Source organism: Virgifigura deserti (genome assembly GCA_003576685.1).
Classification (GTDB): domain Bacteria; phylum Pseudomonadota; class Alphaproteobacteria; order Dongiales; family Dongiaceae; genus Virgifigura; species Virgifigura deserti.
In genome coordinates, this window is sequence record QOZR01000003.1 from 283,137 (window position 1) to 339,415 (window position 56,279).

Genomic DNA, 56,279 nt, shown 5'->3' on the forward strand with positions numbered 1-56,279 from the left:
CCCGCTGATGGGATTCGCAGCCGCAGAGACGCCTTTCAGCTGATTCATGGGTCCTCGCAGAGCAAATGCGTCGAGAATGACAAATAAGCGGTTCAGAACGGAAGAAGCAGCGCGCTCTTCCACATGTTCGTTAACGTTGTATCCCGGTATCGTTAAATAATCGTAAGCAACGCACCGGACCGCCGCATTTTTCATGTGGCCGACTCCGGCAAGAGGAAAGCGCCCGGCGGATGCGGATTGCGCCACCGCGCATCGGAATCGACCTCGGCGGCACGAAGATCGAGGCCATTGCCCTCGATCCGGCCGGCAAGCCTTTGATTCGGCAGCGCCGCGCGACTCCGGTCGGAGACTATGACGCGACCGTCCGCGCGATCTCCGAGCTGGTCCACGACGTCGAATCGGCCTTGGCGCCTGGGATGCCACCTCCGGCGGCGCACCGGGCGACCGTCGGAATCGGCATTCCGGGCACCGTCTCCCCTGCGTCAGGATTGGTTAAGAACGCGAACTCCACTTGGCTGATCGGACGCCCCTTCGACCGCGATATCGCCGCGGCGCTCGGGCGTCCGGTGCGCATCGCCAACGATGCCAACTGCTTCGCCCTCTCCGAAGCCATAGACGGCGCCGGAGCCAGAGCCGCCACGGTCTTCGGCGTCATAATCGGCACCGGCGTCGGCGGCGGCGTGGCGATCGATGGCCGGCCGCTCGTCGGCCGCAACGCGATCGCCGGCGAGTGGGGCCATAACCCGCTGCCCTGGCCGCGCGACGAGGAGCGGCCCGGCCGCGCCTGCTATTGCGGGCGCGAAGGCTGCATCGAGACGTTCCTGTCCGGCCCGGCGCTGGCCGAGGACTTCCGCCTCGGCTCGGGTCAGGCCATGACGGCGCCGGAGATCGTTGCGTTGGCCAATGCCGGCGACTCGCTGGCCGTCGCCGCACTGGCCCGTTACGAGGACCGGCTGGCGCGCGGCCTCGCCGCCGTGATCAATCTGCTGGACCCGGATGTGATCGTGCTCGGCGGCGGCCTGTCCAATATCGCCCGGCTTTACGAAAGCGTGCCCCGGCTCTGGGGTCGCCATGTCTTTTCGGACCGGGTGGAGACGCGCCTCCTGCCGCCTGTCCACGGCGATTCCAGCGGCGTCCGCGGCGCGGCCTGGCTGTGGCCTGCCGAGGGAGCGCCATGAGCACGCTCTGCCGCGACTGCGGCACCGCCACGCCAACCGTCAAGGCGCCAGCCGGTCGCTGCAAACATTGCGGCTCGCCCCGAACGATCATCCATCCGGAGCTCGACAGCCTGGCGATCGCCCATATCGACTGCGACGCGTTCTATGCCAATGTCGAGAAGCGCGACGATCCCGCCCTGCGGGATCGTCCCGTCATCGTCGGCTGGGGTCGGCGGGGCGTCGTTCTGACCGCCTGCTACATGGCCCGCCTCTATGGCGTGCGCTCCGCCATGCCGATGTTCAAGGCGCTCAAGGCATGTCCGGACGCCGTCGTCCTGCGGCCGAACATGGAGAAATATCGCACGGTCGGCCATCAGATCCGCGCCTGCATGCGCGAGGTCACGCCGCTGGTCGAGCCGCTCTCGATCGACGAGGCCTTTCTCGATCTGACGGATACGGAGCGCCGGCACCATAGCAGCCCGGCACAGACCCTCGCGCGGCTGGCACTGCATATCGAGCGGGCCTTCGGGGTCACCGTTTCGGTCGGTCTCAGCTACAACAAGTTTCTCGCCAAGATCGCCTCGGATCTCGACAAGCCGCGCGGCTTCGCGGTGATCGGCCGCGGCGAGGCCCTGGCCTTTCTCCGGCCGCGCCCGGTCGGGCTGATCTGGGGCGTGGGCCCCGCCCTCCAGCAGCGGCTCGCCGGCGACGGCATCAGGACGGTCGGCGATCTTCAGGACCGCAAGGAGCGCGATCTCGTCGCCCGTTATGGGAGCATCGGGCGGCGGCTCGCACGGTTCGCCCACGGCGAGGACGACCGGCGGGTCGAACCGCACGCGCCGACCAAGAGCGTGTCGGCGGAGACGACCTTCGATGAGGACACCGCCGCCGCCGAGGCGCTCACGGCCGCCTTGCGGCCGCTCTGCGATCGCGTCGCCGAGCGGCTGAAGCGAGCCAATCTCGCCGGCCATATTGTTTCGCTGAAGCTGAAAACGGCGCGGTTCCAGGTGATCGCCCGGAGTCGCCGGCTCGGTGCACCGACCCAGCGGGCCGAGATCCTGTTCCAGTCGGCATGCGCGCTGCTGGAGCGAGAGGCGGACGGGCGCCGCTTCCGGCTGATCGGTGTCGGCGCCTCCGACCTCGTCGACGGCAGCGCCGCCGACCCGCCCGATCTGTTCGACCCGCCCCACGCCCTCCTGGGTCGGGCCGGGAGCGACGAGACTGCTGAGTGCGATCCGATCAGGTCGGATCAACCTGATCGGTGAATCGCCCTCTAGTTCAAATAATTAGAGGCTGATTCACCGATTACATGGGTTCGATGTGATCGGGTCAGACTCTAGCAGCGCGCGTCCGGCAGGGATTCCAACTCGGTCAGTTCGCCCTCGACGCTGAAGTCGCCGTAATCGAGCAGGAGGTCTTCGACGACGCCGTTGGTATGCAGGCGCAGGCTCTGCTCATGCTCTGGTGTCGCATCCAGCCCGTTGCCGAAGAACGCCATCCTGATGCTCCAGGACGGCGTGTCCGTCAGCAGAGGCAAGCGAGACGCCTCGGCCTTCTTCGGCTCGAAACGGCGCATAATGACGGCGTTGACGCCGAACAGCCCCTCTTCATCCGAACCGTCGAAGACGGACGCCCACAGCATGCGATCGCCACCTTCGGCCCGATTCAGAAGCTCGATGCTATGGGCCGTCGGGAACATCGTTCCGGGCGGCAAGCTCACCGTCCGCTCGTCCGGCCGGCTGTAGGTCGCGGCACCGCCCTTGCCGGCGCCCTCGAGCCGGGCCTCGCCGCGCAGCTCGTCGGCCGCGACGCCGTTCTCGACCTTGCGCATGAAGAACCGATAGCGCGACCCGTCCTTCGCCTCCCAGGAAACCAGGCTCCAGCCCAGCTCGACCTCCTCGCCGGATTGGTAGAGGAAGGTCATGACCGACCTCTGCGTCACCGCCCACCCGTCGCAGGCGTCCGCCCATTCGAACTGCATGATGCCGCTGACATCGACCACATCGCTGCTGGTGCTGCCTCGCTGCAGCGACAGCTCATAGACGGCGCGGTGCGGAGCAATGTTGGCCGCCTCGGCCGAAATGGAGATCGAACCGCAGATGATCAGCCCTGCGAGGCCGACGCCCGCCCAAAATCTCATGGAAACACCGCTTGCAGATTTTCGGGAAAGTTCATAAACGTCCGGACCGGGGGAATTATGTCACGAGTCTCGACACCGTGATAGTGTCGCGACAGTTGCAGAACCAGAAGAAGACGGGAGATTGAAATGCCTGCGAAACCAACCGTATTCGTAACGCGCAGATTGCCCGATGCCGTCACCGAGCGGTTGGTCCGGGATTACGATGCCCGTCTCAATCCGGAGAACCGCCAATATAGCGGCGACGAGATCGTCGCGGGGGCCGCCGGGGCGGCCGCCGTCCTCGTCACCCCCACTGACAAGATGACCGAAGAGGTCATCGGCCGCCTACCCGACTCCGTCCGCGCCATCGTCACCTTCTCCGTCGGCTTCGAGCATGTCGATGTGGCCGCCGCGAAGCGGAAGGGACTGACGGTCACGAACACGCCAGAGGTCCTGACCGACGCCACCGCCGACTGCGCCATGCTTCTGCTGCTGGCAGCCGCGCGGCGCGCCCATGAGGGCGAAATCGAGCTCCGCCAGAAGAAATGGGCGTCCTGGTCACCGACCCATATGCTCGGCACCCACGTGACCGGCAAACGGCTCGGCATCTTCGGGATGGGGCGCATCGGCCAAGCGGTCGCGCGACGCGCCCGCGGGTTCGACATGGTGATCCATTATTCGGATGTCCGTCGGCTGCCGCCCGAGATCGAGGCCGGAGCGACCTACCACGCGAGTCCGGAGGACATGCTGCCGCATTGCGACTTCCTGTCGCTGCACTGCCCGTCAACGCCCGAGACGATTCATTTCCTGAACGAGGATAGGATCGCGCGGATGCCTGACGGCGCCGTCGTCGTCAATGCGGCCCGCGGAACGATCGTCGATGACGAGGCGCTGATCGCGGCGCTGAAGTCGGGCAAGCTGGCCGCCGCGGGCCTCGACGTCTACGAGAACGAACCGAATATCCATCCGGGCTATTACGGCCTGGAGAACGCTTTCCTGTTGCCCCATCTCGGCAGTGCGACGACCGAGACGCGCAACGCGATGGGGTTCAAGTGCCTCGACAATCTCGACGCGATCTTCGCCGGCCGCGAGCCGCCCGACCGCGTCGCCTGAACGGCAGGGGCGGGTTTAAGCCCGCCCCTACGGCCACAGCTTGTCCTGTTAACTCCTCAAAGTTTGAGCAAGAAGGTCATGAATGCCCTCGCCGACATGGGCAAGCGCATGGGCACCAATCCCGCGAGCTGGCGGACCGACCCGCTGTAATCCGACCGGCGATACGCTGCAATTTGGCCGCTCCTCTCGATCGGGCGAGCTTGTATTGGACCGCCGCGTCCGCGAGGTTCCGCCGAGGACATGCCCGGGACTTACCGAAGACGCTTCGAACCTTCGGTGGGCGTCGGCCAGAATCGCCAAACCGTCGGGATCCACGAGCACCGCCGATCGGTCTTGGTTAACCTTGCCCTTCAGTGCTCGGTAATAGATCGTTAACTTTTATGGTTAATTTTACATAAATACTGCGCTTTCCGGAAGCATTGTGCGAGCGGAGCGGAGAAACGACAATGGATGTCTCGAATGAAATTCGGATCTGCTTGCCTTGGGGTTGCCTCGATTGCACTGGTGCTCGGACTCGCGCTCGGAAAGGCAGAGGCGGTCCCGGTCAATCTGCAGGTCAGCGGAATCACCGATGACACGGTCGCTAGCTCCGTCGAGCCATATCTTGGCCGGTCCGACAGTTACAGCATCGACCTCTCGTTCGACATAAGCGTCGACGATGTCGTGACGGACCTATCCGGCTCCGCAGCGATCAACGGCCATTTGACCGATATCATCGGTTTTGGGGGCAGCTCGTCCACCGGCATAATTGGAAGAGGCTTCGAGTTCAATTTCGTGCCGTTCGGAGAGGGGCCCGGGCTCGGAAACATGAATCTGACCTATTTCGTGATCACGCTGTTCTCGCCGAGCGTCAACATGTCTATGGCTGCGCCCTACTTCGACCTCCTGACTGCTGCTGATGCCAGTGTTACGCGTGTGCGCTTTGTCGGCACCCGACACACTGAATGGGGCACGAACTTCGCGCATGTATACGATCTTGATCCTCAACGTGGGATCGACGTGATTTCGGTGCCGGAGCCGCCGACGCTCGCCGTCTTCGGCCTCGGGTTGGTCACGCTGGTGTCCATGCGGTTGCGGCGGAGTCGTGCCGCACGCGGCTGATCGCGTGCGGTTGATCGCGTCAGGCCTCGATTCCGTGCCGGTTCAGGAAGTCCGCGCCGCCATCCAACCATTGGCGGGTGTCGAACCATTGGATTGTCGCGGAGAATCCATATGGCTACCCTGATGTTCGGCCCGGGGTTCATTCGGGCCGTATCGGAGGAGAGCGGCCCCATGCCGGTCGAGTTTCTGTTCGTGTCGCTGGTCGTCGTGCTGATTCCGGGCACGGGCGTGATCTACACCTTGTCCTGCGCCTTGAGCCGAGGGCGCAATGCCGGCATCGCCGCGGCGCTCGGCTGCACCTTCGGGATCATGCCGCACATCGCCGCAAGCCTATTGGGACTGGCGGCGATCTTGCACACCAGCGCCGTCCTGTTCCAGGTCCTGAAATATGCGGGTGTCGCCTATCTGCTCTATCTCGCCTGGAAGACCCTGCGGGAGACCGGCACGCTGGCTGTGACGCCGACCACCGACACCGTCGCCTTTCGGCAAATCGTGGTTCGCGGAATCCTCGTCAACATCCTCAATCCGAAGCTATCGCTCTTCTTCCTGGCCTTCCTGCCGCAATTCGTGGACGCCGACGCAACCGGCGCGGTCGCATATATGGTGGCGCTGAGCGGCGTATTCATGGCGATGACCTTGGTCGTCTTCGCCGGCTACGGCCTCGCCGCGGCGGCCCTGCGCCAGCATGTCGTCTCGAACCCTGCCGTCATGCAATGGTTGCGGCGCGGCTTTGCCGGCGCATTCGCCCTTCTCGGCCTGCGGCTCGCCCTCGCCGAGCGGTGAAATCCGGGCTCCCGATCCGCGGGAAGCCCCTCCTTCACATCGCCGAGGTGCCGGCGGGCTGCTGCTGGGTGATGCAGTGGATGCCGCCGCCGCCATAGACGATGTCGGTGGCGGGCACCTGCACGACCTCGCGGTCGGAGAAGACCTTGGTCAGCGTCTGCAGGGCGCGGGCATCCTGCGGATCCTCGAAGGCCGGCATGACGATGCCGCCATTGGCGATATAGAAATTGATGTAGGACAGTGCCAGACGCTCGCCCTCCGCCGTCACTTGGCGCTTCGGCTGCTCGATCTCGATGATCTCGAGCGCACGGTCCTGCGCGTCGGTCGCGGCCCGCAGCCGGGCGAGATTGTCCTGCAGGATCTCGTAGTTGGGGTCCGCCGTATCGCTGGTCGTCAAGGCCAGCACCACGCCGGGCCGGGCGAAGCAGGCGAGGTTGTCGATATGGCCGTCGGTGCCCTTGTCGGCATCGCGGTCGCCCTCCAAGCCCTCGCCGAGCCAGATAACCTTGCGAATACCGAGATAGGCGGCCAGGACCTCCTCCATCTCGGCCCGGCTTATGCCGGGATTGCGGTTGGGGTTGAGCAGCACGCTCTCGGTGGTCAGCAGCGTGCCTTCACCATCGGTATGAATCGCGCCGCCCTCGTTCACGATCGGCGCCTCGTAGCGCCGCATCTCGAGATGCATGAGAACCGCCTCGGCGACGGCGCCGTCGCGGTCGTGATCGGGGTACTTGTTGCCCCAGGCATTCCACCGCCAATCGACCCCGGCGACCTGCCCCCTGCCATCGACGACAAAGGTCGGCCCGTTGTCGCGCATCCAGGAATCGTCATGCGGCAGCGAGAACATGCTGATTCCGGTGCCCGCGCCGACCAGAATTGAGACCTCGGCCACGTTCTTCGGCTTCACGATCATCGTCACCGGCTCGAACCGGGCGATCGTCCGGGCGACCTCGGCATAGGCCTCACGCGCGGCATCGATGTGGTCGCCCCAGGTTTCCGCACGGCACGGCCACTCCATCCAGCAACGACTATGCGGAGCCCACTCGGCGGGCATGAAAAAACCATCGTCGGCAGGACGCGCCACGAGCACCACCCTTCTTGGTTAAGGTCGCTGAGACTGTAAGAAGCTTATCGCGGTTTGGCAATCGCCCAGCCGATCTGCCAGCCGACCGCGAACCGCGGGCAGCCTCCCCCATAGTTTCACGTGAAACGTCAAATTTCCCGCTAAACTTATTGAATTTCTACGCTTTTTTGCGCTCTGGTGGAAGGTTCAGGCAGATATGCAACTCCTTCAACCGCTCTGGGGGCACTTCGGCCGGCGCCTGCATCATGAGATCGACGGCCTGCTGATTCAGCGGGAAGGCGACGACCTCGCGGAGGTTCGGCTCCTCGGCCAGAAGCATCACGATCCGGTCGATGCCCGGGGCCGAGCCGCCATGCGGCGGGGCGCCGAATTTGAGGGCGCTCAACATGCCGCCGAACCGGTTCTCGACCTCCTCGGGCCCATAGCCGGCGATCGCGAACGCCTTGTACATGATCTCCGGCAGATGGTTCCGAATCGCGCCGCTCGACAGCTCGATGCCGTTGCAAACGATGTCGTACTGATAGGCCTTGATGGTCAGCGGATCCTGCGTCTCCAAGGCTTCCATGCCGCCCTGCGGCATCGAGAACGGGTTGTGGCTGAACTCGATCTGCCCCGTCTCCTCGTTCCGCTCATACATCGGGAAGTCGACGATCCAGCAGAAACGGAAGGCCTTCGGGTCGATCAGCGCGAGCTCGGCGCCGATCTTGGTGCGCACCGTGCCGGCGAACTTCTCGGCCGCCGGCTTCTGATCGCAGACGAAGAACACCGCGTCGCCCTCGCCCACGCCGGCGGCCTGCCGGATCGTCGCCAAGCGCGGCTCGTCCAGGTTCTTCGCGATCGGGCCCTTGCCCGCACCTTCGGAGAAGCTGACATAGCCGAGACCGGCGGCGCCCTGCTCGCGCGCCCAATCGTTCAGCTTATCGAAGAAGCTCCGCGGACGCTGCGCGGCGCCCGGCGCCGGAATCGCCCGCACAATGGCGCCCGATTCGATCTGCCGCGCGAAGATGCCGAAGCCCGAGCCGCGGAACGCCTCGGTCACATCGGCGATCTCCAGTGGGTTGCGCAGGTCCGGCTTGTCGGAGCCGTATTTCAGCATCGCCTCGCCGAAGGGAATGCGCGGGAACGGCGCCGGGCTGACGCTGCGGCCGTCGGCGAACTCCTCGAAGACGCCTTGCAGCACCGGCTCGATCGCGGCGAACACGTCCTCCTGGGTGACGAAGGACATCTCGAAATCGAGCTGGTAGAACTCGCCGGGCGAGCGGTCGGCGCGGCTTGCCTCATCGCGGAAGCAGGGCGCGATCTGGAAATAGCGGTCGAAGCCGGCGACCATCAGAAGCTGCTTGAACTGCTGCGGCGCCTGCGGCAGCGCGTAGAACTTGCCGGGATGCATCCGGCTCGGCACCAGGAAGTCGCGGGCGCCCTCGGGCGAGCTCGAGGTCAGGATCGGCGTCTGGAACTCGGTGAAGCCGGCCGCCACCATCCGTCGGCGGATGCTGGCGATCACCTGGGCGCGCAGCAGGATATTCTCATGCACCTTCTCGCGACGCAGGTCGAGATAGCGGTAGCGCAGCCGCAGATCCTCACCGGGCTCCTCCTCTCCATTGACCTGGAAGGGCAGCGGGTCCGCAGCGGCCTGCAGCGTGAAATCGCCGATCTGCAGCTCGATCTCGCCGGTCGGGAGCTTCGGATTGACGGTCTGGGGGGTGCGCTCGACGACCTTGCCGGTGACCGTGATCACGCTCTCGAGCCGAACCGCCTCGATCTCGGCGAAGAGCGGGCTCGACACGTCGACCACGCATTGCGTGATGCCGTAATTGTCGCGCAGGTCGATGAACAGCAAATTGCCGTGGTCGCGCTTCCGGTGAATCCAACCGGAAAGCCGCGCCTGCCGGCCGGCATCGTCGCGTCGCAGCGCGCCGCAGCTGTCAGTCCTGTAGGGGTGCATCGGCTATCCTTCGACGATCGTTTCCGGGGCGTCGGCGGTCCGCCTCGATGGGCGAGGCGCCGGCGCCCCGGATATTCTTCTGTATTACGGGTTCGGCGGGCGCAAGAGGCATCGAACGCGGCGCTTTGTCAAGTTATCGGTCGGGCCGGCCCGCCCTGTTCAGCGACAGGCCAGGAGGAAAAGACGGCGGAACGGAAAAAGGACGCGGCCGTCCGGCTGCGGCCGATAGGCCCCGGCAAGGCGCGCCCGGTAGTCGGCGAGGAAAGCGTCGCGCTCGGCGGCATCGCCGAGCGCCTCGAGCAGCGGCCGCAGCCCGGTTCCCTTGACCCATTCGATGATGGCGTCGAGGTCGGGCATGACGTGGAGGTATGTCGTCTCCCATAGATCGACGAAGCGGGCGCGCGGGGCCAGCAGGTCGTAATAGACCGCCGGATCGGCCACCGGCGCGTGCCGCACGCGCGGCAATAGCCGATCAGCCCAGGAACCGGCCGCGGCCGCTTCGCCCATCGCCCGGTGGGATGGGGCCTCCTGGTTCAACGGCATCTGCACCGCGAGAACGCCGCCCGGCGTCAGGAAGTCGAAAAGCCGCGGGAACAGGGTAGTGTGGCCGTCCAGCCATTGCAGGGCCGCGTTGCTGAACAGCAGGCCGACGGGGCGCTCCGGCGTCCAGTCGGCGATATCGCCCTCCTCCCAAACGACGCGTGACTCGCGCCTGCGCGCCGCGGCGAGCATCGCAGGCGAACTGTCGACGCCGAAGACCCGGGCATCGGGCCAGCGCCGTGCGAGCAGATCGGTGATCTGTCCGCTGCCGCAGCCGAGATCGATGATCAGTTGCGGCTCGACGGCGGGGATACGCCCGATCAGATCGAGCGCCGGACGCGTCCGTTCATCCTCGAACTTGCGATACTGCCCGACGTCCCAGCTAGGACTTGCAGCCATCGATCACGGCCTCTGATTCGCCGCTCCACCTCGAACGGCGGCCGCGAGCCTATCACGTTCGCCCACGGTTCGCCCACGGCTCGCGAAGTCGCGCCTCTCCCTGCCCATTTGCCGAAGACGTTTTCGCCCTATTGCTTCCCCCTTCCGGCGAATCACTGTATAGCTGCCGCCCCATGACGCTGATTACCGATACTGATTCGCTGCGCCAGCTCTGCAGGCGGCTGGCGACAACCGATTTCATTACGGTCGACACCGAATTCATGCGGGAGAAGACCTATTGGCCGCAGCTCTGCCTAGTCCAGCTCGCCGGGCCGGACGAGGCGGCGGCGATCGATCCGCTGGCGCCCGGGATCGATCTCCAGCCGCTCTTCGAGCTGCTCGCCGATCCGCAGGTGGTCAAGGTGTTCCACGCCGCCCGGCAGGATATCGAGATCTTCTTCTTTCTCACCGGCGTGATTCCGGCGCCGCTGGTCGATACCCAGGTCGCGGCCATGGTCTGCGGGTTCGGCGATTCGGTCAGTTACGAGAATCTCGCGGCCAAGCTGGCGGGCGCGCGGATCGACAAGTCCTCGCGATTCACCGACTGGTCGCATCGGCCGCTGACGCAGAAGCAGCTCGACTACGCCCTGTCGGACGTCACTCATCTGCGGGTCGCCTATGAGAAGCTGGCGCGCCGGCTCGAAAAGACCGGGCGGACCGACTGGGTACGCGAGGAGATGAACGTCCTCACCAACCCGGCGACCTACCGGCTGGACGCACGGGAGGCGTGGCGGCGGCTCAAGGTGCGCAGCGACAAGCCGCGCTTCCTCGGGCTTCTGCGCGAGGTCACAGCCTGGCGCGAGGAAGAGGCGCAGCGCCGCGACCTGCCACGCAACCGGGTGGTGCGCGACGAGGCGCTGATCGAGATCGCCGCCCATGCGCCGACGACCGTGGACGAGCTTGCCCGCACGCGCGGCTTTTCGCGCGGCGCGGCGGAGGGCAGCCAGGGCGCGGCGATTCTGGCGGCGGTGCGTCGCGGCCTCGACCTGCCCCAGGCGGACCTGCCGGTGCCCGCACCGCGCCAGGAGCTTCCGTCAGGACTCGGCCCCCTCGTCGATCTGCTCCGCGTGCTGCTGAAGATGCGCTGCGAGGTCCATGGCGTGGCTCAGAAGCTGGTCGCAAATTCCGCCGATCTGGAGATGATCGCCGCGAACGACGAGGCGCCGACGCGAGCCCTCTCCGGCTGGCGCCGCGAGATCTTCGGCGCCGCCGCGCTGGACCTGAAGCATGGCCGTCTCGCGCTCACCGCGGCCGGCCGGCGCGTCGAGGTGGTGCCGATGCGACCTGTCGAGCGCGGCAAGTCAGAGAGAGACGCATCGCTTCCGAGCTAGCCGGGTCACCGCCCCGCCTCCCTTCTGTCCAGTCCGATCGTCGATACAGGATAGAACCCAATCTTATACCGATGCGGAACAGCCTTCTGACAAGCGGAACATCCTGAGACCGTCGACACCCCGCGAACAAATAAATACATGTCGGGGGTAACAACCGACCAAGAACCACTCCTGACCGTTACGTCTCGATTGACCTCTGTTGGGTATCATCTATGTTGAATTCATGAATTCATGAAACTAAGGTGAGATGAATTCGGCCGCTATATATCGAACGGAATTATGGAGAGGTGCCGTTCGATACCGTGCAACAGTCCTATTTCGCTGACCACTGAACCTTCGGAGTATATATGAACCGGATCGCGCAACTCGCCGCAGCAATTTTCATTAGTATGTCAACACCAGCATTTGCAGGCACTATATATTCCTCGGTCGTACTTGAGGACGGCTCTCCCGCATCGATGTCGCGGGACGCTTGGGGGTTAGGATTCGTTTCAGACACTAACTCCATTCAGTTTGCTACGCCATTCACTACCCCCAACCACGAAACAGTCGCGACGTCACTCAGAGTTGCGGCACGGCTGGAATTCGGAACCAACGCTTTTGCCGTTTCACTTTTCTCGGACGATTTAGGTAAGCCAAACGAACTTCTCACGGAAGTTTTCATTCTAGATTCTCTACGAAGCGATCGAATAGGCCACATAAATAAATATTGGTTGGATATCACGCTTTCGACGGAAATTCATTTGAACTCAAGCACGCAGTATTGGATAAGCTTGAGCTCATTGCCTGGTTCAGATACATTCTTTAAATGGTTCATGCCGAACACTGACATTTCTGTAGTTCACCAGTATCGGAATACAACCATTCCTAACGGCGACTGGAAGTCGTCACAATCATACTATCCTCCTGCATTCGAAATTATTGGCGAAGCAATTATCATCCCCGAGCCAGCGAGTATTTGCATCTTTCTGCTTGGACTTGGCTTCCTCGCTACACGTCAAAAATTCGTAGCGCAGGCCTAAGACTCATAAGACTCAACGGAGAAGCTTTAGCGATCCTCGACGAGGCGCCGATGCCCGCCTTTTCCGGCTGGCGCGGGGAAATCTTCGGCGCCGCCACGCTGGATTTGAAGCATGGTCGCTTCGCGCTTACTACTCCGGCCGGTGCGTCGAGGTGGTGCCGATGGAGCAAGTCGCGGCACGGGGCTGAGGGCTTTGTCGGTCCTGTTACGAACCGGTGATTCCACGCACCGCCCAGGCACGGGCTGTCAGATAGATGGTCCCGTCGGCCGCTACCGGCAGGGACTCGCGAAGGCGTTCCCACAAAGCGATCCGGCGCTCTTCCGAGAGGGACATGCAATAGCCGGGTGCGGGCCCCTGGCCGCCAAGGAACGGCGACCAATAATCCTCGAAATTCCTGAACACCGTGTGCACGTCGAGGGCGCACGTCTCCACCTCGCGCTGGCCTGCGCCCTCGAAGAGATCGGCTAGTGGCTCCGGCCGGCAGATCGGAAACCGCCGGCCTTTATCCAAGTCAGATGCCGCAGGATCAAGCGCGGCGGCCGCGTCCCAGAAACGCCGCATCATTTGCATCGCTCGGGCATAATCCCAGACATAGACCGCCACCGTGCCGCCGGCCCGGGTAGCGCGCCGCATCTTCGCAACGGCCCTGGCCGGATCCGAGACGAAGTTCAGCACCAACCCCGCGACGGCGCAGTCGAATGCCGCATCTGGCACCGGAAGAGCCTGCGCATCGCCGACGCGCCATTCGACCCGCGCATCGGAGACCTGGCTTCACGCATAGGAGAGAAAGCCTTCGGAAGGATCGACCCCGGTCAATCGGCGCGGCACCGCGCGCTCCAGAATCGTCTCGCTCAGCGCGCCGATACCGCACCCCACATCGAGCCACTCTCGATCCGGCGGCAGGTTGAGCCACGCAACGAACTCGCGCGCAACCAGTCGGCTCCATCGCCCGACATAGGATTCATAAGCCTTGCCGCTCGCCCAGACGTCCTTGCGTTCGGATGCGGCCATGTCGGCCATCCCGTTCCTGCCCCCCAAATGGGGCACCTCGCTGGCCGGGCGCGATTATACCACTTGCTGTGCAGGTCTTGGAGAAACAGAAGAATTCAGGAGAACGCAGCGAGTGACGGAGCCGTGCTCTATCTCTCGCCGACCTTTGGGCTCCGATTCAGGGCGCGGCCGAGGGCTTCGAGCCGACGTTGGACCGCCTCGCCCAGCATCACCTCTTCCCCTTCGGGCAGCAGCAGCGTCACCGAGTCCTCGGCGAGCGTCAGGCCGGTGCGCCGCATCAGCTCCGGCGTCGCGCCGCTCAGGGAAAAAGCGAGCCGCAGCGCCGAGCCCATTATGATCGCGCGACGCCGGGCATCATCGCTTAGCAGGGCCCGCGCCGGCTGCATCTCGGGCGCATCCGCATTGCCGCCATAGCGGATCGCGATGGTGAAGGCCGCGGCGGCACGGTCGAAGTGATCGATGCCGGAGACCGGCAGCCGGAGAATGCGCATATAGGCCTGCTGTGCGCGATAATCGGGATGCTCGCGCCAGGCGATGTCGCTGAGCTGGCAGATCGCCAGCCGCAGGCGGCGCTCCGCCGGCCCGTCCTGCGGGAACAGCGGCTCGATCCAGTCCTGCAGAAGCGGGCCGGGCGCGCCGAAGCGGCTTTCCGTCGCGGCGATCTCGGCGCAGGCCGTGAGCAAGGGATCCTGATCCTGCTCATCGGCCGGAATCTGACTGAACAGATGCCCTTCGCGCAGCCCATAGGCGGAGAAGACGATCCGCTCCGGCCTCACCCGCCGCAGCAATCGCTCGAGCAGCAGCGCAGCGAACGGCAGAGTCTCGACACGGCGTCGCGACAGCCCTGCGATCGAAGCCAGGGAGCGCTTGCCCAGACGGCCGATCACCCGGGCCAGATCCTCGGCCTGCCGACGGGGGATGGCGTAGTGATGGATGACATGAAGCGGATATTTGGTCTGCTCCATATGGATGCGAGCCAGGGTTCGCCAAGCCCCGCCCACTGGGTAGAAGGTTCGGCCGCGAAGATCCGTCAGCCATGGCACGCGATCGAGCTGCGCATCAATGGCGGCGCGCGCCACCTCGCGGTCGCCCAACGCCGCCTCCTTCAGCCGCAATGGCCCGAGCGGCAGCGTGATGTGGCTGCCCACCACGCCTCCGGGAGCACCCTTCTCGAGCGCGACCAGCTCCAGGCTGGCGCCGCCGAGGTCGCCCATCAGCCCGTCGGCGTCTGGAATCCCCGCGACCACGCCGAGCGCCGACAGCCGCGCCTCGTCCTCGCCCGAAATGACTCGCACCGGAACGCCGCAGCGGCGCTCCACCTCGGCCACGAACTCGGCACCGTTCGCCGCGTCGCGGACGGCCGCCGTGGCGAGGAGATCGAGCCGCCGGACCCCCATCGTCTGGGCCAGGCGGACGAAGCGAACGAGATTGGGCAACGCCAGCGCCGCGCCGGCATCGTTCAGTCGTCCCGTCGCGTCGATCCCGCGCCCGAGGCCGCACAGCACCTTCTCGTTAAACACCGGAAGCGGCGAGCGCGACGGGCGGTCGAACACGACCAGGCGGATGGAGTTGGAGCCGATATCGACCACCGCGACTCGGGTGGCCTCCTGATCCTGCGGTCCGCCCTGTGGGGCCATGCCCGATTCCAATTAGGCTTTCTTGAGAAACAGGTGCGGTGCCTGCTTCGCCTGCCTGATGGCGCTGCCGCGCCCGGACAGGCTGGGATTGGTCATGAAGAAGTTATGGGCGGAGAAGCCCGTCTCCCCGCCCCGCAGGCGCGTGTACCGGCCACCAGAGCCGAGGATCCAGCTCTGCACGTCGTCTTTCAAATTGGCGACCATGATCTGATCGAGGACCTGCTGATGCACTGTCGGGTTCTCGATCGGCACGAGAGTCTCGACACGACGATCGAAGTTGCGCGGCATCCAATCCGCAGAGGAGATATAAACCTTGGCGCTCCGTGACGGCAAGCGGTGACCGGCACCGAAGCAGATGATTCGCGAATGCTCGAGAAAGCGGCCGATGATGCTCTTCACCCGGATGTTCTCCGACAGGCCCGGCACGCCGGGGCGCAGGCAGCAGATGCCGCGGATCACCAGATTGATCACGACTCCCGCCTGGGAGGCCCGGTAGAGCGCCTCGATCAGTTCCGGATCGACGAGCGAATTCAGCTTAACCCAGATCGTACCCGGCCGGCCGGCCGCGACATGGGCGATCTCGTCTTCGATCAGCTCCAGGATCTTGGGCCGCAGCGTGAGGGGCGCGATCGCGATCTTCTCCATCCGCTCCGGCTGGGCCGAACCGGTCATGTAATTGAACAGCCGCGCCGCGTCGTGGCACAGCCCGGGATCGCAAGTGAAGAAGGACAGGTCGGTATAGATCTTCGCGTTGACCGGGTGATAATTGCCGGTGCCGAAATGGACATAAGTGCGCAAGGCGCCACCTTCGCGGCGCACCACCATCGACACCTTGGCGTGGGTCTTTAGCTCCAGGAAGCCGTAGGCCACCTGGACGCCCGCGCGCTCAAGATCGCGCGCCCAGCGAATGTTCGCCTCCTCGTCGAACCGCGCCTTCAGCTCGACCAAGGCGGTCACCGACTTGCCCGCCTCGGCCGCCTCGATCAGCGCCTTCACGACCGGCGAGTCGTCGGTCGTCCGGTAGAGCGTCTGCTTGATGGCGACGACCGACGGGTCGCGCGCCGCCTGGCGGACGAACTGCACCACCACGTCGAAGCTCTCATAGGGATGATGGACGATAATGTCCTTCTGGCGGATTGCCGCGAAGCAATCGCCGCCCATGTCGCGAATCCGTTCGGGAAACCGGGCGTTGTAGGGCTGAAACTTCAGGTCCGGCCGCTCGTCGATGATCAGCTTCGACGTGCTGGCGAGGCCCAGCAGCCCGTCGAGCACGAAGACGTCGCTCTCTGGCACGGCAAGCTCGTCGGTGACGAAGGCCAGCAGGTCCTCCGGCATCGCGGCATTCACCTTCAGGCGAATGACATTGCCGCGCCGACGCCGCTTCAGGGCGCTCTCGAACAGGCGAATCAGATCCTCCGCCTCCTCCTCGATCTCCATCTCGCTGTCGCGGATGAGGCGGAAATAGCCCATGCCCGCGACGTCGAGCCCCGGGAACAAGCGGTCGAGATAGAGGCCGACCAGTTCCTCGAGCGGCAGGAACCGCACGGCGTCGCCCGGCAGACGGATAAACCGCGGCAACTGGCTGGGCAGCGGCAGCAGCGCGCGCAGGCGCCGTGTCTCGGTGCGGCTGCGCAGGTCGAGCACCAGCGAGAAGCCGAGATTCGGGATGAAGGGAAAGGGATGGGCCGGATCGACCGCCATCGGCGTCAGCACCGGGAAGATCTCGTCGATGAAGAAGGCGTCGAGCCATTGCCGCTCGGCTTCGGTTACCTCCGCGGGGTCGATCACCGCGATGCCTGCCTCCCGCATCTCCTCGCGCAGCCGGCGCCAGCAGGCCTGCTGGCGCTGCATCAGCTCGCTGCTCTGGCTGTTGATCGCGACGAGCTGCTGTGCCGGCGTCAACCCGTCCTGGCTCGCGGTGACGACGCCGGCGGAGACCTGCCCCCTCAGGCCGGCAACGCGCACCATGTAGAACTCGTCCAGGTTATTGGCCGAGATCGACAGGAAGCGGAGCCGTTCGAGCAGCGGATGAGCCGCGTTGTCGGCCTCTTCGAGGACCCGCTCGTTGAAGGCGAGCCAGGAAAGCTCGCGATTGATGAATCGCGTTCCCTTCGCCAGCTCGCCCTTTTCCGGCTCGAGCACCGGCCGTTCGCTGATCCGCGCATCGCTCACCGACTTCTCCGCTCCGACCATAAGCTCCTCGGGCTCAAATTCCTCGGGCATGTTCCCGGACGGCGGCGGCGCGACGGCATCCGCGTCATCAAAGGGCCGCAAAATCTTATATCCTCTTGGTTAACTTGTCATGACGGGCTGGTTCACCGCAGTTCCAATGCTGAAACCGGCTCGCTTCGACGAACACCCGACCATAAGGAACCCCGATGCGATCGCTCTTCATCCTGCGGCATGCGAAATCGAGCTGGGACGACCCGCGGCTTGCCGACTTCGACCGTCCTCTGGCGCCGCGCGGCCGACGTGCGGCCGCGGCGATGGGCGCCTATCTGCGAACTGAGGGGGTGACCCCGGATCTTGCCCTCTGCTCCACTGCGCGGCGGGCGCGCGAGACCTTCGCCTTCGTCTCGGCCGAGAGCGAAGGCGACGTTCCCGTGCGCTTCCTGCGGGAGCTGTATGCGGCAAGCCCGGGCGATCTGCTGCACCAGATCGGGCAGATTCCGGACAGCGTACGCCGGCTGCTTCTCATCGGGCACAACCCGGCTGTCGGGCAACTTGCAATCGCGCTGGCCAGCGGTGGAGATGCCGACGCCCTCAAGGGGCTGCGCGCGAAATACCCGACCGGCGCGCTCACGATGTTGACGTTCGACGCCGGGGGATGGGCCGATATAACCGCAGGCGGGCGGCTGGAGCGATTCGTCCGACCGGCGGACCTGGCGTGACCGGCGGCGCGGCCGGTCAGCCCTTCCAGAACGGCTTACAGTCACGGAAATCCTCCCACACCGCGCCGACCTTTGCGAGATCATGCTCGGTTCGGGCCGCCTGCCAGCCTAGCACGACGCCCATCGCCTTTCCGACGTCCTCCCCTCGCCCCAGCCTTTCCTCGATCCGTGCAAGGAGGGCACGCGTCACCACCGCGTCGTTCAGCGTGCCCAGCCGGTCCTGGATCTCGGCGAGCGCAGCAAGATACCGCCGGCTCGCCTTACGCGGATACAGGCTGCGGAAGAACTCGGCGACATAGCGCATCTTCTTGCCGAGCAGCCGCAGCCGGTGCAGGTCCGGCTCGTCGAGGGTCGCGTGCTTGCCGCCCAGCTTGTGCAGCCGCTTATGGCGGCGCGCCAGGACGTCCTGGGCGAACAGCGTCACCGCTTGCTCTGGCCGCACTGCGTCCGGCGTGCCATCCGCCCGCCGCGCCCAATCGCCCGAATCGAGCCAGAGCTCGAGGGTGAGCAGAAGCCTAGTGTAGCGGTCCCCCGCCAGGGCGGCGCGCGCCGTCCCATGTGCTGTCTCACGCAGCGCCTGCGCCGCGCCCACTACACCCGCCAAGCCCGGCTCGTCCGGCAGCCGCATCCGCAGCGGCGTCAGCGTCTGCTCGACGAACACGTCCCAGTCCCGCGCCGCGCCAAGCTGCCGCTGCAACCAGCGCAGATCGTGCCCCAGCGTCGCATGGGCCTCGGGGGCGAGAAGCGGTTTATAGGCCCCGATCAGCGCACGCATCCGGCGCACCGCGACGCGCATCTGGTGAACGCCCTCCGACTCCTGCCCGTCGAGCGCGCAGGCCTCGTTCGCGCGCAGCTGGGCGAGACAGTTCCGTGCAATTGCCGTGAAGGCGGTCGCAGCGGTCATTTCCGGATCGAGCAGCACCGGGCGGGCGCGCTCGGCCCGCGGCGGCGTATCGGTCAGGAGACCGTAGCCCCGCGCCGCCTTCGTCCGCTGCTCCAGCGCCAGCGGCACGCTGCCGTTGAGCGCGAGCGCCAACTCGAAGAGCCGCCGCGGGTTTCCGGACCGCAGCTCCAGTTCCGCCTCACAGATTGGCAACGCGCGGTCGGCCCCCTTGATCTCGCCGAGATCGAGGGCGAACTCGATGTCGCTGTCGAACAGCTGAAGCTGTCGGACGCTACGATCGAACTCCGTCACGAATACGGGGGCGATCGTCCCGGGAATGCCATTGCCGTCGAAGAAGGCCTGCAGCGTCTCGTCGTCGATGCAGGCGAATTCAGGCCTGTCGCCGGAGATCTCGCATTCGAGCTCCCTATGCACCTGCAGGCCGTTGCCCTGCCCCTTCGGCAGCTTCAGGGTCTGGATGCGGCGTCGGCCCATATGGCGGACCCGGAGCGCCATGGCGTTCCTCGCCAGCATGAGGTCGGGCGTGTCGAAATAGACGCTGGTCAGGTGGTGGGTCACGGCGCGGCGACGGGCGAGCGAACGCAGCAGCGGATTACGTTTCAGCTCCGCGACCCGATCCGGGGGGACCCTCAGCTTGAGTTCGATCTCGTCCGGCATGCGCCCTGCCCAAAAATCGGGGCAGTGACTATAGGGCGGACGCGATCCAGTTGTATGACGGTTTCATGAAATCTTTCGGGCGGACGGCGGAGCCATACTACAGTGTTCCGGGGTACTCGCCGCCGTCGATCAGGAAATTCTGTCCGGTGATATAGCCGGCCTGAGCGCTGCAGAGAAACGCACAGGCCTCGCCGAACTCATAGGGATCGCCGAACCGGCCAGCCGGGTTCTCGGCCATTTGCGCCCGCCAGTAGGCGGCGGGGTCCTCGCCGCTCGCGCGCGCCGCTTCGGCGAAGTTGTCGCGCAGCCGGTCGGTCTCGAATGATCCCGGCAGCAGATTGTTGATCGTGACGTTGTGGCGCACCGTCTGCCGCGCGAGACCCGCGACAAACCCGGTCAGCCCCGACCGCGCGCCGTTGGACAGGCCGAGCGAATCGATCGGCGCCTTCACCGCGCTCGAGGTGATGTTGACGATGCGGCCGAAGCGGCGGGCGATCATCCCGTCGACGGTCGCCTTGATCAGCGCGATCGGCGTCAGCATGTTGGCGTCGAGCGCGCGGATCCAGTTGTCGCGCTCCCAATCGCGGAAATCACCGGAGGGCGGACCCCCGGCATTGTTGACGAGGATGTCCGGGCTCGGACAGGCGGCCAATGCCGCCTCGCGCCCCGCCAGGGTGGTGATGTCAGCCGCAACGGCGGTCACGACCGTACCGGTCGCCCGGCGGATCTCCTCCGTCGTCGCCTCCAGCGCTTCCCGCCCGCGCGCGACGATCGTGACGGCGACACCCTCGCGAGCGAGCGACGTCGCGCAGGCCCGGCCGAGCCCTTTGCTGGCGGCGCAGACCAGCGCCTTTCGGCCGGCGAGTCCAAGATCCATGTGGTAGCTCCTTCAACCTTCCGAGATGTCGCCGCGCGCGAGCAGTTCGCGGACCAGCGGCACCGTCACCCGGCGGTGCGCGGCGAGCGCGGCCCGGTCGATCGCGGCAACGATCGAGCGCGCTGCCTCGAACGACCGTTCGATATGCGTACAGAGATAGGTGATGACGTCGCTGCCGACGAGCAGTTGCCGGTCGCTGAAGAGCTTCACCAGCAGCGCCCCGATCAGCAGATCATCGGGCGGCTCGACCCGCACCGCGGGAATCGCCGTGAGACGCGAGCGAAGGTCGGCCAGCGCGATCGGCCAGCGGGCCGGCGCCTCGTCGGCGCAGAGCAGAAGATGCCCGCCCTGCTCCGCCAGCAGGTTGTAGAGATGCAGCAGGCGGCGCTCGTCGAGCGAACGGAGGCGGTCCTGTACGAACCCGTCCAGGATGCAGGCCTTCGCCGAGCCCAGAAGCCGCGGCGGCTCCGCGGTCGCGAGTGCATCCGGCGTGAGCAGGACGGCGCCGCTGCGGGCCCGCCACACATGCGCGAGATGGGTCTTGCCGCAGCCCAGCGGGCCATAGACCGCCAAGGCCGGCGCCGGCCAGTCGGGCCAGCGGTCGAGCCAGGCGACCGCCGCCTCGTTGCTTGGCGCAACGAGAAAGTCCTCGCCGCCCAGCGACGGCCGATGATCGAACTCGAGCGGGATCTGGGTCATGCGCCACCGCTCGGCATCAGGACGCAGCCCCGGGCGAGCCGCCGTTCCGCCCCCTATTCCGATCGTCGCCCTGAGGCGCCCGCTGCGGCGACGGCGGGCCTCCGTCGTTGTAGTAGCCGCTCTGCAGATAGCGCCCCAGGGCGAAGCGGGCGAGCACGCCGATAACGGCGGCGACCGGCACCGCCAGAAGTACGCCGACGAATCCGAACAGCGAACCGCCGGCCAGCAGCGCGAAGATCACCCACACCGGATGCAGCCCGACCCGCTCGCCGACCAGCTTCGGCGTCAGGAAGTTTCCTTCGATCGCTTGGCCGGCGAGAAAGATCCCGACGACGATGAAGATCGGCAGCCAGTCCGGATATTGCGCGAATGCGAGTCCGACGCTGAGGACGAAGCCGACGATCGTCCCGACATAGGGAATGAACGACAGGATACCGGCCAGCATACCGATGACGATTCCGAACTCGAGTCCGACGATCGTCAGCCCAATCGCATAGAAGGTCCCTAGCAGCAGGCAGACCAGCGACTGGCCGCGGACGAACCCGGCCAGGGTTTCGTCGATCAGCGTGGCCTGCTCGCGAATGACCGGCGCCCACTGGCGCGGCAGCCACTTGTCGATCCGGGCAACCATCTCGTCCCAGTCTCGCAGCAGGAAGAAGGTGACGATCGGTGTGATGAAGACGAGCGCCAGGACATTGACGATGGCGAGTCCGCCGCTCAGCAGGGTCATCAACGCGGACGTGCTCCAACCGACCACGGTACCGACCTGCTGACCGATCTGCTCGATGCCGCGGCCCTCCAGCGTCCCTCGGACCCGTTCGACCAGCGGTTCGATCCGCTGTCCGATCAGCTCGATATAGTCCGGCATCCGCTCGATCAGCGCGATCACCTGCCTGTAGACCAGAGGGCCGAGCGAGAGGAGAACGGCCGCGAACAGGATCACGAAGGCACCGGTGACGATGACGGTGGAGAGCGTGCGCGACAACCCCCACTTCTCCAGGCGATCGCAGATCGGATCGAGCAGATATGCCACCGCCATGCCGGCGACGAACGGCAACAGGACGCTGCGAAGCAGATACAAACTCAGCAATACGAGCAGCAATCCGCCGGCCCAGAGGGCGATCTTTCGCTCGGTCGACATCTAGAGATTCTCCATGCGACCGATCCGCCATCCCCAGATGACCAGGTAGGCTGCGCCGGACAGGAAGGTGGTCGCCGCCACGACATGGATCAGCAGCGGCCCAAGCCCGTAATCATCGATCCCGAGCCCGAGATTCGCGAGTAGGACCGTGACAAGCAGTATCTGCGCCGTCGTGTTCAGCTTGCTGATGAACAGCGGCTGCATCTTCAGAGATTGGGTCAGCGTATGATAGAGCAAGGCGCCGCCGATGATCAGAAGATCGCGAAACACCACGAGAATCACCAGCCAGCTGTCGATGCTGCCTTGATAGCCGAGCGTGATGTAGACGCTGACCAGGAGCGACTTGTCGGCCAGCGGATCGAGGTAAGCGCCGAGCGTCGTGCGGACGTCGTAGCTCTTGGCGATGAATCCGTCCAGCGCATCGGAGATGCCGGCGGCGATGAACAACCAGAATGCCTCGGTGAACCGGCCGCCCAAAAGCAGCCAGACGAGCAACGGCACGGCCAGCAGCCGGGCCGTGCTGATCAGATTCGGCAGAATGAAGATCAGAGTGGCGCGGGTCACGCGGGGCGCGACTTCAGTTGACGATTGTCGTCGGCGGAGTCGGCGATGGTTGCTGCGGCGCCGCGTCGACCGGTGCCGAGCCCAGGCGGAGCACCCACATCTCGGCCGAGATCAGCGACGACGAATGATTGGCCGAGGCCGGCGACAACGACAAATCCTTCTGCGCCAAGGCCCGCTCCAGCTGCGGCATGTCGCCGACGAAGACCACCCGCAGCCGCCCCTCGTTGCGCATCAGGTAAAGAATTTCGGTATCTCGGACGATAGCGATATCGGCAAGCCGCTTGCGAACGGCGACCCAATCCGAGATCTGCCCGACCGGGACAGTCGCGATCAGGGTCCGCTCGATGCCGAAGCTCACGAGGTTCGCGCGCTTCCATTCCTCCTGCACCATCTCGTCCAGCCGCTTGACGCCACGTTCGAACAGCGTGGCGCCGCCCTCGCCGGCGGTCAGGCTGTCGGCAACCAGACTGTCCGTATAGGTCTGCTGGATGACGCCCGCCGCGTAACGCCTCGCCGCAATGTTGAGCCGCACCCGCCCATCCATGGTGTTCCGTAGCTGCGCCTCGGCGACGATCGTGTCGCCGGTGTCGTAACGTTCGGCCAACTCGTCGAAACTCTCCGGATCCCCGGCGAGGGCTTCCGCCGCGCCGACCGCCGCCACATCGCCCAAATCGCCATATGGCACGACGAGCGGAACGAGTCCATCGACGGCCGGCCGCTCGGCCCAGGCGTTGCGCCAGGGGTTCGGATCGTCCCAAAGCCGGCTGTCGCCATTGGCGGTCAGCACCGGCAGAACCAGCACCGGGTTGCTGACGATCCCGGCAAAACGGACCCCGTTCCGCTCGAACAGCCGGCGTACGGGCTCCGCCCGGAACCGGAAGGTGAGTTCGCCGATATAGCGCACCGCCGAGGTCCGTTCCGATTCGACTTGGAAATCCTGGACCATCTGGGTGATCTCCGCGTCGCTCAGGGGCGGCAAGCGCGCGACGTCCTCGGCCAGCGCAAGCCGCAGCAGCACGCGATCCAGCGCCTTGCGCTGTCCTAGCGCAAGCGCCGCCTCGCGGGCCGCCGCCGCGCTTTCGGCGGTGACATCGACCTCGATTCCGCGGACGGCGAACAGGTCGTTGGTCTGCGCCCGGCCGGCCGACGCGGCAAGCGCCGTCGCCAGCAGCGCCAGTGCCGAAAGGACCAATGTCACTCTGCGGCGGGGGCCAGGAAGGACCATTGCAAAGCCTCGTGAATCAAGTATTTTTTGCCCAACCTTTAGCGAGCATGCCCAATAGTGACGCCATTGGGGCCAGCCTTATACCCCATTGGAAGGAAGGATGCCATAAACACCCGAACCTATAAGGATGCCGGCGTCGACATCGATGCGGGCAATCGCCTGGTCGATGCCATCAAGCCGCTGGTCCGCCGGACGGCCCGGACCGGAAGCGCCGCCAGCATCGGCGGCTTCGGCGCCCTTTTCGACCCTGCTGCGGCCGGTTTCAAGGACCCGCTCCTCGTCGCCACCACCGATGGCGTCGGCACCAAGCTGAAGGTCGCGATCGCCGCCGGTCAGCACAACACGGTCGGCATCGATTTGGTTGCGATGTGCGTCAACGACCTCGTGGTCCAGGGCGCCGAGCCACTGTTCTTCCTCGATTATTTCGCGACCGGGCATCTCGATGTGGAGACCGGGACGGCGATCGTCGGCGGCATCGCCGAGGGCTGCCGTGAGGCCGGCTGCGCGCTCGTCGGCGGCGAAACCGCCGAAATGCCGGGCATGTATGCGGGCGACGATTACGATCTCGCCGGCTTCGCGGTCGGCGCGGTCGAGCGCGGGGCGCAGATCACCGGCGAGACGGTCGCCGCCGGCGATGTCATCCTTGGCCTGGCGTCGGCGGGCGTGCATTCCAACGGCTTCTCGCTGGTCCGCAAGATCGTCGAAACGGCAGCGCTGGATTATCGCGATCCGGCCCCCTTCGAGCCGGATCAGACCCTGGGGGCGGCATTGCTGACGCCGACCCGAATCTATGTGAAGAGTTGCCTGGCCGCGGCGCGGACCGGCAAGGTCAAGGCGCTCGCCCACATCACCGGCGGCGGGCTGGTCGAGAACGTGCCGCGCGTGCTGCCGGACGGGTTCGCGGCGGCGTTCGACGCCGAGGCTTGGCGGCTGCCGCCGGTCTTTGCCTGGCTGATGCGCGCCGGCGGCGTCTCGGACGAGGAGATGGCGCGGACCTTCAATTGCGGCATCGGCATGGTGGCGGTCGTCGATCCGGCCGATGCCGACGCCGTCACCGAAGCGTTCGAAGCGGCGGGCGAGCGGGCGTTGCGGATCGGCCGTATCATCGAGCGGAAGCCGGGAATGCCGGGAGCAACAATCACAGGCATGGCGACGGCCTGGCCGGACCAATAATGGCCCGGTTGAAGATCGCCGTCCTGATCTCGGGACGGGGCAGCAATTTGCAGGCGCTGATCGGCGCCTGCTCCGCCGCAGATGCGCCCGCCGAGATAGTGTTGGTGCTGTCGAACGAGCCTGCGGCCGCCGGTTTGCAACGCGCCGCCGCCGCGGGCCTTCCGACGCGGGTGGTCCCACATCGCGAATTCACCGACCGCGCCGCCTTCGATGCCGCCCTCGATCGGCATCTGAGGGAGGCGGAGGTCGAGCTCATCTGCCTCGCCGGTTTCATGCGGCTGCTGACGGACGCCTTCGTCGAGCGCTGGCGAGACCGGATGATCAATATCCACCCGTCGCTACTGCCGGCCTTCCCGGGCCTGAACACCCATGCCCGGGCGCTGGAGGCAGGCGTCCGCTTCACCGGCTGCACCGTTCATTTCGTGCGCACGGAGATGGATACCGGGCCGATCATCGTCCAGGCGGCGGTGCCGGTGCATCCCGAGGACGACGCCGACAGCCTCGCTGCCCGGGTGCTCGAGGCCGAGCACCAGGCCTATCCCCTGGCGCTCCGCCTGATCGCCGAGGGGCGGGTCGGCGTGGTCGGCGGGCGGACCGTCATCAGCGACGCGGCCGCCCCTTCGGAGGCCCTGCTCAACCCGGTCGCGCTACCGGCCGACGCAGCGCCCGATCCCTCTTGCCGCAATTGAATTTCTTGCTATAAAACCGCATCCGAGGAGGTTGGAAATCATGGCTTCTGACAACGATTATCTTCGCGACCACGAGCGGACCTGGGCCGGCTTCACCAAGCTGATGACCTGGAGCGTCATTGTGACGGTGCTCATCCTGATCGGGATGGCGCTCTTCCTGCTTTAACCCTCGGGTTTGCAGTCTTTTCCGTTGTCGCCCGCGGGCTTGATCCCGGGGTGACAACGGAAAAGAGCGGCGCTCTCGCCTGAGCGCCGGTCAATTCTCAGCCGACGATCTCGATCCCGCTGAAGAAAAAGGCGATCTCGGTCTTCGCATTTTCGGCCGAATCGGAGCCGTGGACCGAGTTCGCCTCAATCGATTCGGCGAAATCCTTGCGGATCGTGCCGGCGGCGGCATTGGCCGGGTTCGTCGCCCCCATGATCTCGCGATTGCGGGCAACCGCGTTGTCGCCCTCCAGCACCTGCACGACCACCGGGCCGCTGGTCATGAAGGCGCAAAGATCCTTGAAAAAGGGGCGCTCGGCATGGACTGCATAGAACTGCTCGGCCTGCGGGCGCGTCATCCAGATCCGCTTCTGGGCGATGATGCGCAGACCGGCCTCTTCGAACCGGGCGTTGATCTTGCCCGTCAGGTTGCGGCGCGTGGCATCGGGCTTGATGATCGACAAGGTACGCTCGGTCGACATGCTGACGGTCTCCTCGTCCGGCCTTCAGGGAAGCCGGCACAAACGTTAAAGTTAAGTACCCGCTTCACGGGTACGGACGAAAATTTCGCGGCCTTATATCCGCTTCGACCCCACTCTTCAACCGCGCCCTTCTTTCGGCCCCGCCGCCATCATGCTATGACCCGCCGCCATGCTTCAGATCAATGACCTCACCTACCGTATCGCCGGGCGTCTGCTGCTGGACCGCGCGACGCTGACGCTGCCCACCGGCCACCATGCCGGGCTGGTCGGCCGCAACGGCACCGGCAAGTCGACGCTGCTGAAGCTGATCACCGGCGAGCTTCACGCTGACGGCGGCGACATCTCGCTGCCGAACGGCGCCCGGATCGGCATGCTGGCGCAGGAGGCGCCCGACGGCCCGGAGAGCCTGCTCGACACGGTGCTGAGCGCCGACCGCGAGCGGACCGCCCTGCTCGAGGAGGCGGAGACCGCGACCGACCCGCACCGCATCGCCGAGATCCATACCCGCCTCGCCGATATCGGCGCCCATGCCGCGCCGGCCCGCGCCGCGACGATCCTGTCCGGCCTGGGGTTCGATGCGGAGGCGCAGGCCCGGCCCTGCAGCGACTTCTCCGGCGGCTGGCGAATGCGGGTGGCGCTGGCGGCGGTGCTGTTCTCGGAGCCCGACCTTCTGCTGCTCGACGAGCCGACGAACCATCTCGACCTTGAGGCGACGCTGTGGCTGGAGAGCTTCCTGAAGAGCTATCCGCGCACGCTTCTGCTGGTCAGCCATGACCGCGACCTGCTCAACAAGGCGGTCGACAAGATCATTCATCTCGAGGGCAACAAGCTGACGCTCTATGGCGGCGGCTACGACGTCTTCGAGCGGACCCGGTCCGAGCGGCTGGCCAACCAGGCGGCGGCGGCGGCGAAGCAGCTCGCCGCCCGGCGTCACATGCAGGCCTTCGTCGACCGCTTCCGCTACAAGGCGAGCAAGGCGCGTCAGGCGCAGTCGCGGATCAAGGCGCTAGCCCGGATGGAGCCGATCGCATCGATCATCGAGGAGCGGACGGTCAGCTTCGACTTCCCCTCGCCCGATCCCCTCGCCCCGCCGCTGATCACGCTCGACGATGTCGATGTGGGCTATGCGCCGGACCGGCCGGTGTTGCGCAAGCTGGACCTGCGGCTCGACATGGATGACCGGATCGCACTCCTGGGCGCCAACGGCAACGGCAAATCGACGCTGGTAAAGCTGCTGGCCGGCCGGCTCAAGCCGCTCGACGGGGAATTGCGGAAGTCGGCGAAGCTCCGGATCGGCTATTTCGCCCAGCATCAGGCCGAGGAACTCGACCTCACCGCCACGCCGCTCATGCTGATGGAACGGCTGGCGCCGATGGCGACCGAGCAGAAGCGACGCGCCCATCTCGGGCGGTTCGGCTTCGGCCAGGAGAAGGCCCTGACGACCGTGGGCGCGCTCTCCGGCGGCGAGAAGGCGCGCCTCCTCTTCGCGCTGATGAGCCGGGAGGCGCCGCATATCCTGCTGCTCGACGAGCCGACCAACCACCTCGATGTCGATTCGCGCCAGGCGCTGGTGCAGGCGATCAACGGCTTCGAGGGCGCGGTGGTGCTGATCAGCCACGACCCGCATCTGATCGAGCTGACCGCCGACCGGCTGTGGCTGGTCGCCGATGGCGGCTGTCGTCCTTATGACGGCGACCTCGACGATTATCGCCGCCTGTTGCTCAACCAGCGGCGGAACCGCAACGCCGAGGCGCGCGAGGCGAAGCAATCCGCATCCGACGGGGCCGATACGCGCACCGCGACGGCACGGAAGGAGCAACGCAAGGCGGCGGCGGAAGCCCGCGCCGCCGTCCAGCATCTGCGCCGCGCCGCCGAAGAGGCCGAGAAGCGGCTGGAGAAGCTGCAGGCCCGCAAGGCCGCGCTGGAAGCCCGCCTCGCGGACCCCGTCATCTATGAGGGCCCGACGGCACAGCTCATGGAGCTTCAGGTCAAGTTCGGCGAAATCAAAAAGGAGATCGCGCGAACGGAGGAACGCTGGCTCGAAGCGCAGGCGGCATTGGAATAGCCCGCTCGACCGTCGGGTACGGACTACTTGTCGGACCAGACGGCAAGCTCGTATCCGTCGGGATCTTCGAAATGGAAGCGCCGTCCGCCAGGAAAGTCGAAGATCGGCTTGACGATTTTCCCGCCCGCCGCCTCGATCCGGCTCTGGATATCCGCAAGATCCGCGGCATAGAGGATCACCAATGGCCCGCCCGGATTGGCAGCCCCGCCGGTGGTGAAGCCGCCTGTCAGCCGCCCATCCGAGAACTCGCAATAGGTCGGGCCGTAATCCTTGAACGTCCATCCGAACGCGCTGCCGTAGAAGTCCCGCGAGCGCGCCAGATCACCCACGTTGAGTTCGATATAGTCGATCCGTCGATTCTTCTCCGAAACGGTCATGTCGGCTGCCTCATGAATCTAGGGGAGATGTCTGGCGATCAGGCTTCGAGCAGCGCTTTGAGCGCCGCGAGATCCCGAGCGACCCACTCGGCGTCGGCCGCAAACCTCTCGCCGCTCATGCCGGGGACACGGAACAGCGTGAATATCACCTCGCTACCCGTGCCGTTCGCGATGACACGCAATGGGATATAGATCTCGACGCCCGGTTCGGGGATGACGTAATGGTCGAGGACGCCGAAGTCGTTGCGCTCGGCGAAGCGGATCCTGATCGGACCTTCGGGGCCCTCGGCGGTCCATTCCCCGTTCGCCTTCTCCAGAGCCGAACCGAGTCCCGACGCCCAGCGCGGGAGGTTCTCCGGGACCGAGGCGAAGTCGTAGACCGCTCGCCAGTCACGGTCAATCGATATGCTGATGATTCGTGCTTCGAATGTGCTCATCACAGTCTCTCCGACGGCCGTTCACGCCATGCTGCCCCGGGAGGCGTCGGAAAGTCTTGAACGAATCGGCCACTCACATGGCGAGCTGGCCGATGACGGCACTCGGGGAAAGTCCGCTCAGGCGCTTCACCTCGCGCGCAAGATGGGCCTGATCGGCATAGCCGGCCTCGACGGCCCATTGCGCCAGTCTCCTCTCGCCGGGACGGCGGGCAAGGGCCAGAAAGCGCTGAAACCGCAGAACGCGGTCGAGAGTCTTCGGCCCATAGCCGAAGGCCTCCCGGCAACGGCGTCGCAGGGTGCGCTCGCTGGTATCGAGCCGCATGACAAGATCGGCGACGCTCGGAACGAGCGAGTCCACCTTTCCGTCGAGCAGCCCGAAAACCCCGGCCATGTCCCGGTCAGCCGGTTCGGTCGTCATCGCCTTCCGGATCAAGCGGGCCTCCAGGCGATGGATCCTCTCCGCTTGCGTGTTCGCCTCGCCTATCCAGTCGGCATGCCGCCGTGCTTCCGCCCCCCACAGCTCTTCGAGGCCGACGCGGCGGTCGACAATCTCCGACATCGGCACTCCAAGCCATTTGATAGCCGCCGCCGGCTGGAACCTGAGTCCCGACACGACCGAACCTGGAGCGATCGCCTCAACAGCCGCCGAACGGTCCGGTCCCGCGACCATAAGGCGCCCGTCGATCCACAGCAGATCGACACAGCCGTCCGGGACCACGATGAAGTTGCCGGCGAGATCATGGGGAATCCGATGCGTCCACTTGCATCTGAAATGCGAACGGAGCGGCGCCGAAGGCAGAGCTTCGGCGTAGTGCTTCGCCGACCCGGCGACAACGGACTCCATGGCGTTATCGATGGGTCATGAGAGGCCGTGCCCCATTCTTATCGCGGCCAACGCGATTTCAGCCGACGCTCTCGCGTCCGACGCGGCGTCGTGGTGGCGCAAACCGATTCCCAAATGCCGGCAAACATTCGGGAGAGTCGTCGGGCGGATGCCCCAGGCGGCGCGCGCCAGCCGAACCGTGCATATGAAGCGATGCTGCGACTGCGCGATTTGCGCGGCGGCGCAGCAGGCATTCAAAACGCCTCGATCGAATGGCGCATTATGGGCCACGAGAAAATCCACACCATGCAACAGGGGGCTGAACGCGGGCCAGATTTCGGCGAATGTAGGCTGGTCCCGGACATCCTCCCAAGTGATTCGGTGTATATGGGTGAAGATGAACTGCTCGCGTGGCGGCCGAATCAAGCAGCTCGCCTCCTCGACGATCCGATCATTCTCCACCCGGACAAGCCCGACCGCACAGGCGCTGTCGCGCCCATAGTCGGCCGTTTCGAAATCGATCGCGACGAAGTTCGCCATAGCTGCTTCCGCCCCCGCTCAACGCAAGTCAGGGCGGCTCATACCATATAACGTCCGAAGCGGTCGATTTGCGGCAGTCGAACAGTCAGTTCGTCGCCCGCGGCCGCGGGACATAGCGGCCGTCCTCGAGGCCGGTGAAGAGCTGGGCGACCATCGGGTGAGCGACGGGAGCTCCGGTCTCGTCCACTAGCAGATTCTGCTCGGAGACGTAGGCGATGTAAGTGATTTCCGCGTTTTCGGCCAGCAGGTGATAGAAGGGCTGGTCCTTGCGCGGGCGCACCTCTTCAGGAATCGCGAGCCACCATTCCTCGCTGTTGCTGAAGGTGGGATCGACATCGAAAATCACGCCCCGGAACGAGTAGACCCGGTGGCGAACGATCTGTCCGATCTGGAACTTGGCCTGCCTGATCTCACTCATCTGCGTCGTATTGTGGTGGCAAGGGAACTCGAGAGCGGCCAGTCTACCGGCAGCGGTGTGACGATTGCGGAATAAAGTCGCCCCTTGCGGGCGATTTACGCGGTTTCAATCGGCAGTCCATGCGCGCGGCGGTGGGATTCGTAGAGATCCTTCAACCGTTCGATGCCGGCAAGGCTGCCCGGCTCAGTGCGGTAGGTGCCCGATCCTTCGACGACCTGACCCTGCCAGGCCTCCTCGATCGCGGCGCGCTCGGGGCAGCCGGAGAACCAAGCGATGAACTCGTTGACCTTGGCGAGCAGCCGATAGGAGGACGGCCGCGCGGCCACGCCGACGGCATAGAACCAGGGCTCGGCGGCGAGGTTTCCGGGAATGATCTCGATCCGCTCCCGCCATGGGCTGTCGGCATGCGTGCTGGCCCAATAGTAGATCGGCTTGTCGACGACGAAGGCGTCGACCACGCCGTCGGCCAGGCAATCGTGAATCCGGCTCTGATCGGTATAGGCGATCAGGTTTCCGAGATGGGTCCGGCCGCCGGGCTTGTCGGTATTGGCGCCCCACCGCAGCCCGGCCTGCTCCAAGGTCGTGAAGGCGCCGGGATCGTTGATACAGCCCAGCACCTTGCCGTCGAGGTCGGCGAGCCGCGTAATGCTGCTGTCGCCGCGCCGTCGGGCCAGGACATATTCCAGATAGGTGTAGCTCTCCGAGAAGGCGACGCCGTCATAGACGACATTCGGCGGCAGAGCGCTCCAGACCATATCGGCCGGCGGTTCCTGCGGCGTGCGGCCGATATCCAGCAGCTCCGTGCACAGATCCCACGGATGCTCGACGAACTCGCATTTGACGCCGAGCCACTGCGCGAAGGCGGTCGCGTAATCCACATCGAGACCGCGGAGCGGTTCGCTGGGCCGCGACCGGAAGGACAGGCCGATGAAGGCGGGCTCGATCGCGATCCGGACCATGCCGCGGCGAAGGATCTCGTCGAGTCTGTCGAAGTCCGCCGCAGTGTTCAGATGATTGCGCTTCAAAAGGTCGGCGATGGCAGAAGCGTGGTGGCTTGCAGGACCAGCCAGGCCCTGGAGCAGACCGGCGGTCAGCGCCTGCTCCCACTGCCCCTTGCTCGACACCCGGTCGGAGGCGCTCTGACTGTTGGCCAGCGCCTCGCGGATTACTTGGTTGTTCTCGTGGATCAGCTTGAGCTTGCCGCTCATATCCGTGAACAGGGTATGGAGCTGGCCCAGCGTTTCGCGTACCTGCCCGTCGAGCTTGCCGAGTCCCGTACCGGCTCGGTCGACGACGCCGTTCATGCGTTCCTGCACTGCGGAAAGATCGATCCTCTGGGTGGCCTCGCCGGCGCCCTTCATCGTCCGCTGCGCCAGATCGCGCACTTCCTTGGCGACGATCGCGAAGCCGCGGCCATGCTCGCCGGCATGAGCCGCCTCGATGGTCGCATTGAGAGCCAGGAGATTGATGCTCTTGCCGATATCCTCGATCTCGCCCAGAACCTGCACCACCTGATCGGCCTTGCGGTTCAGTTCCTCGGCGACGCTTTCCAGGTCGTTGCGGACAGTCGAGGTGACGTCGGCGAGCTCCGAGGCGACGCTGGTCTGCAGGGCGGAGGCCGTCTCGGTGCTGGTGGTGATGCCCTCGATCGCACCCTCGAGCGCCTGCTTCAACTTGGTCGAGCGGACATCGATTTCGCCGATCGATTGGATCTGCGTCTCGCCGGCGCGTCGGACATGCTTCTGCAGGTTGTGGATGCTTTCGACGGCGCCGACGACCTGCTCAATCGCCTGTTCGGCCGCGACGATCTGCTGCTGGCGCGCCTCTAGCACCCCCGCCAATCGCCGCACCTCGAGCGACAGCGCGTCGGTCCCGTCGGGGAGCTGCGAGAAGTCGCCGGTCGCGATCGCCGCGAGGCTTGCGACGATCTGCTGATCGCGCGCAGCCAAGGACGGCTCCGAGGCTTGAGTCTGGCCGGTCGCCGCCTCGCCGGCTTCGGCGATGATCTCGGCGTCTGAAACAGAAAGCTTACGTCGGCCAGCCCAGAGGCCCATGTCGTATTGCCCCCCAAGTTCCCCCGAGCCGATGCATGGACCGGCGCTTCATCCTTCCCGCGAGCCGGGAATCAGCGCATGGCGTGTTCACGCCCGGCGCCGGCGATGGTAAGAATTCAGCCTTGCGAAGTGGTTAACGAGCGACGCCCAAATCGGCCGAGATCGCGAGCTCCTGCGCGACAGTCTTCATGTCTTGCTGCAGGAATCTCTCAGGCTTCGGCGATCAGCGCCGAGGGCGACCTGCCATAGGGCCCACAGCACGACCAGGGGAATGCCGAGTTCGAGCATCTCCTCGAACAGCCCCATGACGTCGCCGATGTCGTCGGGAACCGGCATGCTGAACTTGTCTCTCAGGACGCGCGAGGTCGAATCGAGAATCTTCGAAACCGGGACGAGCATCGCCGCCGCCACAATGGAGACGGCATGGCAGCGCCCCTCCCGCAGCCCTTGCCACAGCCGCCGATGATGGGTCGCGAGATAGCGGAGAACGTAATAAATGACGAACAAGGCCACCGCCCCCGCCATGAGCTTCTCGGAAAGCGGAGCCTCGGATCGGATCCAGTAGCTCGTACGCGTCATGCTCTCCGTCGTGAACGCCTTTTGGAACGACAGCTCCCGCGCGGCCATCACAGCGAGGAGGAAGGCCGACTGATAACGGAAGAGCCGGTCGCCGTTCCCGCCCAGAACCAGCCAGAGAATCGCCAGCCCGTAGAGGACCACTGTCATATTCTCGATGACCTGGTTCTCCTGCGACAGCCGCTCCACAGCCGTGAGGTTCAGGGTCAGCAGGATCATGACGACCGCCGTCAGGAGGAATGCCACCGGATAGACGACGGAGTATCGCTGCAGAACAAATGCGCCGATCGAACGGTCAAAAGCCGACCCCTCGGCTTGCAAAGCCGGTGCGCTCGTCACCCGCCCTTCTTTTCCTCCCACCGTCCCCCCTCGGTCTGCTGGTAATAGGTCAGGTCGTGCCCGGCCTTCTTATAGGTCGTCCATCGCCGCCGGGCAGCGGCCACGATATCGGTGTCGTTACCGTCGAAGAGCTCGATGCAGAGCGCGAAGTCGCCGACATGATCCGAGACCGCCCCGTCGGTGAGAAACAGAACCTGGGCGTCGTTCGGATTCTCGTCTTCCGGCGTCAGCCAGATCGGCTGGCGCGCCGCATGCCCGTCGCGCGCGTTGCCATGCGGCAGGAAGCGGCGGTCCTTATAGGTCCAGAGATGGGCCGTCAGCGCCTCGGCCCGCTCCTCTGAACCGGTCATCACGACCGCGCGCTGGCCACGCTCGAAAGTCTTCTCCAGGAGTTGAGGGAGAACCTCTTCGAGGCTGCTCCGCTGCAGTTGATAGAAGCGGACTTCGGTCATCTGTATTCGCCCTCCATCCCGAGCCTGCCGGGAGGCAGGCTCGGGATGGAGATCGCGTTGCCCGACTACTTCTCCTCGTAGTGGTCAGCCACGAAGCGGTCGAGCAGCCGCACGCCGAAGGCGGTCGCGCCTTTCGGAATAATGGGCGCGTCCTTGTCCGACCAAGCCATGCCGGCGATATCGAGATGCGCCCAGGGCGTGTCCTTGACGAAGCGCTGCAGGAACTGCGCGGCGGTGATGCTGCCGCCGTTGCGGCCGCCGACATTCTTCATATCGGCGGCATCCGAGTTGATCTGCTTGTCATAGTTGTCACCGAGGGGCATCCGCCAAAGCGGCTCGCCGACCGTCTTCCCTGCCGCCAGCAGGCGCTCCGCAAGCTCGTCATTGTTGGAGAACAATCCGGCATGCTCCTTGCCCAGCGCAACCATGATCGCGCCCGTGAGCGTCGCCAGATCGACCATGAATTGCGGCTTGAACCGGTCGCGGCAGTACCAGAGCGCATCGGCCAGGACCAGCCGACCCTCCGCGTCGGTGTTGATCACCTCGATGGTTTGCCCGGACATCGAGGTGACGATGTCGCCCGGACGCTGCGCCGTTCCCGAAGGCATGTTCTCGACCAGCCCGACGATGCCGACGGCGTTGACCTTCGCCTTGCGGCCGGCCAGCGCCCGCATCAGGCCGATCACCACGCCGGACCCGGCCATGTCCCACTTCATGTCCTCCATGCCGCCGGCCGGCTTGATGGAAATGCCGCCTGTATCGAAGGTGACGCCCTTGCCGACGAAGGCCACCGGCGCCTGATCCTTTCGTTTCGCGGCGCCCATCCAGCGCATGACGACGAGCTGCGATTCCCGCATGCTGCCCTGCCCGACACCGAGCAAAGCCCCCATGCCGAGCTTCTTCATCTGCTTCTCGCCCAGCACTTCAACCTCGACGCCAAGCTCAGATAGCGTCTTCGCCTGCTCTGCCAAGCTCTCGGGATATATAACGTTTGCCGGCTCCGAGACGAGGTCGCGCGTCATGAAGATTCCGTCGCCGATCCGGTCCAGCGGCTCATAAGCCTTCTTCGCGCCGGCGACATCGTCGGCCATGACGGTCAACTTCTTCAGACTCGGCTTGTTCTCCGGCTTCTCCGTCGTGCGGTATTTGTCGAACCGGTAGCTTCGCAGCCGCGCCCCGAAGGCCAGATTCGCCGCCTGCTCGGCCGGCGAAAGCTTGGCGCCGTCGACCGCATCGATCGCCACCGCGGCCGTCGTCTCGCCGACGCTGTTGAGATGCGACAGGGCTCGGCCGCCGATCGCCTGAAGCGTCAGGGCGTCGAGCGAGGCCGGCTTGCCCAGGCCAACCAGCAGGATGCGGGACAATTCCAGACCGGACGGCGCGATCAGGGGGAGCATGTCGTCGGATTTTCCTTTGAACCGGCTGCCCGCCAGAGCACGAGTCACCGCCCCGTTCGTCTGTCGATCAAGCGCCGCGGCAGTCGAGGTCAGAGTGCGGCCCTCGAGCACGCCGGCAACGATCGCGCCGGAGGTAGGCAGTTCCGATTTGGCAAAAGCGATCTTCATGACCATCCCTTCAACTGTAGCAGTGGCGCAGGCCCTTCACCTCCATACCGGCATTCGACGAACGCCGGAATGAACTTCGTGACGTAGAGGCCCGTTCTCGCGGCAAATTCCGAGAGGCGGCGGTCCGCGGATCTCCACGACCGGACATCGGCGCTGCGCCGCCGATTGGTCATCGACCTGTAGCATAGCGACGCGGCGGGATAAAGCCGGATGCCGAGTGCACGCCGCGGCCTCCAATTGATGCTATGCCGTGACGCGGCGCTCGACATATGATGCCGCGCATGAAGGGCGTAACCCGCTACATCGCAAAGCAAATCGTCGTCGTCGTCCTGTTCGTGACTCTGGCCCTGACGGTAGCGGTTTGGCTCAGCCAATCCCTGCGCTTCGTCGACATGATCATCAATCACGGACTGCCGCTCGGCCTTTCCCTCTACTTCCTGGCGCTGATGATGCCGAGTCTGCTGGCAGTGATCCTGCCGGTGTCCCTGTTCATCGCCGTGATGTTCGTCTATCACAAGCTGATCGTCGATAGCGAATTGGTGGTTCTGCGCGCCGCCGGGCTGAGTCCGGTCGCGATCGCGCGCCCGGCAATGATTCTGGCAAGCATCGTGACACTGATCGGCTTCTCGCTTACCTTGTATTTCCTTCCCGCTTCGTTCAGGGCCTTCAAGGACCTGCAATACACGATCCGGAACAGCTATGCGCAGGTCGTTCTCCAGGAAGGCGTGTTCACCGACATCGCGGACGGCCTCACATTCTTTGCCCGGGAGCGCGACGCGGACGGCGGGCTCAGGGGCGTGCTGGTCTATGACAGCCGCGTCGCCGGGAAGCCCGTCACCTATACCGCCGCCGTCGGCGCCATCGTCACCGGCGACGCGGGACCACGCCTCATCATGCAGGACGGGACCTATCAGCAGGCCCAGAAGGACGATGGCGAGGTGTCGGTGCTCTATTTCGACCGGGCGGTCGTCGAGCTTTCGGAACTGGCGCCGTCGACCGACCCGCGATCGCGCGACGCCAAGGAGCTCTATCTCGAAGAGCTGTTCTTTCCGACCGATGTCCACAACCAGGAGAGACGGGACCGGTTGCGGGTCGAGGGCCATCAGCGGCTGATCACGCCGCTTTATTGCTTCGCCTTTGCCGTGGTCGGGCTGGCGTTCCTGCTCTCCGGCGACTTTCAGCGGCGCGGCCAAATCGGCCGGATCGCCAGCGCCATACTGGCGGTCGTCCTGCTGCAGGTTTTAAGCCTCGGCATGCAGAATCTGGCGGGGCGAATGCCCGCCGCAGTGCCGTTGATGTATCTCGGGCCGCTGGTGCCCACGCTGTTTGGGTTCCTGGTCCTGCTGCAGTCCCGGCGCGGCCGACGGCGTCTGGCGCTCCCACACGGTACACAGTAGTTACGGAAACGGGCCGCCATGACCGTGTCGCTGTCGACGACGCTCTCGCTCTATATCGCCCGGCACTTCCTGCTGTGGTTCGTCTCGGTCCTGCTGGGCATCATCGGCATCATCTATCTTGCCGAGACGATCGAGTTGCTGCGCCGCATCGCCGACAACGAACAGCTCGGCCTAAGCTGGGCGCTGGGGATGGCGGCCTTGAAGACGCCCTTCACCGCGCAGGAGGTTCTGCCCTTCACCGTTCTGGCCAGCGGGCTGGGCGCCTATTGGCAATTGACGCGGTCAAACGAACTGGTCGTCGCCCGCGCCAGCGGTGTGTCGGTTTGGCAGTTCTTGATGCCGGCGCTCGTCGTGGTTCTGATGATCGGCGCCATCCGGGTGATGGCCGTCGACCCCCTGGCGGCGGCGATGATGGGGCGGTTCGAGTATATTTTCGAGCGCGACGAGAGAGGCGGAAGCAGCCTCGCCACTGCATCGGAGAACGGACTCTGGTTGCGACAGGCCGGTTCGCAGGGGCAGTCGATCATTCACGCTGCACGGATCGCGCCCGAAAATCAGGCGCTGCAGCAGGTCACGATCCTGAGCTACACTCCCGATGATCGCTTCGTCGCGCGGATCGACGCCCCAAAGGCGCGGCTTGCCGATGGGTTCTGGACCTTGGAACAGGCGCGGATCACCCGGCCGGACGCACCAACCCGGCGGGAGGACCGTTATCGAATGGCGACGAACATGTCCTTCGATCAGATCGCCGACGGATTCACGTCGTCCCGCGCGCTCTCCTTCTGGGACCTGCCGCGCTACATCGAGGTGCTCGAGAAGACGGGCCTTCCCACGCGACCGCATCGGCTGCAACTGCATCGGCTGATCGCCACGCCGTTGCTGCTGTGCGCCATGGTCCTGCTCGCCGCCACATTCGCGTTGCGGCCACAGCGGCGCGGCGGCGCGGCGCTGCTCATCGGGGCTGGAACCTTGAGCGGTTTCCTGCTCTATTTCCTTTCGGACATCGTCTTCGCCCTGGGCCTGACTTCCAGCATCCCGCTACCGCTCGCGGCCTGGACACCGGCGGGGGTGAGCACGATGCTGGGGATCGCGATGCTCTTACATCTAGAGGACGGTTAGCCGCCCATGCGGAGTTGGGCTTGGGGGATTATTGTCGCGTTGGCGCTTCTGCCCGCGACGTTCAGTCACGCGCAAGAGCCGGTGGATGAGGATGCTCCGATCCTCCTGTCGGCTGATCAGGTCACTTATGACGAGGAGCTCGGCATCGTCGTCGCCTCCGGCAATGTCGAGGTATCGCAGAACGACCGCGTTCTGCTGGCAGACACGCTGACCTACAACGAGCGCACCGCCATCGTCACGGCATCCGGCAATGTCAGTCTGCTGGAACCTAGCGGCGAGGTCATGTTCGCGGACTATGTCGAACTGACCGACGATCTCGAGGAAGGCGTGATCCGGAATATCCGCATCCTGTTGACGGATCAATCCCGAGTCGCCGCGGCGTCGGGCACGCGCACGGACGGCAACCGCACCGAGCTTTCGAAGGCGGTCTTCTCCCCTTGCAATCTCTGCGAGGAGGATCCGACGCGGGCGCCGCTCTGGCAGATCAAGGCGGTCCGCGTGGTTCACGATCAGGAAGAGCAGCTCATCCAGTATCAGGACGCCTGGATGGAGATTTTCGGCATCCCAATCGCGTACACGCCTTATTTCGAGCACCCGGACCCGACGCTGGACCGGAAGAGCGGCTTCCTCTCGCCGACCTTCGGCATCTCCGACGACCTCGGCTTCACGGCCGAGACGCCGTACTATTTCAATATCGCGCCGGACAAGGATGCAACCGTGGCGCCGCTGATCACGAGCAAGCAGAGCGTAGTCCTGCTCGGCGAATACCGCCAGCGGTTCGCTGAAGGCCAGATCGAGCTGGGCGGCAGCGCCACCGTTGCCGAGCATGATGGCCGGCAGGATCAATTCCGCGGCCACATCGACAGTACCGGACGGTTTGACATCAATGACGAATGGCGCTGGGGCTTCGACGCAAACCGCGCGACCGACAAGACCTATCTACGGTTCTACAACTTCGACGACGAGACGATCCTCACCAGCCGCGCCTTCGTCGAGGGGTTCGAGGGGCGAAACTACGCATCGGTGCAGGGCTTAACGTTCCAAGGAACGCGCGACATCGACAACAATGATGAAGCGCCCATCGTTCTGCCATATGCCACCTATGATTATGCAAGCGAACCCGGCTCTTATGGGCAATATCTAACCTTCGATGCGAACGCGATGGCGCTATCGCGAATCGAAGGGCGCAACAGCCGGCGCCTGTCGCTGATCTCCGGCTGGACGCTGCCCTACACCGCGCCCGCCGGCGACATCTATACCGTGGGCGCCCGCCTGCAGACCGATTTGTACTCGGTCGACGGGGTGGACCCCGACTCCAATCTGCAGAATCCGTCCGGCGATACGTTCAGCGGAATCGAGGGCCGGTTCTTCCCTCAGCTGTTTGCGGAGTGGCGCTATCCCCTGGTCCGCCATCATAGCCGGGTGGACGAGGTGCTGGAACCGGTCGCCTCCGTCATCGTCGGGCCGAACAGCGGCAATACGGGTCGCATCCCGAACGAGGATAGCCTCGATATCGAGTTCGACGAAACGAACCTGTTCAGCCCCAACCGGTTCGCCGGGAGAGACCGCGTCGATACGGGCCAGCGGATCAATTATGGGGTGAACTGGAGCCTTTACGGGGCGGGCGACGGATATCTGGAGACCTTTATCGGCCAAAGCTATCAGTTCAACGAAAGCGACGACTTCCGCGAGGGAACGGGGATCGAGGACAATCTGTCGGATGTCGTCGGCCGCGTCGAGGCGTCGCCGAACCGATATCTCGATTTCCTCTACCGGTTTCGCTTCGATTCGGAGACCCTGGAGGCGGAACGGAACGAGGTCCGGCTCAGGGCCGGGCCGCCGATCTTCAGTTTCGGCCTGTCCTATGCGTTCCTGAACGAGGACGCCAACGCGGAGGACGAGTTCGGCGATCGCGAGGAAATCTACGCCACCGTCAACTCGCGGTTCTCCGAGAACTGGTTCGCATCGGTCGCTGGCCGTCACGATCTCGAAGACGGGAAAACCTTGTCCTATGGTGCCGGGATCGGCTATGTCGATGAGTGTATCGAGATCCGCACCACGGCCACGCGCACCTTCTATGAGGACGGGGAGATTGAACCCTCCACCACCTTTCTGCTAACAGTTGGCTTCAAATATCTGGGGGCCTTCGGTGCCGGGTTCTAGCCTGGGCCAGAACCAGCGCCCGCCGCCGGTGCATCGCCTGGACGGTGCGGATTGCCCGGCCATCGAGAGCTTCCTATAGTGCCCGGTGGCGCCTGAAGCCGCCGCACCACGGAGATAGACCATTCCATTGAAGACGCTGTTTCGACTTGCGATCCTTCTCGTTTTCATGGGCATCGCGATACCGGCGCAAGCGCAGGACAGCCTACGGATCGCCGCCGTCGTTAACGATGAAGTGATCTCACTGCTCGACGTCTCCATGCGGATCCGGATGATTCTCGTCTCCTCGCAGCTCGAGGATACGCCCGAGATTCGCCAGCGCCTGATGCCGCAGGTTCTGCGCGGGCTGATCGACGAGAAGCTGCGGCTCCAAGAGGCGGAGCGCCTGGGCGTGACCATACCGCAGGAGGAGATCGACAGTCAGCTGGCCCTGTTGGCGCAGCAGAACAACATGACGCTGCCGCAGTTCGAGGCCGTGCTCAACCGCAATGGCATCCTGCTCGACACCGTGGCGACCCAGATCCACGCCGATCTCGCCTGGACGCGGCTCGTCCGGATGCGGCTCAGCCCATCGATCACGGTGAGCGAGGATGAGATCGACGAAGCCTTGGCCCGCATCGCCAAGAACCAGGGCAAGCCGGAGTATCTGGTTTCCGAGGTCTTCCTTTCCATTGACTCTCCCGACCAGGAACCCCAGGTGAGGGCCGTCGCGGAACGTCTCATCGCCGAGATTCGCCGCGGCGCCGACTTCAGCGCCGTCGCTCGGCAGTTCTCCCAGTCGGCCACCGCGGCGGCCGGGGGCGACATCGGCTGGGTCGGTCCGGGCCAACTCAGCCCGCCGCTCGATGCGGCGATCAGGGCGATGCAGCCGGGCCAGGTTTCCGCGCCGATCCGCGATACCGGCGGTTTGCATATCCTGGCGCTTCGCGACCAACGCCGGGCCGGGATGCCGGAAGAAGGAACGATCAGTCTCAAGCAGGTGTTCCTGCCACTGCCTGCGAGCGCTCCGGATGACGCGGTTGCCGAGGCGAACACCGTGGCACGGTCGGTGGTCGAGCGGGCGAAGAACTGCAGCGATATGACGCGCGTCGCCCGCGAGGTGAACCCCAACGGAAATGTCGACCTTGCCAATGTCAGGATCAGCGATCTGCCGGATATTCTCCGCCCGATCGCCTACAATCTGCCGATCGGAGAGCCGAGCGAACCGCTCAGGGTCGAGACCGGCATCGGAATCTTCATGGTCTGCGAACGTCATATCCCCGAAGCAAGCCTTCCGTCCCGCGACGAGATTGCCGAGCGGATCGGCCGGGAGCGGCTCGATCTGCTGGCCCGCGGCTATATGCGCGACCTGCGCCGCGCCGCCTTCGTGGATCTGAGGGTATGATGGAAATCCGCCTGCCGCCGCTCGCAGTGACGATGGGAGAGCCCGCCGGCATCGGCGGCGAGATCGCGCTGAAGACATGGCTGAACGGGCGCGACGGTGCCAAGTTCTTCCTCATCGACGATCCGGAGCGGCTGACGGAACTGGCGCAGTCTCTCGATCTCAACGTCCCGATCCAGCCGATCGAGGGGCCCGAAGATGCAGCGGCACAGTTCGAAGACGTGCTGCCGGTCCTGCCGCTGACGCTCGGCGCTCCTTCCCGCCCCGGCCAACCCAATCCGGAGCATGCGCTTGCGGTGGTCGAGTCCATCGAGCGCGCGGTCGCGCTGGTGCAGGACGGCCGGGCCGCGGCAATCGTTACCAATCCAATCCGCAAGCAGACACTCTACGAGGCCGGCTTCACGCATCCCGGGCATACGGAGTTCCTCGGCTCGCTGGTGAGCGGCGAGCAGACCCCGATCATGATGCTGGCCTGCCCCGGGCTGCGGGTCGTGCCGGTGACGGTTCATCTGCCGCTGCGAGAGGCGGTCAACCGCCTCACGGGCGATGCCATCGTCGAAGCGGGAACGATCACGGCGGCTGCGTTGCGCCGCGATTTCGGGCTGGAGCAGCCGCGCCTGGCCGTCGCCGCCCTCAATCCGCATGGCGGCGAAGGCGGTCATATCGGCCGCGAGGAGATCGAGATCATCGCGCCGGCGGTGGAACGCCTACGCGCCGAGGGCGTGGAGGTGACCGGACCGGCACCAGCCGATACCCTGTTTCATGCCGCGGCCCGCACACGCTATGACGCGGTTCTGTGCATGTATCACGACCAGGCGATGATCCCGCTCAAGACCATCGATTTCGAGCGCGGCGTCAACATCACCCTGGGCCTGCCCTTCATCCGCACGGGACCCGACCATGGCACAGCCCTGGACATCGCCGGAACCGGCCGCGCCAGCGAGGCCAGCCTGATCGCGGCCTTGAGCACGGCGGCCGCCATGGCGCGACGCCGCGCCTGCGGGCAGCGCCGCTCGGCGGTCGCCTGACGGCGCACCCGCCCGTGTCGGAGCCTGAGACGGGCGCAATCGCCGAACCGAGGGTAACGGAACCGGCCCTGCCGCCGCTGCGCGAGGTGATCGCCCGTTTCGGGCTCGGCGCACGCAAGTCGCTCGGCCAGCATTTCCTGCTCGACCTGAACCTGACCGGGCGCATCGCCCGGGCCGCCGGCGACTTGAGCCGAGGCACGATCATCGAGATCGGACCCGGCCCCGGCGGGCTGACTCGCGCACTGCTGCAGGCCGGTGCTTCGCGGGTCATCGCGATCGAGCGCGACGAGCGCTGCCTCGCCGCGCTGCAGGAGTTGGCTGCTGCCTATCCCGGCCGGCTGGAGCCGATCTTCGGCGACGCGCTTGGGATCGATGCCGCCGCTCTCGGTGAACCGCCGCGCCGGATCGTCGCCAACCTGCCCTACAACATCTCGACCGCGCTGCTGCTGCTCTGGCTGCCGAAGGCCCACGCCTTCGACAGCCTGACGCTGATGTTCCAGAAGGAGGTCGCCGACCGCCTGACCGCGCACCCTCGGACCAAGGACTACGGCCGGCTCTCGGTCCTTACCCAGTGGCTGACCGAGACGCGTCGCCTGTTCGACATTCCGCCGCGCGCCTTCACGCCGCCGCCGAAAGTCACCTCGACGGTGGTCCAGCTAACCCCGCGGCCGGAGCCGCTCTTCCCCGCGGAGATCAGGCGGCTCGAGCGGGTGACCGCCGCGGCCTTCGGTCAGCGCCGCAAGATGCTGCGCCAGAGCCTGCGGACGCTCGGGGTCGATGTCGCCCCCCTGCTCGCAGCGGCGGAAATTCCGGAAACAGCGCGCGCCGAGGAGTTGAGCGTGGCGCAGTTCTGCGCGATCGCGCAGGCGCTGGCGACCGCGGAGCGTCCGACACGCTAAGCTGAAGCGGATTGCGAGTACCCTTGAAGACTGCCTTTGTCATGCCCGGAGTTGATCCGGGCGTCCATCGCGCCGTCGGACGTTACGCATTGTCGAGAACGATCGCGCTGATCGAGCAGATCCTCGGCTGCGCCAAGGCGAAGAGGATGGTATCGACGACCTCCCTGTTGCTGAGGCGATCGCCCTTCTCCTTGCTTCGAGGCTGCTCCCAGCCCAGATCAAGCGGCGACAAATCGTCGAAGTCCGGCGGATAGATCGCAGTGACGCGAATCGACCGCTCCTTCAACTCCTGCCGCAGCAGGTCACTGAAACCCGACTGGCCGTGCTTGGCGGCATGAAAGGCCGCCGACGCCTGCCTTGGAGCATTCGGCAAACCGGCCGTCGAAACGACGTTGATGATATCGGCCGCCAGCGAGCGGCAGAGCCCCGGCAGGAGATGCTTGACCATCAGAATGGATCCGGTCACGGCCGAGTTGACCGTTTCGATGATCTGCGCGGCGGTCGCAGCGTCAATTCCTCCAGCCAGCCAGAGTGCGCCGTTGTTGACCAGTACATCCACGCGATTGTCCTGCGTCAGAACGGACTCGCAGGCCGCCGCGACACTGTCCGGATCGGCGAGGTTGGCCGCGAACGCCGCGGGGATCCGCCCCGTTCGCTCCGCGATGATTTCGGCCGTTTTCTGAGCGCCGTCGATGCTTCGAGCGAGGAGAACGAGTTCGGCGCCCTGATCGGCGAGACAAATCGACAGCGCCTGTCCCAGGCCGCGACTGGCCCCGGTAACGACGACTCTCTTTCCGTTGAATCCGGCGTTGATCAACATTCTATGTTCAACTACTTCCGCGCTCACTGCCCCTCGCGCAGCGCGCGAACGAACTCGTGCAGGCCAATCTGCCGCTCGCGCTTCAGCCGTTCGGCGATCAGGATCGCCTCGACCCGGCGGACGCTGTCCTCGATATCGTGATTGACGATGATGTAGTCGTACTCCGCCCAGTGGCTCATCTCGTCCGCGGCCTTGGCCATGCGCCGGGCGACCTCGGCATCGCTGTCCTGGGCGCGGGCCTTGAGCCGCCGCTCCAGTTCCCTCGTCGAGGGCGGCAGCACGAACACGCTGACCAGGTCCTGCCGGGCACTCTCCGCCAGCTGCTGCGTCCCCTGCCAGTCAATGTCGAACAGCACGTCGCGCCCGGCGCCGAGCGCCTGCTCCACCGGTCCCCGCGGCGTGCCATAGCCATGGCCGAACACAGTGGCGTATTCGAGCAGCGCGCGCTCGTCGACCTTCCGCCGGAACGCGGCGGCGTCGATGAAATAATAATCGACACCCTCGACCTCGCCCGGACGCATCGGCCGCGTGGTCACGGATACCGACATCTGAAGATTGGCATCACGCTCCAGCAGCCGGCGCGAGATGGTGGTCTTGCCGGCACCCGACGGCGACGACAGGACGAGCATCAGGCCGCGACGGCGAATCTCGACATTGGCGGCGCTCTTGGCTCCCACGGCTACCGTTCCCCCCATGCTCCCCACGAACTCTTCCTATTCGATGTTTTGCACCTGCTCGCGCAGCTGCTCGATCGTCGCCTTGAGATCGAGGCCGATTCGCGTCAGCGCCACGTCGGAGGATTTCGAGCAGAGCGTATTGGCCTCGCGGTTGAACTCCTGGCACAGGAAATCGAACTTGCGGCCGATCGGCCCGCCTGCGGTAAGCAGATCGCGGGCGGCGGTAACATGCGCGGCGAGGCGGTCGAGCTCTTCCCGGACATCGGCACGCGTCGCGAGAAGCGCCGCCTCCTGCGCCAGACGCTCGGGCTGAAGCGCCGGCGAGGCTTCCAGCAGCGCCTCGACCTGCATCTTCAGCCGGGCCTTCACGCTGTCCGGCTGAGTCGCTGCGGCCCCGGCGGCGGCGGCGCGCAGAGTCTCGATCTGGTCGAGATGGCCCCGCGCCAGCGCGGCGAGGCGATCGCCCTCCTGCGCGCGCATCCTGCGCAGCGCATCCAACGCCTCCGTCAATCCCGCCTGCACGACCTTGTCCCGCGCAATCCGCGCCTCCTCGTTCTCCTCCGGCTCGATGGATTCGACGACGCCCTTCACCGCCAGAAGCCCGTCGAGTCGCGGCGGCGCCAACTCGATCACGCTGCGCTCCTGCACCTCCTGCACCAGCGCGAGCAGGCGGTCGAGGAGATCGCGATTGATGCGAACCTGGCTTTCGGTGCCGGCGCGCGTAACGGTGAGCGTCACCGAGACGTTGCCACGCTTGCAATAGTCCGGCACCGCGGCACGAACGATAGAATCGAACCGATCGAAGCCCGTCGGCAGCCGGCAGCGGACATCGAGGCTGCGGCCGTTGACGCTTCGGATCTCCCACGCCCAGCGAAGTTCCCCGGGAAGATCCCCGACGCTGCCCTCGGTGCGGGCGAAACCGGTCATGCTGGCAACGGACAAAGGCGGTCCTCCTGATGGAACGCAAGAAATCGGGTGGTCTGATCGCGGGCGGGCGGACTATAAACCGCTAGTACCTGATCGCGCAAATTCGCGAAACGCGTCGTTTCGCGAATTTGCGCGTAAATCAGGTACTTGAAATGAAGTCGATGAACCAACTTTCTACGAAAGTTGATGCTGGTGGCGCCGGCAACAAGCATCCGGCCGCAGGGGCAACAGGAGCATCATGCGCGATCCGCGATCGATCCTGATCACCGGCGCCAGCAGCGGCATCGGCGAAGCGTTGGCCTTGGTCTACGCCCGCCCGGGGATCCGGCTGATCCTGTCCGGACGCGACAGCGCGCGGCTGGCGGCGGTAGCGGCAGCCTGCGGCGGTCGCGGCGCCAGCGTCCGCACCGAGGTGATCGATGTTACTGATTGGGCGGCGATGGCGCGCTGGATCGACCAGGTCGATGCCGAGAGCCCGCTGGAACTCGTCATCGCCAATGCCGGCATCTCAGCCGGGACCTTCGATGGCGGCGAGAGCCCGGATCAGGTGCGGGCGATCTTCGCCACCAATCTCGACGGAGTGCTGAACACGGCGCTGCCGGCCATTCCGCACCTCATGCGCCGCGGCCGCGGCCAGATCGCACTGATGAGCTCGCTTGCCTCCTTCCGCGGCTTTCCAAGTGCCCCGGCTTATTGCGCGAGCAAGGCGGCGGTCCGCGTCTGGGGCGAGGCGCTGCGCGGCGAGTTGCAGGCGCATGGGGTGGGCGTCTCGGTGATCTGCCCCGGCTTCGTCGTCAGCCGGATGACCGCCGGCAACAAGTTTCGCATGCCGTTCCTGATGCAAGCGGATAAGGCGGCGGAGATCGTCCGGCGCGGCCTCGCCCGCAATCAGGCGCGGATCGCCTTTCCCTGGCCGATGTATGCCGGCGCCTGGCTGCTCGGCCTGTTGCCCCCGGTCTTGACGGACCCGTTCATGCGAAAGCTGCCGAAAAAATAGATGCGAAAAAGCTGCCAATTGCCCCCAGTTTCCGCGATCTTGCTCTAGTCGTACGCGACCGTCTCGCATGCATCGATGGGATCCAGCCGATAGGGCTGTCCCTTGCTCCGTTCCGCGAGTCTGCTGATCGGCTCCCGGAAGAACGCATAGGTGGAGTGGTGAACGGGTAGGACATAAGCCGGATGAACCGCTGCGGCGAGCGCCACGACATCGTCCGCCCCCATGCTGATCTGCCCCAACGGGCCGTTCACACCGACGCCGCCGACGTGCGGCACCATTATGTCCGGTCGGCCCAGTGACCTGACTGCCTCCACGACGTCGGCGGTCGGCATGGTATCGCCCGTCCAATACAGCGTGCGTGTCCAGTCGCCCCGGCTGAATGTGATCCAATAGCCGTTGCCTAGGCCAAGAACCCTCGCCGTCGCCGGATCCCGCGAATGGCGCGCCGCCACCGCCGTTATCGTCACACGCCCGGCACCGGCATCAACCTGCCGCGTCTCGCCCCATTCCATGGTATCGAGCGCCTCGAAGCCCTTCCCAGCGATAGCCTTCTCGTCGCCGGCGGGAAGGATGATCGGCAGCGACCGATTGAGATCGGCCGCCGCCCGTTGGTCGAAATGATCCGGGTGGGCGTGGCTCAACAGAACGAGATCGACGGTCTTCAGGTCGAGGCCGGAGACCGGGGTCAACCGTCGATGCGTCCGAATCGTCTGGTGATCCGCGTCGTTCGGATCTCCCATGGCGAAGGTCTCGCCGAGGGCCGGATCGGTCAGGATCGTAAGGTCTTCGAACCTGATGACCATCGTGGCGGCGCCGACCCAGGTGATCGCGACATAGGGTGCCGGGGCGTCCGCCTGCACAGCTGATGGTTTGACTTCACCAGCGGCGAAGGCATCACCCGCCAGGGCAACGATCCCAACCGCTCGCAGGAAATTACGTCTCGTCAGCAGCATTCTTCCCTCCGCCTGTGACGGAGGAACGATAGCGCCGCTGCACTCGACGGATTAGTTGGACAATCTTGCACAGTATGTCGCAAAAGATTGTTCAATGACGAGCCTCATACAGATCCAGGCCTTCCTCGAGGTCGCCCGGTCCGGGAGCTTCGCCGCGGCGGGCCGGCGTCTGTCGCTGCCCCGCTCGACGGTCAGTGCCCGCGTGCGCGCCCTGGAAGAGCGGCTGAACGTTCGCCTGCTGCAACGCACGACCCGCCGCGTGGCACTGACGGAGGAAGGCCGCCGGTACATGGAACGCTGCGAGGAGGCCATCGACAGCTTGGCGGCAGCCGAAGCCGAATTGGCCCGGCCGCATGATCTTTCAGGGACGATCCGCATCACGGTGCCAATCGACATGTCGAAGCGCGGGCTCGCCGAGATGCTCGGCGCCTTCGCGGACCGTCATCCCGCGACCCGCATAGAGATCCTCGTCACCGACGAGCCGCTCGATCTCATCGCCGACAATATCGATCTCGCGCTCAGAGGCGGCGCAGCGGGAAGCGCCGGGCTCGTGGCGCGAAAGCTGGGTGAAGGGACGCTCGCCTTCTACGCCAGTCCGCAATACGTGGCCGAACGCCTGCCGACGCGAACGCTCTCGAACCTTTCGGAGCACGTCATCCATGATCCCGCGCGCCGGTTGGCGGGACGATCCGGGGCGAGGGCACAAGCCGGACAGATTGGAACGCGGAACTTCGAACTCGCCAAGATGCTGGCCACTCGGTCACGGGGCATCGCCCTTCTGCCGGAAGGCATCTGCACCGGAGAGGTGGCATCGGGCACGCTCCTGCGACTTTCCTGTGAAGAGCCGGTACCTGCGCTGCCGTTGTACCTCGTCATGCCGTCGCGGCGGCATCTGCCGGCGCGGGTGAGAGCCTTCATCGACTTCCTGACAGCGCCCGAAGTGCGATCGCTGATCCTTTGACCTTCCTGTTCGTTCTGGTCTGTACGACATTCGCACTCCGAGATCGAAGGATCGGCTCCGATCGTCTGCCAAGACGTCCGTTCGCGAAAGAGGTCAGGGCCCAGGTGATGCGCCGACGGCTCCGCCCCCGCTGGATACGCTGTAACATGGTCGGCGGATGCTCTAGCAGAAGCTGGCGCCGGCTATTGCCGCATAAGCGCACGCCAGCGGGCGACGTTGCGGTTGTGCTCCGCGAGAGTCTTGGCGAAGGCATGGCCGCCATTGCCGTCGGCCACGAAATAGAGCTCGTCGGTCTGCATCGGATTCAGCACCGCCTCGATCGCGGCCCGACCGGGATGGGCGATCGGCCCCGGCGGCAGGCCCGGATTCATATAGGTATTGTAGGGATGGTCGTTGGCGAGGTCGCGGCGGGTCAGAGAACGCCCGAGCACCTCCTTGCCCTGCGTCACCGCATAGATGACTGTCGGGTCCGACTGCAGCGGCATTCCCATGTTCAGGCGGTTGATGAAGACGGCGGCGACGCGCGGCCGCTCCGACGCGACCCCCGTCTCCTTCTCCACGATCGAGGCGAGAGTCAGGGCTTCACGCGGGGTCCGCAGCGGTAGATTCGGCGCCCGGTCCAGCCAGAGCTCCGCCAACGCCTCATCCATCGCCCCCGCCATCCGCTCGAGAAGCGCGGCGCGGCTGTCGCCCCAGGAATAGAAGTAGGTTTCGGGCAGCAATGTGCCCTGGTCCGGCCACTCGGAATCGGGCGGCAGATCGCCCTCCAACCCCTCCGCCTCCGCCAGGAGAGCCATGATCTCGGCCGTCGTCAGGCCTTCCGCGACCGTCAGGCGGCGCCGCACGGTGCGGCCCTCGATCATCGTCTCCATCACCTGCCGGCTGCTGACGCCGGCCGGAAACCGGTACTCGCCCGCCTGCAGCGGACGCCCGCCGCTGAGCAGCCTCACGCCGAGTGAGAAGAGCCGCGGGCTGTCGATCACGCCGGCATCGGCCAACTGATGGCCGATCGTGTTGACGCCCAGGCCCTGCGGGATCCGGACCGTGGTCTCGACCGTCGCCGGTCCCGGCGCCTCGAACCGCAGATAGCCCCAGAGCGCCGCACCCGCCAGAAAGCCGACGACAACCAGCAGCGCGAGCCCGCCGGCAAGGGCCAGCCGCGTCCGCATCCGGGTTAGGGGGCTCCGACGAAGATCAGGCTCGCATTGGTGCCGCCGAAGCCGAAGGAGTTCGACAGCGCGGCCCGCACCCGCCGTTCCTTCGCCTGCTTGGGCACGAGATCCAGATCACAGCTCGGCGAGGGGTTATCGAGATTGAGCGTCGGCGGCACGACGCCGTCGCGGATCGCCAGGATCGAGAAGATCGCCTCAACGCTGCCAGCGGCGCCGAGCAGATGCCCGATCGCCGATTTGGTCGACGACATCGACAGCTTGTAGGCGGCGTCGCCGAAGACGCGCTTGACCGCGCCCAGCTCGATCTCGTCGCCGAGCGGAGTCGAGGTGCCGTGCGCGTTGATATAGTCGATATCCTCGGGGTTCAGATTCGCCCGTTTGAGGGCGTTGCGCATGGCGCGGAAGCCGCCATTGCCGTCTTCCGCCGGCGCCGTGATGTGATAAGCGTCGCCCGACAGGCCATAGCCGATCACCTCGCCATAGATCGTCGCGCCGCGCTTCTTCGCGTGCTCGAGCTCCTCGAGAACGACGGCGCCCGCGCCCTCACCCATCACGAAGCCGTCGCGGTCGACGTCCCAGGGACGCGAGGCGCGTTCCGGGGTGTCGTTGAAACCGGTCGATAGCGCCCGGGCAGCCGCAAATCCGGCGATGCCGATGCGGCAGATCGTCGCCTCGGCCCCGCCGGCCACCATCACATCGGCATCATCCAGCGCGATCAGCCGCGCCGCATCGCCGATCGCATGGGCGCCGGTGGAGCAGGCTGTGACGACCGAATGATTGGGACCCTTGAAGCCGAACTTGATCGACACATGGCCCGAGGCGAGGTTGATCAGCGAGGCCGGGATGAAGAACGGGCTCAGCCGACGAGGACCCCGCTCATGCAGCGTGATCGATCCCTCATAGATGCCCTGAAGCCCGCCGATGCCTGAGCCGATCATGACGCCGGTGCGTTCGAGTTCCTCCTCGTCCTCCGGTGTCCAGCCGGCATCCTCCACCGCCTGGGTGGCGGCGCCCACCGCATAGACGATGAACGGATCCATCTTCCGCTGGTCCTTGGGCGGAACATATTCGTCGGCGTTGAAGTGCCCGTGAGCGGACTCGCCCAGCGGGACCTCCCCGGCGACCTTGCAAGGCAGATCGGACACATCGCAGCGCTGAACGCCGCGCACACCCGATTCCCCATTGAGAAGACGATCCCAGGTCGTCTTCACGCCCGAACCGAGTGGCGTGACGAGACCAAGACCGGTGATAACCACACGTCGCATTAAAGGACCATCAGAAAGTCGATGGGCAAGCTAAGACACCTCCGAAGTCGGCGTCGGCGGAGCATCGCCGGGACGTCCGCGACGGCAGGCTCAGGAGTTTTCTTCGATGAAAGTGATCGCGTCCTTCACCGTGAGGATCTTCTCGGCGGCATCGTCCGGAATCTCGACGCCGAACTCTTCCTCGAAGGCCATCACGAGCTCGACGGTATCGAGACTGTCCGCCCCGAGATCATCGATGAAGCTTGCCCCTTCCGTCACCTTCGATTCGTCGACGCCCAGATGCTCAACGACAATTTTCTTCACGCGCTCGGCGATATCACTCATGGTCTCGATCCTCAAACATATTGCTGGATTTCTTGGAGACGGTGTCCAGCTTCGTCGCCGACCCCGACGTTACGGCAGATTCGCCACCGGTTCCGCCCGGCGATGAGAGCGCCGTCCATTAACATAGTTGCAGCCCTTTGACTAGCGCCCCCTTGACGAGAGCCCGGTCGACAACAATGTCGAGAAGTCATGGGCGCTGCCCCCTTTTTCCGGCGCGCTATATCATGGCCATCCCACCATTCACATGCAAGGTCTGGCCGGTCACGTAAGCGGCCTCGTCGCTGGCCAGGAAAACGACGCTGGATGCGACGTCCTTGCTGTCGCCCAGGCGGCCGGACGGAATCGCGGCAAGCAGCCGCGTGCGTTGAGTTTCGTTGAGCGCCGCGGTCATCGGCGTCTCGATAAAGCCGGGAGCGACGCAGTTCACGGTCACGCTGCGCGATGCGACCTCGGCCGCCAGCGCCTTGGACATGCCGATCATGCCGGCTTTGGCAGCGGCGTAGTTCGCCTGGCCCGGATTGCCGGTGACACCAACGATGGAAGTAATGCCGATGATGCGTCCCCAGCGACGCTTCGTCATGCCGCGCAGGCAGGCGCGCGCCAACCGAAAGGCGGCCGTGAGATTGACGTCGAGGACCGTCTGCCAGTCCTCGTCCTTCATCCGCAGCGCCAGCATGTCGCGTGTGAGACCGGCATTGTTGACCAGGATGTCGACCTGCCCCATCGCCTCTTCGGCGTCGCCGTAAAGCTGCTCGGTCGCAGCCGCATCGGACAGGTCGCCCGGCAGAACATGCGCCCGCCCTTCGAGCGTGCTCGCAAGCGCCTGCAGCGCCTCGAGTCGCGTGCCCGACAAGCCAACCGTCGCGCCCTGGGTATGCAGCGCCCGGGCGATGGCGCCGCCGATGCCACCCGAGGCACCGGTGACGAGGGCAGTCTTCCCTGTCAGATCGAACATACGCGACTTCCTCTCATCATCTCCCCTCTCCTCTCTTGGGCGAAGAAGGGTCCCGTCACGACGCAATGCGGCGGTGAAGGCTCAATATAAAAACTTCCTAAACGAAGGCTTAATAACGCCTCATATGCCCGCAGGGCGAGAGGGAGTTTCCTTCTACGACTTACAAGGTCTTCGCAACGGCCTCGACGTCGGCCGCCTGACCGACGGCAGCGGCATCGAGCTCGCGATCGATGCGGCGCGTCAAGCCAGTCAGGACCTTGCCGGCGCCCAGCTCGACGAGACTGGTTACACCCTTTTCCTTCATGAAAAGAACGCTTTCGCGCCACCGCACCATGCCGGTGACCTGTTCCACCAGCAGGCGGCGAATGGTTTCGGGATCGGAGACGGCGGCCGCGGTGACGTTGGCGACCAGCGGCACCGCCGGCATCGCCAGCGCAACCGTTGCAAGCGCCTCGGCCATGACATCGGCCGCCGGCTGCATCAGCGAACAATGGAAGGGGGCGCTGACCGGCAGCAGCACGCTTCGCTTGGCGCCGCGCTCGGCGGCCAGGGTCAGCGCACGCTCGACCGCGGCGCGCGAGCCGCTGATCACCACCTGTCCCGGCGCGTTGTCGTTGGCCGTGGCGCAGACCTCGCCCGGCTTGCCGGCCGCGAGCGCCGCCTCGGCAATCTCCATGGCAGCCGGCAGGTCGACGCCGAGCAACGCGGCCATCGCGCCCTCACCCACCGGCACGGCCTGCTGCATCGCCTGACCGCGCCGCTTGAGAAGACGCGCCGCGTCCGCCAGCTGCAGCGTGCCGGCCGCGGCAAGCGCCGAGTACTCTCCGAGCGAGTGACCGGCGACGAACGCCGCCTTGTCGGCGAGTCGGAGTCCGGCTTCCGCTTCCAGCACGCGCAACGCCGCCATACTCACCGCCATCAAGGCGGGTTGGGCGTTCTCGGTCAGCGTGAGATCGGCTTCCGGCCCCTCGAACATCAGGCGCGTCAGACGCTGCTCAAGCGCATCGTCGATCTCCTCGAAGACAAGACGCGCGGCCGGGAAGGCCTCGGCCAAGCCTTGCCCCATCCCGACCGCCTGCGAACCTTGTCCCGGAAAGACGAACGCCCGTGTCATCAAAAATGCCCCCAATGCCCGTTCACGGTGATCCCCTCACGCCAACGCTTGCATTCCAAGCGTTGCGATCGGACCACGAAATCAATTCGACTCAGCCAATGGGATGAATGTCATTCCTTGGCATAGAACCACTCCTGCACAGCAAACCGCAACAAAGCGGCGGCATTCATAACGCGTCGTCTTCCACTGTCAAGTCGCAGGACATGCGCGGGAGAAATCGAATCAGAACCCTGACTCGCCATCCGGTCAGGGGCCGTTTCGAAAGAAGGAAGCGAGACAGCACACAATCCGGAGGACAGCAGTCACCCGTCTGCGTCTCTCACCAGTACCGTAAGTTGGTCTTCCCCGACGTCCTCTTCGATATGGGTCCAGCCTCGCTTTACGTAGAAGTCGCGTCGTTCGCGAGAGGCACACAGGTACGTGCGACGGATGCCTAGAACAAAGGCTGCTTGGGTTGCCCGGTCCACGAGCGCAGCTCCGACACCCCGCATCCGATACTCCGGATCGACCCAAATCGCAGCAACCCAAGGAGAGTACCGTGAGCGCTCTGACAAATCCGAGACAATGACTGAGGTCGTGCCGACAAACGTTGCTCCGTCATGTGCGACCAATGTGAATGGAATTGGCTCAGCGCTCATGCTCTCATGCAAGCGTCCGGCAATATCGTCGACGGGATAACCGTAAGGCTTCCACCACGCCCGCCAGACACGATCAACAACCGCATCGAAGAACTCGGGCTGCTGACGCAGATCGGCAATTGCGAGGTTTTCTTGTGGTGCTATTGCCATTCGACTCGCTTCCAACAGAGCCTCCCTTTACGCCGCATCCGTGATGCTGCTTACTCACCATATCGCGAGAACATCATGAGTTTCGAAACAGACTCTCAGCACGAGAAGCCGATTTGCAGGGCCGATTTGCCGGTCGCCCGAAAAGGGTCACTGGCGATCCCACGGGCCATCTTTGTAAACCTTCGTTAAGCCTTTGGTAACTACGGCGACGTCAGGCTAAGCCCTCACCCAATTGCGATAGATCAAACCGATGTCGGCCTGCCAGGATATCGAACTCGACATCCTCAAAGCGTCATCACGCCCCGTTCAGGTCGAGACATCCTCCTCCGCAAGGGACTGGGATGAGACTCACGTCATATAAATTCGCTTCCGCGCTTTCGATCCTCCTCTGTCTGGCTCCAACCGCTTCCGACGCGCAACCGCCGGTCTCCGACGTTGCGGCATGCGGCACGAAATCCTGCCGAACGGTTCCGGCTCGCACAGAATCGAGTCGGTCGGACGCGGGCGTCGACTTGTTCAAGCAGGCCCTGAGGCGGATCCGCGAGGCCTATGTCGACCCGGTGGACGAGCAGCGCCTGATCGAGGCCGCGATCGAGGGGATGGTCCAGTCCCTCGATAAGCATTCGCGCTATCTGGGGTCCGAGCGTCTTGAGGCGGCGCGGACCCGGCTGCGCGGCGAGTTCGGCGGCCTCGGCATACGGGTCGCCGAGGAGAACGGGATGATCAAGGTCGTCTCGCCGTCGGAAGGCGCACCAGCCTGGCGGGCGGGGATCCTGCCGGGCGACATCATCACCCATCTCGACGGCCATCCGCTGGTCGATGTTCAGCTCAGCGAGGCGGTCGCGCAGATCCGCGGCCCGCTCGGCACCCAGGTGGCGATGACGATCCGCCGGGAGGGCGTGCCCGAGC

At 65.2% G+C, this 56,279-nt stretch carries 55 protein-coding genes and 1 pseudogene (2 of these 56 cut by a window edge); 21 read left to right on the top strand and 35 right to left on the bottom strand.

Translation table 11 applies throughout. The features are described 5' to 3' along the window. A protein-coding gene (locus DT069_RS06935) for a response regulator (protein WP_119459551.1) crosses the window boundary here: on the bottom strand, positions 1–48 show its 5' portion. It extends 372 nt beyond the left edge of the window; 48 of the gene's 420 nt are visible here — the first part of the coding sequence; it begins with the start codon at positions 46–48; its stop codon lies beyond the left edge, outside the window. 182 nt (positions 49–230) lie between these two features. Between DT069_RS06935 and DT069_RS06940 the strand changes: the two genes are divergently transcribed. Together DT069_RS06940 and DT069_RS06945 are read left to right on the top strand one after the other, a co-directional pair. Continuing rightward, on the top strand, positions 231–1,178 hold the full coding sequence (locus tag DT069_RS06940) for an ROK family protein (protein WP_119459552.1): 948 nt from the start codon (positions 231–233) through the stop codon (positions 1,176–1,178). After that, a complete protein-coding gene (locus DT069_RS06945; RefSeq protein ID WP_119459553.1) occupies positions 1,175–2,422 on the top strand; it encodes a DNA polymerase IV in 1,248 nt (415 codons plus the stop codon). The genes DT069_RS06940 and DT069_RS06945 overlap by 4 nt, the downstream gene beginning before the upstream one ends. Before the next feature lie 71 nt (positions 2,423–2,493). On the opposite strand, the gene DT069_RS06950 is transcribed toward DT069_RS06945, so the two are convergent. Next, complete coding sequence (locus DT069_RS06950; RefSeq protein WP_119459554.1) at positions 2,494–3,297, bottom strand: cell envelope integrity EipB family protein; 804 nt, start codon at positions 3,295–3,297, stop codon at positions 2,494–2,496. A 126-nt stretch (positions 3,298–3,423) separates the two neighbouring features. Here DT069_RS06950 and DT069_RS06955 point away from each other — a divergent pair, with 126 nt between their 5' ends. The 3 genes from DT069_RS06955 (at position 3,424) to DT069_RS06965 (ending at position 6,273) form a co-directional block, all read left to right on the top strand. Continuing rightward, positions 3,424–4,389 carry a 2-hydroxyacid dehydrogenase gene (locus DT069_RS06955; RefSeq protein WP_119459555.1) on the top strand — a complete coding sequence of 322 codons (966 nt, stop codon included), beginning with the start codon at positions 3,424–3,426 and terminating at the stop codon, positions 4,387–4,389. A gap of 459 nt (positions 4,390–4,848) precedes the next feature. Beyond that, a complete protein-coding gene (locus DT069_RS06960) occupies positions 4,849–5,490 on the top strand; it encodes a PEP-CTERM sorting domain-containing protein (RefSeq protein ID WP_162913026.1) in 642 nt (213 codons plus the stop codon). A 111-nt stretch (positions 5,491–5,601) separates the two neighbouring features. After that, positions 5,602–6,273, top strand: coding sequence for a LysE family translocator (locus tag DT069_RS06965; RefSeq protein WP_425450071.1), 672 nt, complete (start codon positions 5,602–5,604; stop codon positions 6,271–6,273). A 34-nt stretch (positions 6,274–6,307) separates the two neighbouring features. Here the strand turns inward: DT069_RS06965 and DT069_RS06970 are convergent, their stop codons facing one another. The 3 genes from DT069_RS06970 to tam form a co-directional block, all read right to left on the bottom strand. Next, a complete protein-coding gene (locus DT069_RS06970; protein ID WP_119459557.1) occupies positions 6,308–7,327 on the bottom strand; it encodes an agmatine deiminase family protein in 1,020 nt (339 codons plus the stop codon). A 187-nt stretch (positions 7,328–7,514) separates the two neighbouring features. After that, complete coding sequence (gene aspS, locus DT069_RS06975) at positions 7,515–9,302, bottom strand: aspartate--tRNA ligase (protein WP_119459558.1); 1,788 nt, start codon at positions 9,300–9,302, stop codon at positions 7,515–7,517. A 159-nt stretch (positions 9,303–9,461) separates the two neighbouring features. Next, complete coding sequence (gene tam, locus DT069_RS06980; protein WP_119459559.1) at positions 9,462–10,241, bottom strand: trans-aconitate 2-methyltransferase; 780 nt, start codon at positions 10,239–10,241, stop codon at positions 9,462–9,464. 173 nt (positions 10,242–10,414) lie between these two features. Between tam and rnd the strand changes: the two genes are divergently transcribed. Then, complete coding sequence (rnd, locus tag DT069_RS06985) at positions 10,415–11,611, top strand: ribonuclease D (RefSeq protein ID WP_119459560.1); 1,197 nt, start codon at positions 10,415–10,417, stop codon at positions 11,609–11,611. Positions 11,612–11,958: 347 nt separating this feature from the next. Then, positions 11,959–12,633, top strand: coding sequence for a choice-of-anchor R domain-containing protein (locus DT069_RS06990; RefSeq protein WP_119459561.1), 675 nt, complete (start codon positions 11,959–11,961; stop codon positions 12,631–12,633). A gap of 204 nt (positions 12,634–12,837) precedes the next feature. Here the strand turns inward: DT069_RS06990 and DT069_RS06995 are convergent. The 4 genes and pseudogenes from DT069_RS06995 to DT069_RS07005 all read right to left on the bottom strand — a co-directional run. Further along, positions 12,838–13,380: pseudogene (locus tag DT069_RS06995) on the bottom strand (class I SAM-dependent methyltransferase); the annotation flags it as partial. A gap of 24 nt (positions 13,381–13,404) precedes the next feature. Further along, the gene (locus tag DT069_RS24910; protein WP_425450072.1) at positions 13,405–13,644 is read right to left on the bottom strand and encodes a class I SAM-dependent methyltransferase; all 240 of its coding nucleotides are present in this window, start codon (positions 13,642–13,644) and stop codon (positions 13,405–13,407) included. Between the two features lie 128 nt (positions 13,645–13,772). Further along, entirely contained in the window at positions 13,773–15,281 is a 1,509-nt protein-coding gene (locus DT069_RS07000; protein ID WP_119459721.1) for a Ppx/GppA phosphatase family protein, read from the bottom strand. 12 nt (positions 15,282–15,293) lie between these two features. After that, positions 15,294–17,474 carry an RNA degradosome polyphosphate kinase gene (locus tag DT069_RS07005; RefSeq protein WP_119459722.1) on the bottom strand — a complete coding sequence of 727 codons (2,181 nt, stop codon included), beginning with the start codon at positions 17,472–17,474 and terminating at the stop codon, positions 15,294–15,296. A gap of 185 nt (positions 17,475–17,659) precedes the next feature. Between DT069_RS07005 and DT069_RS07010 the strand changes: the two genes are divergently transcribed. Further along, positions 17,660–18,172: a SixA phosphatase family protein gene (locus tag DT069_RS07010; protein WP_119459562.1), complete on the top strand. Its 513-nt coding sequence runs from the start codon at positions 17,660–17,662 to the stop codon at positions 18,170–18,172. A 16-nt stretch (positions 18,173–18,188) separates the two neighbouring features. On the opposite strand, the gene DT069_RS07015 is transcribed toward DT069_RS07010, so the two are convergent. The 6 genes from DT069_RS07015 to DT069_RS07040 form a co-directional block, all read right to left on the bottom strand. Continuing rightward, positions 18,189–19,733 (bottom strand): CYTH and CHAD domain-containing protein, encoded by a 1,545-nt coding sequence (locus DT069_RS07015; protein ID WP_119459563.1) that lies wholly within the window; start codon positions 19,731–19,733, stop codon positions 18,189–18,191. Positions 19,734–19,830: 97 nt separating this feature from the next. Continuing rightward, entirely contained in the window at positions 19,831–20,610 is a 780-nt protein-coding gene (locus tag DT069_RS07020) for an SDR family oxidoreductase (RefSeq protein WP_119459564.1), read from the bottom strand. Positions 20,611–20,622: 12 nt separating this feature from the next. Continuing rightward, positions 20,623–21,309: an HdaA/DnaA family protein gene (locus DT069_RS07025; protein ID WP_119459565.1), complete on the bottom strand. Its 687-nt coding sequence runs from the start codon at positions 21,307–21,309 to the stop codon at positions 20,623–20,625. Positions 21,310–21,325: 16 nt separating this feature from the next. Then, positions 21,326–22,450, bottom strand: coding sequence for an AI-2E family transporter (locus tag DT069_RS07030; protein WP_119459566.1), 1,125 nt, complete (start codon positions 22,448–22,450; stop codon positions 21,326–21,328). Further along, complete coding sequence (locus DT069_RS07035; protein WP_425450073.1) at positions 22,451–23,014, bottom strand: CDP-alcohol phosphatidyltransferase family protein; 564 nt, start codon at positions 23,012–23,014, stop codon at positions 22,451–22,453. Positions 23,015–23,027: 13 nt separating this feature from the next. Then, the gene (locus DT069_RS07040; RefSeq protein ID WP_119459567.1) at positions 23,028–24,239 is read right to left on the bottom strand and encodes a DUF2066 domain-containing protein; all 1,212 of its coding nucleotides are present in this window, start codon (positions 24,237–24,239) and stop codon (positions 23,028–23,030) included. 66 nt (positions 24,240–24,305) lie between these two features. On the opposite strand from DT069_RS07040, the gene purM reads away from it, so the two are divergent. From purM to DT069_RS07055, 3 genes are read left to right on the top strand one after another with little or no spacing between them, the layout of a single operon-like run. After that, on the top strand, positions 24,306–25,412 hold the full coding sequence (gene purM / locus DT069_RS07045; RefSeq protein ID WP_425450087.1) for a phosphoribosylformylglycinamidine cyclo-ligase: 1,107 nt from the start codon (positions 24,306–24,308) through the stop codon (positions 25,410–25,412). Then, positions 25,412–26,101, top strand: coding sequence for a phosphoribosylglycinamide formyltransferase (purN, locus tag DT069_RS07050; protein WP_119459568.1), 690 nt, complete (start codon positions 25,412–25,414; stop codon positions 26,099–26,101). The genes purM and purN overlap by 1 nt, the downstream gene beginning before the upstream one ends. A 40-nt stretch (positions 26,102–26,141) precedes the next feature. Continuing rightward, on the top strand, positions 26,142–26,267 hold the full coding sequence (locus DT069_RS07055; protein ID WP_119459569.1) for an aa3-type cytochrome c oxidase subunit IV: 126 nt from the start codon (positions 26,142–26,144) through the stop codon (positions 26,265–26,267). A 97-nt stretch (positions 26,268–26,364) separates the two neighbouring features. Here DT069_RS07055 and ndk read toward each other — a convergent pair whose 3' ends face one another. Beyond that, positions 26,365–26,787 carry a nucleoside-diphosphate kinase gene (gene ndk / locus DT069_RS07060; protein ID WP_119459570.1) on the bottom strand — a complete coding sequence of 141 codons (423 nt, stop codon included), beginning with the start codon at positions 26,785–26,787 and terminating at the stop codon, positions 26,365–26,367. A gap of 169 nt (positions 26,788–26,956) precedes the next feature. Between ndk and DT069_RS07065 the strand changes: the two genes are divergently transcribed. Beyond that, a complete protein-coding gene (locus tag DT069_RS07065; protein WP_119459571.1) occupies positions 26,957–28,852 on the top strand; it encodes an ABC-F family ATP-binding cassette domain-containing protein in 1,896 nt (631 codons plus the stop codon). 23 nt (positions 28,853–28,875) lie between these two features. Here DT069_RS07065 and DT069_RS07070 read toward each other — a convergent pair whose 3' ends face one another. From DT069_RS07070 to DT069_RS07110, 9 genes are all read right to left on the bottom strand, one after another. Further along, positions 28,876–29,229 (bottom strand): VOC family protein, encoded by a 354-nt coding sequence (locus DT069_RS07070; protein WP_119459572.1) that lies wholly within the window; start codon positions 29,227–29,229, stop codon positions 28,876–28,878. 38 nt (positions 29,230–29,267) lie between these two features. Next, positions 29,268–29,666, bottom strand: a complete 399-nt coding sequence (locus tag DT069_RS07075) for an SRPBCC family protein (protein ID WP_119459573.1) — start codon at positions 29,664–29,666, stop codon at positions 29,268–29,270. A gap of 73 nt (positions 29,667–29,739) precedes the next feature. Further along, positions 29,740–30,510 (bottom strand): helix-turn-helix domain-containing protein, encoded by a 771-nt coding sequence (locus DT069_RS07080; protein ID WP_119459574.1) that lies wholly within the window; start codon positions 30,508–30,510, stop codon positions 29,740–29,742. 15 nt (positions 30,511–30,525) lie between these two features. Then, positions 30,526–31,029, bottom strand: coding sequence for an exonuclease domain-containing protein (locus tag DT069_RS07085; RefSeq protein ID WP_119459575.1), 504 nt, complete (start codon positions 31,027–31,029; stop codon positions 30,526–30,528). An 85-nt stretch (positions 31,030–31,114) separates the two neighbouring features. After that, entirely contained in the window at positions 31,115–31,447 is a 333-nt protein-coding gene (gene hspQ, locus DT069_RS07090) for a heat shock protein HspQ (protein ID WP_119459576.1), read from the bottom strand. Between the two features lie 95 nt (positions 31,448–31,542). Next, on the bottom strand, positions 31,543–33,501 hold the full coding sequence (locus tag DT069_RS07095) for a methyl-accepting chemotaxis protein (protein ID WP_119459577.1): 1,959 nt from the start codon (positions 33,499–33,501) through the stop codon (positions 31,543–31,545). Positions 33,502–33,687: 186 nt separating this feature from the next. Beyond that, positions 33,688–34,416, bottom strand: coding sequence for a hypothetical protein (locus DT069_RS07100; RefSeq protein ID WP_119459578.1), 729 nt, complete (start codon positions 34,414–34,416; stop codon positions 33,688–33,690). After that, entirely contained in the window at positions 34,413–34,868 is a 456-nt protein-coding gene (locus tag DT069_RS07105; RefSeq protein ID WP_119459579.1) for a DNA polymerase III subunit chi, read from the bottom strand. The genes DT069_RS07100 and DT069_RS07105 overlap by 4 nt, the downstream gene beginning before the upstream one ends. A 65-nt stretch (positions 34,869–34,933) precedes the next feature. Next, positions 34,934–36,433 (bottom strand): leucyl aminopeptidase, encoded by a 1,500-nt coding sequence (locus DT069_RS07110; RefSeq protein ID WP_119459725.1) that lies wholly within the window; start codon positions 36,431–36,433, stop codon positions 34,934–34,936. 281 nt (positions 36,434–36,714) lie between these two features. Here DT069_RS07110 and lptF point away from each other — a divergent pair, with 281 nt between their 5' ends. The 6 genes from lptF (at position 36,715) to rsmA (ending at position 44,417) form a co-directional block, all read left to right on the top strand. Beyond that, complete coding sequence (gene lptF / locus DT069_RS07115) at positions 36,715–37,830, top strand: LPS export ABC transporter permease LptF (protein WP_162913027.1); 1,116 nt, start codon at positions 36,715–36,717, stop codon at positions 37,828–37,830. Positions 37,831–37,848: 18 nt separating this feature from the next. Further along, positions 37,849–38,949: an LPS export ABC transporter permease LptG gene (gene lptG, locus DT069_RS07120; protein ID WP_119459581.1), complete on the top strand. Its 1,101-nt coding sequence runs from the start codon at positions 37,849–37,851 to the stop codon at positions 38,947–38,949. A 39-nt stretch (positions 38,950–38,988) separates the two neighbouring features. Beyond that, positions 38,989–41,112, top strand: coding sequence for an LPS-assembly protein LptD (locus tag DT069_RS07125; protein ID WP_162913028.1), 2,124 nt, complete (start codon positions 38,989–38,991; stop codon positions 41,110–41,112). Positions 41,113–41,239: 127 nt separating this feature from the next. Next, on the top strand, positions 41,240–42,493 hold the full coding sequence (locus DT069_RS07130; RefSeq protein WP_119459583.1) for a peptidylprolyl isomerase: 1,254 nt from the start codon (positions 41,240–41,242) through the stop codon (positions 42,491–42,493). Then, positions 42,490–43,518 carry a 4-hydroxythreonine-4-phosphate dehydrogenase PdxA gene (pdxA, locus tag DT069_RS07135; RefSeq protein ID WP_119459584.1) on the top strand — a complete coding sequence of 343 codons (1,029 nt, stop codon included), beginning with the start codon at positions 42,490–42,492 and terminating at the stop codon, positions 43,516–43,518. Before DT069_RS07130 ends, pdxA begins: the two co-directional genes overlap by 4 nt. 14 nt (positions 43,519–43,532) lie before the next feature. After that, complete coding sequence (rsmA, locus tag DT069_RS07140) at positions 43,533–44,417, top strand: 16S rRNA (adenine(1518)-N(6)/adenine(1519)-N(6))-dimethyltransferase RsmA (RefSeq protein ID WP_425450074.1); 885 nt, start codon at positions 43,533–43,535, stop codon at positions 44,415–44,417. 82 nt (positions 44,418–44,499) lie between these two features. Here the strand turns inward: rsmA and DT069_RS07145 are convergent, their stop codons facing one another. The 3 genes from DT069_RS07145 to DT069_RS07155 form a co-directional block, all read right to left on the bottom strand. Then, entirely contained in the window at positions 44,500–45,237 is a 738-nt protein-coding gene (locus tag DT069_RS07145) for an SDR family oxidoreductase (RefSeq protein ID WP_119459585.1), read from the bottom strand. Between the two features lie 23 nt (positions 45,238–45,260). Then, on the bottom strand, positions 45,261–45,866 hold the full coding sequence (gmk, locus tag DT069_RS07150) for a guanylate kinase (protein ID WP_425450088.1): 606 nt from the start codon (positions 45,864–45,866) through the stop codon (positions 45,261–45,263). A gap of 84 nt (positions 45,867–45,950) precedes the next feature. Further along, a complete protein-coding gene (locus tag DT069_RS07155; protein WP_162913029.1) occupies positions 45,951–46,856 on the bottom strand; it encodes a YicC/YloC family endoribonuclease in 906 nt (301 codons plus the stop codon). A gap of 223 nt (positions 46,857–47,079) precedes the next feature. On the opposite strand from DT069_RS07155, the gene DT069_RS07160 reads away from it, so the two are divergent. Beyond that, positions 47,080–47,838 carry an SDR family NAD(P)-dependent oxidoreductase gene (locus DT069_RS07160; RefSeq protein ID WP_119459588.1) on the top strand — a complete coding sequence of 253 codons (759 nt, stop codon included), beginning with the start codon at positions 47,080–47,082 and terminating at the stop codon, positions 47,836–47,838. Between the two features lie 44 nt (positions 47,839–47,882). On the opposite strand, the gene DT069_RS07165 is transcribed toward DT069_RS07160, so the two are convergent. Further along, on the bottom strand, positions 47,883–48,791 hold the full coding sequence (locus DT069_RS07165) for an MBL fold metallo-hydrolase (RefSeq protein WP_119459589.1): 909 nt from the start codon (positions 48,789–48,791) through the stop codon (positions 47,883–47,885). Between the two features lie 94 nt (positions 48,792–48,885). Here DT069_RS07165 and DT069_RS07170 point away from each other — a divergent pair, with 94 nt between their 5' ends. After that, positions 48,886–49,752 (top strand): LysR family transcriptional regulator, encoded by an 867-nt coding sequence (locus tag DT069_RS07170; RefSeq protein ID WP_119459590.1) that lies wholly within the window; start codon positions 48,886–48,888, stop codon positions 49,750–49,752. 182 nt (positions 49,753–49,934) lie between these two features. Here DT069_RS07170 and mltG read toward each other — a convergent pair whose 3' ends face one another. The 6 genes from mltG to DT069_RS07200 form a co-directional block, all read right to left on the bottom strand. Then, positions 49,935–50,921, bottom strand: a complete 987-nt coding sequence (gene mltG, locus DT069_RS07175) for an endolytic transglycosylase MltG (RefSeq protein ID WP_119459591.1) — start codon at positions 50,919–50,921, stop codon at positions 49,935–49,937. A gap of 5 nt (positions 50,922–50,926) precedes the next feature. After that, complete coding sequence (gene fabF / locus DT069_RS07180; protein WP_119459592.1) at positions 50,927–52,189, bottom strand: beta-ketoacyl-ACP synthase II; 1,263 nt, start codon at positions 52,187–52,189, stop codon at positions 50,927–50,929. Positions 52,190–52,279: 90 nt separating this feature from the next. After that, the gene (locus DT069_RS07185; protein ID WP_119459593.1) at positions 52,280–52,513 is read right to left on the bottom strand and encodes an acyl carrier protein; all 234 of its coding nucleotides are present in this window, start codon (positions 52,511–52,513) and stop codon (positions 52,280–52,282) included. Positions 52,514–52,730: 217 nt separating this feature from the next. Continuing rightward, positions 52,731–53,468 carry a 3-oxoacyl-[acyl-carrier-protein] reductase gene (gene fabG, locus DT069_RS07190; RefSeq protein ID WP_119459594.1) on the bottom strand — a complete coding sequence of 246 codons (738 nt, stop codon included), beginning with the start codon at positions 53,466–53,468 and terminating at the stop codon, positions 52,731–52,733. A 160-nt stretch (positions 53,469–53,628) separates the two neighbouring features. Continuing rightward, on the bottom strand, positions 53,629–54,582 hold the full coding sequence (gene fabD / locus DT069_RS07195; protein ID WP_119459595.1) for an ACP S-malonyltransferase: 954 nt from the start codon (positions 54,580–54,582) through the stop codon (positions 53,629–53,631). Positions 54,583–54,884: 302 nt separating this feature from the next. Next, complete coding sequence (locus DT069_RS07200) at positions 54,885–55,370, bottom strand: GNAT family N-acetyltransferase (RefSeq protein ID WP_119459596.1); 486 nt, start codon at positions 55,368–55,370, stop codon at positions 54,885–54,887. Positions 55,371–55,762: 392 nt separating this feature from the next. On the opposite strand from DT069_RS07200, the gene DT069_RS07205 reads away from it, so the two are divergent. After that, a protein-coding gene (locus tag DT069_RS07205) for a S41 family peptidase (protein WP_425450089.1) crosses the window boundary here: on the top strand, positions 55,763–56,279 show its beginning. The gene runs 863 nt beyond the window's last position; the window shows 517 of its 1,380 coding nt (coding positions 1–517); its start codon is at positions 55,763–55,765; its stop codon lies beyond the right edge, outside the window.

Excerpts from the sequence above, each read along its gene's own strand:
- DT069_RS06940 (WP_119459552.1), top strand. The coding sequence starts at position 231 with ATGCGGATTGCGCCACCGCGCATCGGAATCGACCTCGGCGGCACGAAG.
- DT069_RS06945 (WP_119459553.1), top strand. The coding sequence starts at position 1,175 with ATGAGCACGCTCTGCCGCGACTGCGGCACCGCCACGCCAACCGTCAAG.
- DT069_RS06950 (WP_119459554.1), bottom strand. The coding sequence starts at position 3,297 with ATGAGATTTTGGGCGGGCGTCGGCCTCGCAGGGCTGATCATCTGCGGT.
- DT069_RS06955 (WP_119459555.1), top strand. The coding sequence starts at position 3,424 with ATGCCTGCGAAACCAACCGTATTCGTAACGCGCAGATTGCCCGATGCC.
- DT069_RS06960 (WP_162913026.1), top strand. The coding sequence starts at position 4,849 with ATGAAATTCGGATCTGCTTGCCTTGGGGTTGCCTCGATTGCACTGGTG.
- DT069_RS06965 (WP_425450071.1), top strand. The coding sequence starts at position 5,602 with ATGGCTACCCTGATGTTCGGCCCGGGGTTCATTCGGGCCGTATCGGAG.
- DT069_RS06970 (WP_119459557.1), bottom strand. The coding sequence starts at position 7,327 with ATGCCCGCCGAGTGGGCTCCGCATAGTCGTTGCTGGATGGAGTGGCCG.
- aspS (WP_119459558.1), bottom strand. The coding sequence starts at position 9,302 with ATGCACCCCTACAGGACTGACAGCTGCGGCGCGCTGCGACGCGACGAT.
- tam (WP_119459559.1), bottom strand. The coding sequence starts at position 10,241 with ATGGCTGCAAGTCCTAGCTGGGACGTCGGGCAGTATCGCAAGTTCGAG.
- rnd (WP_119459560.1), top strand. The coding sequence starts at position 10,415 with ATGACGCTGATTACCGATACTGATTCGCTGCGCCAGCTCTGCAGGCGG.
- DT069_RS06990 (WP_119459561.1), top strand. The coding sequence starts at position 11,959 with ATGAACCGGATCGCGCAACTCGCCGCAGCAATTTTCATTAGTATGTCA.
- DT069_RS24910 (WP_425450072.1), bottom strand. The coding sequence starts at position 13,644 with ATGGCCGCATCCGAACGCAAGGACGTCTGGGCGAGCGGCAAGGCTTAT.
- DT069_RS07000 (WP_119459721.1), bottom strand. The coding sequence starts at position 15,281 with ATGGCCCCACAGGGCGGACCGCAGGATCAGGAGGCCACCCGAGTCGCG.
- DT069_RS07005 (WP_119459722.1), bottom strand. The coding sequence starts at position 17,474 with ATGGTCGGAGCGGAGAAGTCGGTGAGCGATGCGCGGATCAGCGAACGG.
- DT069_RS07010 (WP_119459562.1), top strand. The coding sequence starts at position 17,660 with ATGCGATCGCTCTTCATCCTGCGGCATGCGAAATCGAGCTGGGACGAC.
- DT069_RS07015 (WP_119459563.1), bottom strand. The coding sequence starts at position 19,733 with ATGCCGGACGAGATCGAACTCAAGCTGAGGGTCCCCCCGGATCGGGTC.
- DT069_RS07020 (WP_119459564.1), bottom strand. The coding sequence starts at position 20,610 with ATGGATCTTGGACTCGCCGGCCGAAAGGCGCTGGTCTGCGCCGCCAGC.
- DT069_RS07025 (WP_119459565.1), bottom strand. The coding sequence starts at position 21,309 with ATGACCCAGATCCCGCTCGAGTTCGATCATCGGCCGTCGCTGGGCGGC.
- DT069_RS07030 (WP_119459566.1), bottom strand. The coding sequence starts at position 22,450 with ATGTCGACCGAGCGAAAGATCGCCCTCTGGGCCGGCGGATTGCTGCTC.
- DT069_RS07040 (WP_119459567.1), bottom strand. The coding sequence starts at position 24,239 with ATGGTCCTTCCTGGCCCCCGCCGCAGAGTGACATTGGTCCTTTCGGCA.
- purN (WP_119459568.1), top strand. The coding sequence starts at position 25,412 with ATGGCCCGGTTGAAGATCGCCGTCCTGATCTCGGGACGGGGCAGCAAT.
- DT069_RS07055 (WP_119459569.1), top strand. The coding sequence starts at position 26,142 with ATGGCTTCTGACAACGATTATCTTCGCGACCACGAGCGGACCTGGGCC.
- ndk (WP_119459570.1), bottom strand. The coding sequence starts at position 26,787 with ATGTCGACCGAGCGTACCTTGTCGATCATCAAGCCCGATGCCACGCGC.
- DT069_RS07065 (WP_119459571.1), top strand. The coding sequence starts at position 26,957 with ATGCTTCAGATCAATGACCTCACCTACCGTATCGCCGGGCGTCTGCTG.
- DT069_RS07070 (WP_119459572.1), bottom strand. The coding sequence starts at position 29,229 with ATGACCGTTTCGGAGAAGAATCGACGGATCGACTATATCGAACTCAAC.
- DT069_RS07075 (WP_119459573.1), bottom strand. The coding sequence starts at position 29,666 with ATGAGCACATTCGAAGCACGAATCATCAGCATATCGATTGACCGTGAC.
- DT069_RS07080 (WP_119459574.1), bottom strand. The coding sequence starts at position 30,510 with ATGGAGTCCGTTGTCGCCGGGTCGGCGAAGCACTACGCCGAAGCTCTG.
- DT069_RS07085 (WP_119459575.1), bottom strand. The coding sequence starts at position 31,029 with ATGGCGAACTTCGTCGCGATCGATTTCGAAACGGCCGACTATGGGCGC.
- hspQ (WP_119459576.1), bottom strand. The coding sequence starts at position 31,447 with ATGAGTGAGATCAGGCAGGCCAAGTTCCAGATCGGACAGATCGTTCGC.
- DT069_RS07095 (WP_119459577.1), bottom strand. The coding sequence starts at position 33,501 with ATGGGCCTCTGGGCTGGCCGACGTAAGCTTTCTGTTTCAGACGCCGAG.
- DT069_RS07105 (WP_119459579.1), bottom strand. The coding sequence starts at position 34,868 with ATGACCGAAGTCCGCTTCTATCAACTGCAGCGGAGCAGCCTCGAAGAG.
- DT069_RS07110 (WP_119459725.1), bottom strand. The coding sequence starts at position 36,433 with ATGAAGATCGCTTTTGCCAAATCGGAACTGCCTACCTCCGGCGCGATC.
- lptF (WP_162913027.1), top strand. The coding sequence starts at position 36,715 with ATGAAGGGCGTAACCCGCTACATCGCAAAGCAAATCGTCGTCGTCGTC.
- lptG (WP_119459581.1), top strand. The coding sequence starts at position 37,849 with ATGACCGTGTCGCTGTCGACGACGCTCTCGCTCTATATCGCCCGGCAC.
- pdxA (WP_119459584.1), top strand. The coding sequence starts at position 42,490 with ATGATGGAAATCCGCCTGCCGCCGCTCGCAGTGACGATGGGAGAGCCC.
- DT069_RS07145 (WP_119459585.1), bottom strand. The coding sequence starts at position 45,237 with ATGTTGATCAACGCCGGATTCAACGGAAAGAGAGTCGTCGTTACCGGG.
- gmk (WP_425450088.1), bottom strand. The coding sequence starts at position 45,866 with ATGCTCGTCCTGTCGTCGCCGTCGGGTGCCGGCAAGACCACCATCTCG.
- DT069_RS07160 (WP_119459588.1), top strand. The coding sequence starts at position 47,080 with ATGCGCGATCCGCGATCGATCCTGATCACCGGCGCCAGCAGCGGCATC.
- DT069_RS07165 (WP_119459589.1), bottom strand. The coding sequence starts at position 48,791 with ATGCTGCTGACGAGACGTAATTTCCTGCGAGCGGTTGGGATCGTTGCC.
- DT069_RS07170 (WP_119459590.1), top strand. The coding sequence starts at position 48,886 with ATGACGAGCCTCATACAGATCCAGGCCTTCCTCGAGGTCGCCCGGTCC.
- mltG (WP_119459591.1), bottom strand. The coding sequence starts at position 50,921 with ATGCGGACGCGGCTGGCCCTTGCCGGCGGGCTCGCGCTGCTGGTTGTC.
- fabF (WP_119459592.1), bottom strand. The coding sequence starts at position 52,189 with ATGCGACGTGTGGTTATCACCGGTCTTGGTCTCGTCACGCCACTCGGT.
- DT069_RS07185 (WP_119459593.1), bottom strand. The coding sequence starts at position 52,513 with ATGAGTGATATCGCCGAGCGCGTGAAGAAAATTGTCGTTGAGCATCTG.
- fabG (WP_119459594.1), bottom strand. The coding sequence starts at position 53,468 with ATGTTCGATCTGACAGGGAAGACTGCCCTCGTCACCGGTGCCTCGGGT.
- fabD (WP_119459595.1), bottom strand. The coding sequence starts at position 54,582 with ATGACACGGGCGTTCGTCTTTCCGGGACAAGGTTCGCAGGCGGTCGGG.
- DT069_RS07200 (WP_119459596.1), bottom strand. The coding sequence starts at position 55,370 with ATGGCAATAGCACCACAAGAAAACCTCGCAATTGCCGATCTGCGTCAG.